The organism is Methylobacterium sp. 285MFTsu5.1, assembly GCF_000383455.1.
Taxonomy (GTDB): domain Bacteria; phylum Pseudomonadota; class Alphaproteobacteria; order Rhizobiales; family Beijerinckiaceae; genus Methylobacterium.
In genome coordinates this window covers 279,087-335,952 of record NZ_KB911272.1, presented here as the reverse complement: position 1 = coordinate 335,952, position 56,866 = coordinate 279,087, and the positions used below count along the sequence as shown (strand labels likewise).

The 56,866-nt window shown below is 71.0% G+C and carries 49 protein-coding genes, 1 tRNA gene and 1 pseudogene (2 of these 51 only partly in view); 24 read left to right on the top strand and 27 right to left on the bottom strand.

Features of this window, described 5'->3' with window-relative positions:
- A protein-coding gene (locus H288_RS0108420) for a response regulator (RefSeq protein WP_020092151.1) crosses the window boundary here: on the bottom strand, positions 1-735 show its 5' portion. It extends 21 nt beyond the left edge of the window; the window shows 735 of its 756 coding nt (coding positions 1-735); its start codon is at positions 733-735; its stop codon lies off the left edge, out of view.
- Positions 736-859: 124 nt separating this feature from the next.
- Here H288_RS0108420 and H288_RS0108415 point away from each other — a divergent pair, with 124 nt between their 5' ends.
- The 5 genes from H288_RS0108415 to H288_RS0108395 all read left to right on the top strand — a co-directional run bounded on the left by H288_RS0108415 (position 860) and on the right by H288_RS0108395 (position 6,543).
- Positions 860-2,104: an acyl-CoA dehydrogenase family protein gene (locus H288_RS0108415; RefSeq protein WP_020092150.1), complete on the top strand. Its 1,245-nt coding sequence runs from the start codon at positions 860-862 to the stop codon at positions 2,102-2,104.
- 126 nt (positions 2,105-2,230) lie between these two features.
- Positions 2,231-4,096, top strand: a complete 1,866-nt coding sequence (locus H288_RS0108410) for a glycoside hydrolase family 15 protein (RefSeq protein ID WP_020092149.1) — start codon at positions 2,231-2,233, stop codon at positions 4,094-4,096.
- A gap of 130 nt (positions 4,097-4,226) precedes the next feature.
- Positions 4,227-5,243 carry an FAD-binding protein gene (locus H288_RS32210; protein ID WP_081636455.1) on the top strand — a complete coding sequence of 339 codons (1,017 nt, stop codon included), beginning with the start codon at positions 4,227-4,229 and terminating at the stop codon, positions 5,241-5,243.
- The gene (locus tag H288_RS0108400; protein ID WP_042671677.1) at positions 5,240-6,022 is read left to right on the top strand and encodes an electron transfer flavoprotein subunit beta; all 783 of its coding nucleotides are present in this window, start codon (positions 5,240-5,242) and stop codon (positions 6,020-6,022) included. Before H288_RS32210 ends, H288_RS0108400 begins: the two co-directional genes overlap by 4 nt.
- Positions 6,023-6,030: 8 nt before the next feature.
- Positions 6,031-6,543 carry a prolyl-tRNA synthetase associated domain-containing protein gene (locus H288_RS0108395; RefSeq protein ID WP_026604774.1) on the top strand — a complete coding sequence of 171 codons (513 nt, stop codon included), beginning with the start codon at positions 6,031-6,033 and terminating at the stop codon, positions 6,541-6,543.
- A 35-nt stretch (positions 6,544-6,578) separates the two neighbouring features.
- Here the strand turns inward: H288_RS0108395 and H288_RS0108390 are convergent, their stop codons facing one another.
- From H288_RS0108390 to H288_RS32200, 3 genes and pseudogenes are all read right to left on the bottom strand, one after another.
- A complete protein-coding gene (locus H288_RS0108390; RefSeq protein WP_020092146.1) occupies positions 6,579-7,931 on the bottom strand; it encodes an L-serine ammonia-lyase in 1,353 nt (450 codons plus the stop codon).
- Positions 7,928-8,413, bottom strand: a complete 486-nt coding sequence (locus tag H288_RS33870) for a sarcosine oxidase subunit gamma family protein (RefSeq protein ID WP_245274481.1) — start codon at positions 8,411-8,413, stop codon at positions 7,928-7,930. The genes H288_RS0108390 and H288_RS33870 overlap by 4 nt, the downstream gene beginning before the upstream one ends.
- Positions 8,392-9,228, bottom strand: a pseudogene (locus H288_RS32200) (FAD-dependent oxidoreductase); the annotation flags it as partial. The pseudogene H288_RS32200 and the gene H288_RS33870, both read right to left, overlap by 22 nt.
- A 563-nt stretch (positions 9,229-9,791) precedes the next feature.
- On the opposite strand from H288_RS32200, the gene H288_RS0108380 reads away from it, so the two are divergent.
- Positions 9,792-10,304, top strand: coding sequence for a CYTH domain-containing protein (locus H288_RS0108380; protein ID WP_026604773.1), 513 nt, complete (start codon positions 9,792-9,794; stop codon positions 10,302-10,304).
- A 14-nt stretch (positions 10,305-10,318) separates the two neighbouring features.
- Here the strand turns inward: H288_RS0108380 and H288_RS0108375 are convergent, their stop codons facing one another.
- Positions 10,319-11,062 (bottom strand): dienelactone hydrolase family protein, encoded by a 744-nt coding sequence (locus H288_RS0108375; RefSeq protein ID WP_020092142.1) that lies wholly within the window; start codon positions 11,060-11,062, stop codon positions 10,319-10,321.
- A gap of 364 nt (positions 11,063-11,426) precedes the next feature.
- Between H288_RS0108375 and H288_RS0108370 the strand changes: the two genes are divergently transcribed.
- Both H288_RS0108370 and H288_RS0108365 read left to right on the top strand, forming a co-directional pair.
- Positions 11,427-14,102 (top strand): excinuclease ABC subunit UvrA, encoded by a 2,676-nt coding sequence (locus tag H288_RS0108370; protein ID WP_020092141.1) that lies wholly within the window; start codon positions 11,427-11,429, stop codon positions 14,100-14,102.
- 231 nt (positions 14,103-14,333) lie between these two features.
- Complete coding sequence (locus H288_RS0108365; RefSeq protein WP_020092140.1) at positions 14,334-14,627, top strand: hypothetical protein; 294 nt, start codon at positions 14,334-14,336, stop codon at positions 14,625-14,627.
- A gap of 173 nt (positions 14,628-14,800) precedes the next feature.
- On the opposite strand, the gene H288_RS0108360 is transcribed toward H288_RS0108365, so the two are convergent.
- Both H288_RS0108360 and H288_RS35040 read right to left on the bottom strand, forming a co-directional pair.
- Positions 14,801-15,073 (bottom strand): hypothetical protein, encoded by a 273-nt coding sequence (locus tag H288_RS0108360; protein ID WP_020092139.1) that lies wholly within the window; start codon positions 15,071-15,073, stop codon positions 14,801-14,803.
- Between the two features lie 463 nt (positions 15,074-15,536).
- On the bottom strand, positions 15,537-15,860 hold the full coding sequence (locus H288_RS35040; RefSeq protein ID WP_128083306.1) for a hypothetical protein: 324 nt from the start codon (positions 15,858-15,860) through the stop codon (positions 15,537-15,539).
- A gap of 531 nt (positions 15,861-16,391) precedes the next feature.
- On the opposite strand from H288_RS35040, the gene H288_RS35035 reads away from it, so the two are divergent.
- From H288_RS35035 to H288_RS35895, 3 genes are all read left to right on the top strand, one after another.
- The gene (locus H288_RS35035; RefSeq protein ID WP_128083307.1) at positions 16,392-16,628 is read left to right on the top strand and encodes a hypothetical protein; all 237 of its coding nucleotides are present in this window, start codon (positions 16,392-16,394) and stop codon (positions 16,626-16,628) included.
- Positions 16,629-16,945: 317 nt separating this feature from the next.
- A complete protein-coding gene (locus tag H288_RS33865; protein WP_081636454.1) occupies positions 16,946-17,992 on the top strand; it encodes a glycosyltransferase family 2 protein in 1,047 nt (348 codons plus the stop codon).
- Between the two features lie 700 nt (positions 17,993-18,692).
- Entirely contained in the window at positions 18,693-21,176 is a 2,484-nt protein-coding gene (locus H288_RS35895; protein ID WP_280806642.1) for a Hint domain-containing protein, read from the top strand.
- Between the two features lie 378 nt (positions 21,177-21,554).
- On the opposite strand, the gene H288_RS0108340 is transcribed toward H288_RS35895, so the two are convergent.
- The 3 genes from H288_RS0108340 to H288_RS32185 form a co-directional block, all read right to left on the bottom strand.
- Positions 21,555-21,630 (bottom strand) — tRNA-Lys (locus tag H288_RS0108340).
- Positions 21,631-21,730: 100 nt separating this feature from the next.
- Positions 21,731-23,296 (bottom strand): 2-isopropylmalate synthase, encoded by a 1,566-nt coding sequence (locus tag H288_RS0108335; protein WP_020092136.1) that lies wholly within the window; start codon positions 23,294-23,296, stop codon positions 21,731-21,733.
- A 269-nt stretch (positions 23,297-23,565) separates the two neighbouring features.
- A complete protein-coding gene (locus H288_RS32185) occupies positions 23,566-24,507 on the bottom strand; it encodes a hypothetical protein (RefSeq protein ID WP_020092135.1) in 942 nt (313 codons plus the stop codon).
- A 194-nt stretch (positions 24,508-24,701) separates the two neighbouring features.
- On the opposite strand from H288_RS32185, the gene H288_RS0108325 reads away from it, so the two are divergent.
- The 4 genes from H288_RS0108325 to ubiB all read left to right on the top strand — a co-directional run bounded on the left by H288_RS0108325 (position 24,702) and on the right by ubiB (position 29,136).
- On the top strand, positions 24,702-25,418 hold the full coding sequence (locus tag H288_RS0108325) for a carbonic anhydrase (RefSeq protein WP_020092134.1): 717 nt from the start codon (positions 24,702-24,704) through the stop codon (positions 25,416-25,418).
- A 115-nt stretch (positions 25,419-25,533) separates the two neighbouring features.
- Positions 25,534-26,643, top strand: a complete 1,110-nt coding sequence (gene leuB / locus H288_RS0108320) for a 3-isopropylmalate dehydrogenase (protein ID WP_020092133.1) — start codon at positions 25,534-25,536, stop codon at positions 26,641-26,643.
- A 113-nt stretch (positions 26,644-26,756) separates the two neighbouring features.
- Positions 26,757-27,542 carry a bifunctional demethylmenaquinone methyltransferase/2-methoxy-6-polyprenyl-1,4-benzoquinol methylase UbiE gene (gene ubiE / locus H288_RS0108315; RefSeq protein WP_020092132.1) on the top strand — a complete coding sequence of 262 codons (786 nt, stop codon included), beginning with the start codon at positions 26,757-26,759 and terminating at the stop codon, positions 27,540-27,542.
- 31 nt (positions 27,543-27,573) lie between these two features.
- A complete protein-coding gene (ubiB, locus tag H288_RS0108310; protein WP_020092131.1) occupies positions 27,574-29,136 on the top strand; it encodes a 2-polyprenylphenol 6-hydroxylase in 1,563 nt (520 codons plus the stop codon).
- 50 nt (positions 29,137-29,186) lie between these two features.
- Here the strand turns inward: ubiB and H288_RS0108305 are convergent, their stop codons facing one another.
- Both H288_RS0108305 and zapE read right to left on the bottom strand, forming a co-directional pair.
- On the bottom strand, positions 29,187-32,162 hold the full coding sequence (locus tag H288_RS0108305) for a response regulator (protein WP_020092130.1): 2,976 nt from the start codon (positions 32,160-32,162) through the stop codon (positions 29,187-29,189).
- Positions 32,159-33,391, bottom strand: a complete 1,233-nt coding sequence (zapE, locus tag H288_RS0108300) for a cell division protein ZapE (protein ID WP_020092129.1) — start codon at positions 33,389-33,391, stop codon at positions 32,159-32,161. The genes H288_RS0108305 and zapE overlap by 4 nt, the downstream gene beginning before the upstream one ends.
- 322 nt (positions 33,392-33,713) lie before the next feature.
- Here zapE and H288_RS0108295 point away from each other — a divergent pair, with 322 nt between their 5' ends.
- Entirely contained in the window at positions 33,714-34,307 is a 594-nt protein-coding gene (locus tag H288_RS0108295; RefSeq protein WP_020092128.1) for a GNAT family N-acetyltransferase, read from the top strand.
- Between the two features lie 9 nt (positions 34,308-34,316).
- Here H288_RS0108295 and H288_RS0108290 read toward each other — a convergent pair whose 3' ends face one another.
- Both H288_RS0108290 and H288_RS0108285 read right to left on the bottom strand, forming a co-directional pair.
- Complete coding sequence (locus H288_RS0108290) at positions 34,317-35,078, bottom strand: ComF family protein (RefSeq protein WP_020092127.1); 762 nt, start codon at positions 35,076-35,078, stop codon at positions 34,317-34,319.
- A 28-nt stretch (positions 35,079-35,106) separates the two neighbouring features.
- A complete protein-coding gene (locus H288_RS0108285) occupies positions 35,107-35,352 on the bottom strand; it encodes a hypothetical protein (protein ID WP_020092126.1) in 246 nt (81 codons plus the stop codon).
- 149 nt (positions 35,353-35,501) lie between these two features.
- Here H288_RS0108285 and H288_RS0108280 point away from each other — a divergent pair, with 149 nt between their 5' ends.
- Both H288_RS0108280 and H288_RS0108275 read left to right on the top strand, forming a co-directional pair.
- Entirely contained in the window at positions 35,502-36,392 is an 891-nt protein-coding gene (locus H288_RS0108280) for a methyltransferase domain-containing protein (RefSeq protein WP_020092125.1), read from the top strand.
- On the top strand, positions 36,389-36,751 hold the full coding sequence (locus tag H288_RS0108275) for a DUF427 domain-containing protein (protein WP_020092124.1): 363 nt from the start codon (positions 36,389-36,391) through the stop codon (positions 36,749-36,751). Before H288_RS0108280 ends, H288_RS0108275 begins: the two co-directional genes overlap by 4 nt.
- 18 nt (positions 36,752-36,769) lie before the next feature.
- Here H288_RS0108275 and H288_RS0108270 read toward each other — a convergent pair whose 3' ends face one another.
- Both H288_RS0108270 and H288_RS0108265 read right to left on the bottom strand, forming a co-directional pair.
- A complete protein-coding gene (locus tag H288_RS0108270) occupies positions 36,770-38,281 on the bottom strand; it encodes a DUF6880 family protein (protein WP_020092123.1) in 1,512 nt (503 codons plus the stop codon).
- Positions 38,282-38,333: 52 nt separating this feature from the next.
- A complete protein-coding gene (locus H288_RS0108265) occupies positions 38,334-38,573 on the bottom strand; it encodes a hypothetical protein (RefSeq protein ID WP_020092122.1) in 240 nt (79 codons plus the stop codon).
- Positions 38,574-38,710: 137 nt separating this feature from the next.
- Between H288_RS0108265 and H288_RS0108260 the strand changes: the two genes are divergently transcribed.
- On the top strand, positions 38,711-38,962 hold the full coding sequence (locus tag H288_RS0108260) for a hypothetical protein (protein WP_042672450.1): 252 nt from the start codon (positions 38,711-38,713) through the stop codon (positions 38,960-38,962).
- Positions 38,963-38,968: 6 nt separating this feature from the next.
- Here H288_RS0108260 and fabI read toward each other — a convergent pair whose 3' ends face one another.
- From fabI to fabA, 4 genes are all read right to left on the bottom strand, one after another.
- Complete coding sequence (fabI, locus tag H288_RS0108255) at positions 38,969-39,799, bottom strand: enoyl-ACP reductase FabI (RefSeq protein ID WP_026604772.1); 831 nt, start codon at positions 39,797-39,799, stop codon at positions 38,969-38,971.
- 185 nt (positions 39,800-39,984) lie between these two features.
- Complete coding sequence (locus H288_RS36245; RefSeq protein WP_267965799.1) at positions 39,985-40,107, bottom strand: hypothetical protein; 123 nt, start codon at positions 40,105-40,107, stop codon at positions 39,985-39,987.
- A gap of 59 nt (positions 40,108-40,166) precedes the next feature.
- Entirely contained in the window at positions 40,167-41,393 is a 1,227-nt protein-coding gene (gene fabB, locus H288_RS0108245; protein WP_020092119.1) for a beta-ketoacyl-ACP synthase I, read from the bottom strand.
- Positions 41,394-41,533: 140 nt separating this feature from the next.
- Positions 41,534-42,070, bottom strand: coding sequence for a 3-hydroxyacyl-[acyl-carrier-protein] dehydratase FabA (gene fabA, locus H288_RS0108240; RefSeq protein WP_020092118.1), 537 nt, complete (start codon positions 42,068-42,070; stop codon positions 41,534-41,536).
- A 215-nt stretch (positions 42,071-42,285) separates the two neighbouring features.
- Between fabA and irr the strand changes: the two genes are divergently transcribed.
- On the top strand, positions 42,286-42,801 hold the full coding sequence (irr, locus tag H288_RS0108235) for a Fur family transcriptional regulator Irr (RefSeq protein ID WP_012319639.1): 516 nt from the start codon (positions 42,286-42,288) through the stop codon (positions 42,799-42,801).
- A 143-nt stretch (positions 42,802-42,944) separates the two neighbouring features.
- On the opposite strand, the gene H288_RS0108230 is transcribed toward irr, so the two are convergent.
- Positions 42,945-43,508, bottom strand: coding sequence for an SH3 domain-containing protein (locus tag H288_RS0108230; RefSeq protein ID WP_020092117.1), 564 nt, complete (start codon positions 43,506-43,508; stop codon positions 42,945-42,947).
- A 270-nt stretch (positions 43,509-43,778) separates the two neighbouring features.
- Between H288_RS0108230 and H288_RS0108225 the strand changes: the two genes are divergently transcribed.
- Positions 43,779-44,777, top strand: coding sequence for a D-glycerate dehydrogenase (locus H288_RS0108225; RefSeq protein ID WP_020092116.1), 999 nt, complete (start codon positions 43,779-43,781; stop codon positions 44,775-44,777).
- 32 nt (positions 44,778-44,809) lie between these two features.
- On the opposite strand, the gene H288_RS0108220 is transcribed toward H288_RS0108225, so the two are convergent.
- The gene (locus H288_RS0108220; RefSeq protein WP_020092115.1) at positions 44,810-45,436 is read right to left on the bottom strand and encodes a cyclic nucleotide-binding domain-containing protein; all 627 of its coding nucleotides are present in this window, start codon (positions 45,434-45,436) and stop codon (positions 44,810-44,812) included.
- An 87-nt stretch (positions 45,437-45,523) separates the two neighbouring features.
- On the bottom strand, positions 45,524-46,900 hold the full coding sequence (locus H288_RS0108215; RefSeq protein WP_026604771.1) for an NAD(P)/FAD-dependent oxidoreductase: 1,377 nt from the start codon (positions 46,898-46,900) through the stop codon (positions 45,524-45,526).
- 113 nt (positions 46,901-47,013) lie between these two features.
- On the opposite strand from H288_RS0108215, the gene H288_RS0108210 reads away from it, so the two are divergent.
- From H288_RS0108210 to H288_RS0108200, 3 genes are all read left to right on the top strand, one after another.
- A complete protein-coding gene (locus tag H288_RS0108210; protein ID WP_020092113.1) occupies positions 47,014-47,715 on the top strand; it encodes a sulfate transporter family protein in 702 nt (233 codons plus the stop codon).
- Positions 47,716-47,816: 101 nt separating this feature from the next.
- Positions 47,817-49,091, top strand: a complete 1,275-nt coding sequence (locus H288_RS0108205; protein ID WP_020092112.1) for an efflux RND transporter periplasmic adaptor subunit — start codon at positions 47,817-47,819, stop codon at positions 49,089-49,091.
- A 394-nt stretch (positions 49,092-49,485) separates the two neighbouring features.
- On the top strand, positions 49,486-52,368 hold the full coding sequence (locus tag H288_RS0108200; RefSeq protein WP_020092111.1) for an EAL domain-containing protein: 2,883 nt from the start codon (positions 49,486-49,488) through the stop codon (positions 52,366-52,368).
- Between the two features lie 87 nt (positions 52,369-52,455).
- Here the strand turns inward: H288_RS0108200 and H288_RS0108195 are convergent, their stop codons facing one another.
- The 4 genes from H288_RS0108195 to H288_RS0108180 form a co-directional block, all read right to left on the bottom strand.
- Positions 52,456-53,838, bottom strand: coding sequence for a 3-deoxy-7-phosphoheptulonate synthase class II (locus tag H288_RS0108195; protein ID WP_020092110.1), 1,383 nt, complete (start codon positions 53,836-53,838; stop codon positions 52,456-52,458).
- Between the two features lie 127 nt (positions 53,839-53,965).
- The gene (locus tag H288_RS0108190) at positions 53,966-54,283 is read right to left on the bottom strand and encodes an RNA polymerase sigma factor region1.1 domain-containing protein (protein ID WP_020092109.1); all 318 of its coding nucleotides are present in this window, start codon (positions 54,281-54,283) and stop codon (positions 53,966-53,968) included.
- A 55-nt stretch (positions 54,284-54,338) separates the two neighbouring features.
- Positions 54,339-55,721: a glutathione-disulfide reductase gene (gene gor / locus H288_RS0108185; protein WP_020092108.1), complete on the bottom strand. Its 1,383-nt coding sequence runs from the start codon at positions 55,719-55,721 to the stop codon at positions 54,339-54,341.
- Positions 55,718-56,866 carry the 3' portion of an O-antigen ligase family protein gene (locus tag H288_RS0108180; protein ID WP_026604770.1) on the bottom strand. 72 nt of this gene lie beyond the right edge of the window, so only the last 1,149 of its 1,221 coding nucleotides appear in the window; its start codon lies beyond the right edge, outside the window; its stop codon occupies positions 55,718-55,720. The genes gor and H288_RS0108180 overlap by 4 nt, the downstream gene beginning before the upstream one ends.

Sequence of the window (56,866 nt, the reverse complement as noted above, 5' to 3'; positions counted from 1 at the left end):
CGTGAACAGGTAGCCCCCGGAGCGGATCGTGCGGATGAATTCCGGGTTGCGGGTGTCGCGCTCGATCTTCTGGCGGATCCGGGAGATCAGCACGTCGATGCTCCGCTCGAACGGGCCCGCGGCCCGGCCCTGGGTGAGGTCGAGGAGCTGGTCCCGCGACAGCACCCGCCCCGGCCGGAGGCACAGGGCGTGGAGGAGGTCGAACTCCGCGCCGGTGATCGAGATCCGCGCACCCTCTGGCGACAGGACCTGCCGCAGGGAGACGTCGAGGGTCCAGCCTGAGAAGTGCAGCCGCCGCCGCTCGTCGGCGTCCGGCGCCTCGGCGGCGACCCGGCGCAGGATGGCGCGGATGCGGGCGAGCAGCTCCCGCGGGTTGAACGGCTTGGCGAGGTAGTCGTCGGCGCCGAGTTCGAGGCCGAGGATCCGGTCCACGTCCTCGGATTTCGCGGTCAGGATCAGGATCGGGATCTGCGAGGTGCCGCGCAGGCGCCTGCACAGGCTCAACCCGTCCTCGCCGGGAAGCATCAGGTCGAGCACGATGAGGTCGATCCGCGCTTCCGCCAGGACCCGGTCCATGTCGGCGCCGTCGCCAGCCAGCGTGACGCGGCAATCGTTGCCGCGCAGGTAGCGCGCGATCAGCGCCGAGATCTCCCGATCGTCCTCGACGACGAGGATGTGGGGTGTTGCGGGTGCGCTCATCGCGAAGGAGTCGGTCTGCGGTTCGGCCTGCATCATCAAGCTATTATGACCCCGTCCGCCGATTAATCGAAGATGGGGCACGGAACCATTTTGTAAGCGCGTGTTTCCCGCACGGACCTGAACTGAGTTGCCACACGGCGTCACATCACAGGGGGGAACGATGACCGGAACCGAGGATCGGAAGGACCTGATCGCGCCGAAGCCGCCGGAACTCGCCTCGCCCTGGCGCACCGAGGCGCGGGCGGCGCTGCAGGACGAGGCCCGGGCCTTCGCCCGCGACACCGTCCTGCCGCTCGCCGACGAGCTCGACCGTCACAAGGCCGAGATGCCGCGGTCGCTCATCGACGCCATGGCCGAGAAGGGCTGGTTCGGGATCACGATCCCGGCGGAGCACGGCGGCCTCGGGCTCGGCGTGTTCGAGTACTGCCTCGTCTCGGAGGAGTTGGCCCGGGCCTGGCTCTCGGTGGGCAGCATCCTGGCCCGCGGTCAGGGCCTCGGCACCCAGACCCTCGACCCGGAGCGCCGGGCGGAGCTGATCCGGCGCTCGGCCCGGGGGCAGTGGATCGGCTCGATCTCGCTGTCGGAACCCGATGCCGGGTCCGACCTCGCCGGCGTGCAGACCCGCGCGGTGCGCGACGGCGACCGGTGGCGGATCACCGGGACCAAGCGCTGGGCGGGATTCGCCAAGGGCGCCGACTTCATCGAGGTTCTGGCCCGGACCCGCGACCCGGAGCCGGGCGAGTCGCGCTCGGCCGGCCTCGAGCCGTTCCTCGTGCTCAAGGAGCGCGACAGCTTCCCGCCCGGCGTGACCGGCCGGGTGATCGACAAGATCGGCTATCACGGCTTCCAGACCTTCGAGCTGAGCCTGGAGGACGTGTGCGTGCCCGAGAGCGACCGGCTCACCGGGCTCTACGGCGACCAGGGGGCGGACGCGGATTCCGGAGGGTTCGCCGCCGTCCAGCGCGGCCTCAACATCGCCCGGGTGCACACGGCGGCCCGGGCCGTCGGCGTCGCACGCGCGGCGGTCGAGGATTGCCAGAGCTACCTGCAGGAGCGCGTCCAGTTCGGACACCCGATCGGCGACTTCCAGGCGCTGCGCTTCGCGCTGGCCGACATGGCCGCCGAGGTCGCGCAGGCGCGGGCCTTCTGGCATCAGGTCGCCCACCTCCTCGACCAGGGCGAGGCCGCCGAGAGCGAGTCGGCGATGGTGAAGCTCTTGGCCACCGAGATGGCGGTTCGGGTCACCAACCAAGCGATGCAGCTCCACGGCGGCAACGGCTACACCACCGAGCGCCGGGTCGAGCGCTACTGGCGCGACGCGCGGCTGACGACGATCTTCGAGGGCACGAGCGAGATCCAGCGGCGGATCATCAGCGACCGCATGCTGCCGCGGCCCGGGGCCTGACCGACCGGGAGCGATCGCGCGCGGCCGTGCGGCGAATCGTCGATCGGGACTCCCCGCCCGGCGCCGCCCGGCTACCTCAGGACTCTGTCCTGCCCGGCGGACCGGGTGCCGCCATCCGGAAGCCCCGTGTCGAAGCCCATCAGCGATTACGCCCTCATCGGTGACACCCATTCCTGCGCGCTGATCGCCCGGGACGGCTCCATCGACTGGCTGTGCTGGCCGCGCCACGATTCGCCGGCGCTGTTCGTGAAGCTCCTCGACGACGAGAAGGGCGGATCGTGCAGCCTCGCCCTCGACGGCCCGACCGGGAGCGCGCGCCGCTACCTGCCCGACACCAACATCCTGGAGACGACCTTCACCACGGAGACCGGCCGGGCGCGCCTCGTCGACCTGATGCCCGTCAACCCGCCGAGCCCGGAGCCCGACGAGGGGCCGGACGGCGAGAGCGAGAGCCGCCTGATCCGGCTGCTGACCTGCGAGCAGGGCCGGGTCTCGGGCGTGTTCCGGATCCGCCCGACCTTCGACTACGCCCGCCGCCCCTGCACCCCGCTGGTCGAGGGCGGGTCGGTCCTGTTCGAGGCCGGTGACTGGCGCGTGCGGGTCAACGCGCACGCGTGCCCGACCCTCGCGGGCGACGCGGCCGAGGTCCGCTTCGACCTCGCGGAGGGCGAGACCGCCTACCTCGTCCTGACCCACGGCGAGGATCAGGACGAGGCCTGCATCGAGGATTTCGCCGGCGCCCAAAGGCGGCTGGAGTCGACCGCCGATTACTGGCGCCGCTGGTGCGCCCGGAGCACCTATCGCGGCGCCTACCGGGACGCGGTGATGCGGTCCGCCCTGTGCCTGAAGCTGCTGACCTACTCACCCTCGGGCGGGATCGTCGCGGCGGCCACGGCCGGCCTGCCCGAGGCGGTCCCGGGCAACCGCAACTACGATTACCGCTTCACCTGGATGCGGGACGCCGCCTTCACGGTCACCGCCTTCGTGATGCTGGGCTACGTCCGCGAGGCGTCCGAGTTCCTGCGCTTCCTGCGCGAGCGCGACGGCACCTTCGGGCGGGAGACGCGGCTCATGTACGGCATCGCCGGCGACATGCCGCCGGAGGAGGCCTTGAGCCACCTCGCCGGCTGGAACGGCGTGGGGCCGGTGATGATCGGCAACATCGCCGAGTGCCAGGACCAGCACGACATCTACGGCGAGCTGATCCGGGCGCTGTGCGTCTTCCTCGAGGCGGTCGATTACGACCCGCCCGAGAAGGTCAACGATCGGCTGCCGGAGGTGCTGGACAACCTCACCGCCCGGGCCATCCGCCACCGCCACGACGCGGATAACGGCATCTGGGAGCTGCGCACCGGGCCGCGCCAGCAGGTCCACACCAAGGCGATGATCTGGGTCGCGCTGCGGGACGCGGCCCGGATCGCCCGCAACATCGCGGGCGTGCCCGAGGCGAGGATCGCCGAGTGGGAGCGGATCGCCGCCGAGATCCGGTCGGAATACCTGGAGAAGGGCTGGAACGCCGAGAAGCGGGCCTATGTCGGCGCCTACGATTCGCACCACCTCGACGCCGCGGTCCTGCGCGTCGCCCTGTTCGGGGCTCTCGACCCTCGGGAGCCGCGCATGCGCGAGACCCTGGCGGCGGTCGAGCGCGAACTGAGCGTCGGCGACCTGATCTACCGCTACCGCATGGAGGACGGGCTGGAGGGCGACGAGGGCACGTTCACGGCTTGCGCGTTCTGGCGGGTCGGCTGCCTCGCCCTCGACGGGCGGACCAGCGAGGCCAGGGCCGCATTCGAGCGCCTGATCGCCCGGTGCAACGATGTCGGGCTGCTCGCCGAGGAGATCGACCCGGCCACCGGGGCACAGCGCGGGAACACGCCGCAGGGCTTCTCCCACATGGCCCTGATCAACGCCGCGCTGCGGCTGGAGGACAGCATCGCGCGCTTCGGCGTGGACGACGGGGCGGAGACCGTCACGCGGTCGGCCGCCGAGTAGCGGCGCCCCGGCCCCCGGCGCGGGCCGGTCCACGCCACGTCGCCGTTGACCAAGCGAGTGTCGCTGGCGTGGCAGCGGGCGGCCGGTCCGGCGACGATAGTTTCGGGGCCTGAATGGCTCCGGAGGTCCCATGCTCGACGTGACGCCGACCCCTCTGCAGCGTCTCTGGTGCGAGCGCCGTCGCGGCTACAGCCTGCCGGCCGAGTTCTACCTGAGCCCCGAAGTCTTCAAGGCCGACATGGCGGTCATCTTCGGCCGCCACTGGATCTACGTCGGCGTCGAGCCCGACGTGCCGGAGGCCGGCGACGTCATGGTCGTCGACATCGGCAAGACCTCGGTGGCGATCGTCCGGGACGACGACGGCGCCGTGCGGGCCTTCCACGATAGCGCCTACGATCCCGCCGGCCGGGCCGCCCAGATCGCCGCGGCCCTGACGGCGCTCGATCCGCGGCACGTCCTGTTCCCAGAATCCATCGACGGCGGCGACCTGGCCCGAAGGGTCGCGGTCCGGCTCGGCGCGCCGCTGTTCACCCAGGCCGAGGTTGTCTCCGCCTCCGGGCTGATCCGCCCGGCGCGCGGCCGCAGCGTTGAGCAGAGGGCCGCGCCGGGTCTCCTCGCCACCGTCGCCTCCGACGCGGTGGCCGAGTATGCCGGCCCGCCCCGGGAAGCGCGGCCGCTGGCGGTCGCGATGGCGGGGCTCGCGCCCGCCCGGACGGCGGTCCTCTCGGTGCGGCACGTCCCGGCCGATCCGGCCACGGTGCCGCTCGCGCTCGCCGCGTTCGTCACCGCCGCGGGGAACGGGGTGACCGACCTCGACGCGTTCCGGCAGCTCGTCGCGGCGCTCCGCGCAACCCCGGGCGCGAGCCGGGTCCTGTGCGATTTCGGGCAGATGCCGCGCCGAACCCAGGTCGGCGCCTCCAGCACCATCCTGGCGGCGACCTGCTACCTCGCCCTCGGTATCTCGGGCGCGCCGCAGCACCTGCAGGGTGTCGCGGGCTGCGAGCACGTCGTGGCAGTCAACACCGACCTGCACGCGGCGATGATCGAGCGGGCGGGCCTCGCCATCGTGCAGGACGCGCAGCCGGTCATGCCCGCCCTGCTGCGGCTCCTGGCCGAGGAAGCCGCGTGCCCGGTGGGCAGCCCCTGACCAGCGTCGTGCTCCTCTCCGCGGGACGGCATCCGGTCTCGGGCGCGACGGCCCTGCCGCGGCTGGAGGCCCAGGCGATCCGTCTCGCGACGGGCCTCGGCGAGGCCGTGGGCCTCCATGCCGGGCCGGCCGCGGCCGCCGTCGCGGACGCGCTGGGCCACGGCCTGTCCCGGATCGTCCACGTCCGCGTGCCGGCGGGGGCAGATCCGGTGCCGGCCCTCTCCGCCCGCCTCGCGGGGATGGCGCCCGGCCTGATCCTCGCGGGCCGGCGCGGCCAGGGGGGCGACGAGACCGGGATGGTTCCCTACGCGGTCGCGGAGGCCCTCGACGGCCTCCTGATCCCCGACGTCGTCGCCCTCGCGGCCGGCGACGCGGGCGCATTGTCCCTCGACCAGACCCTCGGCCGCGGCGCGCGCCGCCGCGTGACCCTGCGCGGCCCGGTCCTGGCCACGATCCATCCCGACGCGCCCGCGCCGCTCCCCTTCGCCTACGGGCAGGCGCGGCGCGGCGTGATCGAGACCGTCGCGGGCGACCCGGCCGCGGCCGCCGCCCCCGTCCCGGTCTTCGAGGAACGCCCCTATCGCCGCCGGCCGAAACTCGTGAAAGGTGCGCCGTCCGGCGGCTCGGCGGCGGAGCGGCTGAGGGCTGCGACCGGCGAGGCGGCGTCCGTCGGCGGGCGCCTGCTCGTGCGGCCCGAGCCCGACGCGGCCGCGCGCGAGATCCTGGCTCACCTGCGCCGGATCGGCGTCCTCGCGCCGCCGGCCTCCGAACCGCGATGAGGAACCCGATGCCTTTGAACTCCGACGATCTCCTGGCCCGGCTGCGCGCGCTCGGGGTCGCCTACAAGCTCTACGAGCACGCGCCGGTCCTGACCGTCGAGGCGATGATGGCGGCCTGCGGCGACATCGTCGGCGCGCACACCAAGAACCTGTTCCTGCGCGACGGCAAGAAGACGCACTTCCTCGTCACGCTCCGTCACGACGCCCAGGTGGACCTGAAGGCGTTCCGGGCCGTCCTCGGCGCGCGGGGCGGCCTGTCCTTCGCCAGTGCCGAGGCGCTCGGCGCGCAGCTCGGCGTCGCGAGCGGCGCGGTGTCGCCGCTCGCCGCCCTCAACGCCGCGCCGGGCAGCGTGCGGATCTTCGTCCAGGACAGCCTGCTCGCGGAGGCGCGGATCAACGTCCATCCCCTGGTGAGCACGCGCACCCTCAACCTCGCGCCCGACGACCTGCTGGCCGCGCTCCGCGCGGAGGGTCACGCGCCGGAGCCGTTCGCGCTGCCGGGGGCGTCGCAGGCGGCCTGACACGGTCCCCTGCGAGGCCGCGCGGGACGTCGCGCTCAGCAGGCGGCCACGTTGACCGCGAGGCCGCCGAGGGAGGTTTCCTTGTACTTGGCCTGCATATCGTGGCCGGTCTGGCGCATCGTCTCGATGACCTGATCGAGGCTGACGAAATGCACCCCGTCGCCGTGGAGGGCGAGGGATGCGGCCGCCACCGCCTTGTTGGCACCGAAGGCGTTGCGCTCGATGCAGGGGATCTGGACGAGCCCCCCGATCGGGTCGCAGGTCATGCCCAGATGGTGCTCCATGGCGATCTCGGCGGCGTTGGCGACCTGCCGCGCGTCGCCCCCGAGGACGGACGCGAGCCCGGCCGCCGCCATGGCGGCCGCGGAGCCGACCTCGCCCTGGCAGCCGACCTCGGCGCCCGAGATCGAGGCCCGGCGCTTGATCAGGCCGCCGATCGCCGCGGCGGCGAGGAGGTAGTCGCGGCCGCGCGCCTCACTCCAGCCGGGATAGAAGTCGACGATGTAGCGCAGCACCGCCGGCACGATCCCGGCCGCGCCGTTGGTCGGCGCCGTGACGATCCGGCCGCCGGACGCGTTCTCCTCGTTCACCGCCAGGGCGAACAGGCTGATCCAGTCCATGATCTCGTGGGCCGGCCGGCTGTTCGTGAGGCGGTTCGCCTCGAGGGTCTCGTGCAGGCGCTTCGCGCGCCGCCGGACCCTGAGGCCGCCGGGCAGCTCGCCGTCCATGCGCAGGCCACGACTGATGCAGGCCAGCATGGCGTCGCGGACGGCGTCGAGCCCGGCCTCGATCTCCGCCTCGGTGCGCAGGGCGCGCTCGTTGGCCATCTGGACCTGCGGGATGGTGAGGCCGGTCTCGGCGCAGATCCGCAGCAGGTCGGCACCGCTCTCGAACGGGTGGGGCACCGCGACGGCGCCGAGGCCGCCGGTCTCCCCCGCCCCCTCCTCCTCGACGAAGCCGCCGCCGACCGAGTAGCAGACCACCTCGTCCAGCACGGCGCCGTCGGCGTTCAGGGCGCGGAAGCGCATGCCGTTGGTGTGGCGGGGCAGGACCTCGGCGAAGTTGAAGACAAGGTCCTTCGTCGTGTCGAAGGCGACGCCCGGCAGGCCGATGGCGCCGGTCTCGGCCAGGGTTCGCGTGTAGCCCGTCACGGCGTCCGGATCGACGGTCGCGGGCTCGTGGCCGAGCAGGCCGAGGAAGATCGCCAGGTCGGTGCCGTGGCCGCGCCCGGTCCAGGCGAGGGAGCCGAAGATCTCCGCGGACACCCGCGCGACGCCGGCCCGGCCGGAGACGCGGTCGCGGAAGCGGCGCGCGGCCACCATGGGCCCGATCGTGTGGGAACTCGACGGGCCGATCCCGATCTTGAACAGATCGAAGGCGCTGATCATCGCGCGGCGGCTCTCTCCAGCGGGCCGGCCCCGAAGGCGGCTTCCTGCAGCAAGCCATACACGCAGGTCGCGAAGGACCGCCAGCACTCAACCCGGTATGTCGGGACCGGGCCGGGGCGACGGATCAGCACGATCTCGGCCTTGCCGAGGAGCGTGCGGGTGGCGCTGCCCTCCGGGAAGGCGGCGTCGCCGAGGTCGAGGGGGCAGCCGGCGTTGAGGGCGATCGCGGCCGCGTCCCCGCGGACGTCGATCCCGACATTGCGGTGCGACACGTCCACGAGGGCGTGCGTCCGGCCGGCGAGGTCGGTGCTCACGGCGGCGGCCAGGATGTCGGCATCGGTCTCGGGCGCGTCGATCAGCCACTCGTCGGGACCGAGGCGGGCGATCCACCGAGTCTCGTCGCCCGACAGGGTGTTGATCGGGCGGTCGAGGGGGAAAACTGGCCGCCGACGAGCGGGGACCGCGCCGGCTCGGTCCCGCAATCGGCCTCGAGACGCAGGTCGACCACGGTCACGTCGGCCCCGGCCCGCTTGGCGTCGAGGGCCGCCACGTAGGCCGAGGCGCCGGCGGTCGCGAACACGACGCGCCGTCCCGGCAGGACGCCGTAGCGGTTGATGAAGACCCGCACGCTCTCGGCGAGCAGGATGCCCGGACGGTCGTTGTCGGCGAAGACCAGCGGCCGCTCGTGCGAGCCGCCGGCGAGCGCGACCTCGCCGGAGTGCACCTGCCAGAGCCGCTCGCGCGGCGTCTGCGCGGACCCGGCGGGCAGGTGGTCGGTGATCCGCTCGGCCAGCGCGAGGTGGTTGTGGTTGCAGTAGCCGAAGTTCGTCGTGCGCGGCAGCAGGATGACGTTCTCCCGCCCGTCGAGGTCGGCGAGGGCGGTCTTCAGCCACTCCGCGGCCGGGCGGCCGTCGATCTCGGAGGTCACGTCGTGCAGAAGGCTGCCGCCGGGCTCCGCGCCCTCATCGGCGAGGATGACCCGCTTGCCGGTCCTCGCCGCCGCCAGCGCGGCCGCGAGGCCGGCCGGCCCGGCGCCGACGATCAGGACGTCGCAGTGGGAGTGGCGGTTGGCGTAGCGCTCCGGATCGGCCTCGGTCGGCGCCTTGCCGAGACCGGCCGCGCCGCGGATGAACGGCTCGTAGACCTCGTCCCAGAATTTCCGGGGCCACATGAAGGTCTTGTAGTATAACCCCGCGACGAAGACTGGCAAGAGCAGGTCGTTCACCGCGCCGACATCGTAGCGCTGGAACGGCCAGTGGTTCTGACACTGGGTCCTGAGGCTCTCGCGCAGCTCCAGCCGAAGATCTAGCTCGCGCCCGCTAAGGTAATACGACCCATGTGGTTACGAACTCTGCGATCTATTGCACTTTCCATTCGTCATTTGTTGCCCTGAGCCGAGAGAGCCTTTTATCAATGACAATGAAAAGCTACCGGCGGGCCCCTCACGGGCTTGCCTTCCTGCGACGCTTTCCGGCGGGAAGACGACGCGTCCGGAATTTTACCGTCATGAATTCACAATGCACTGCAGCATTGGTACCGATTTAGACAGCGATGAGAACATATTGTGCAGGAACGCTCGCGTTCCTTTGCAGGCGCATCGTTCGCGGCGCCGCCGCTTGTTCTTCACGCTCCCACGATCATCGACTCGGTCACGCCGACGGCACGGTTCGCGCCCGGGCACGACGTCGCCGGATCGACGGCGATCCGAGAGGCTGACGATCGTTCTGCCGCAACGGTGAGCGGCACATCTGCGTCGAGGCCGAGTCCCGTTCCCGTGCGTCCGCACCGGATGATCCAGTACGCCTGACTCGGCGGCCCCGATGGGCTACGAGGCGTCCGGCCGAAGCAATGGACGCGTGGATGCGGTTAGAGATCGAGCGGAAGTTTCTCGTGGCAGGCGCGGGCTGGCGCGACGCGGCCACATCCATTCGGCACCTGAAGGACGGCTTGGTCGGTCATTTCGCGCGCGGGAAGGTCCGGGTGCGGCTCGACGGCGAGCGTGCCTGGCTAACGGTCAAGGGCGCCCGCGAAGGCATCGCCCGCGCGGAGTTCGAGTACGAGATCCCGCATGCCGACGGCGCCGCCATGGTCGATCAGGTGTGCACCGGCAACGTGATCGAAAAGATCCGCTACTGCGTGCCGCACGACGGGCTGACCTGGGAGGTCGACGTCTTCCAGGGTTCGCTGGCCGGGATGGTCCTGGCCGAGGTCGAGCTCGCGCGGGCCGATCAGTCCTTCAGCAAGCCCGCTTGGCTCGGCGAGGAGGTGACCGGCGACCTGCGGTTCCGCCAGTCCACCCTGCTCCACCTCTGCCGCGAGGCCGGCCGGCCGATCACGATGGACGACGTGCTGCGGCTGCCGGTGGCCGCTTAGCGACGCAGCCGCGCTCAGCCCGTGCTGCGCAGGGTGCGGTCGAACAGGGCGCTCATCGCCGCCCAGCCGCGCTCCGCGCCTACGCGATCGTGGACGGGGAAATCCGGCATCATCCAGCCGTGCGCGGCGGGATAGGTCTCCGCTGCATACCGGACACCGGCTCGCGACAGCGCCGTCTCCAGCCGCTCGGCCATCGCGGACGGGTAGCTTCCGTCGTTCTCGGCTGCCGCGATATACACCTCGGCCCTCAGCGCGGGTGCCAGACGATGCGGGCTCGCGGGTTCCTCGGTCGCGAGATTGCCGCCGTGGAAGCTGGCGACGGCGGCGAACCGGTCCGGATACGTGCCGGCCGCCGTGATGGCCATGCGGCCGCCCATGCAGAAGCCCACCGCCCCGACCGCGCGCCCCGCGACGTCGTCGCGCGTGTCGAGATAGGCGAGGAGCGCCGCTGTATCGGTCGCGGCCTTGAGATTGTCCGTCGTCGCCATCAGCGGGCCGAGGATCGCTCGGAAATCGCCTTTGAACACGTCCGCGGGGACGAAGGGGCCATAGGGCCCGTAGCGGTAGAAGAGGTCCGGTAACAGAACGAGATAGCCGCCGGTCGCGAGCCGCCGCGCCATGTCGACGAGGGCCGGTCGGATACCGCCGGCATCCATGTACAGGATCACGGCCGGCCAGGGCCCCGCGCCGTCCGGCGCGACGACGTGCGTCCCGCATACGCCGTCCTCGGTCCGGATCGCGACGTGCTCGTTGACCATGCTCGGTTCCTCGACGGGGCGCCCACACGTTCTGCGCCCGCCTTCGGAAAATCGCCAGGCCGTCGACCGCACCCCACGTCTCGGGCCGCCGGTCGCCATGAGCGAGGAGAAGGCCCGTGACCTGATCCGGTCCGGTGGTGCTGCGGCGACGGTCCTCGCCTGCGACCGAGCTATCCCGGTCGCTCCGCCGCGAAGCCAGCGGTCTGACGCGTTCCCGGCGCGGTCCGGTTTCGGTTTGTGGGCCGGACGGTATACGGGTCGCCACGGCGGCCCGCGCGGTGACGGCCCCGTCGCCCGCGCCGGTCTCCGGTCTCCCGATTTCACGATCCGCCGGGGGCGCCGGCCTCCTCCGAGAAGGCTGCTCATGGACCAAGCGAAACCCCGGCGCGACACGACGATCGCGCGGGCGGGTGCGGGGCGGACGGGCTACGTCACGGTCCGGGGCGCGCGGGAGCACAACCTGCGCGACATCGACGTGGAGATGCCGCGCGACGCGCTCGTTGTGTTCACGGGCGTCTCCGGATCCGGCAAGTCCTCGCTGGCCTTCGGCACCCTCTACGCGGAGGCGCAGCGCCGCTACTTCGAATCGGTCGCGCCCTACGCGCGGCGGATGATCGACCAGGTCGGCGTCCCCGACGTCGACGCGATCGAGGGCCTCCCGCCCGCTGTCGCGCTCCAGCAGCAGCGCGGCACGCCGAGCGCGCGCTCGTCGGTCGGCAGCGTCACGACCCTGTCGAGCCTCGTGCGCCTGATGTACTCGCGCGCCGGCACCTACCCGCCCGGCCAGCCGATGCTCTACGCCGAGGATTTCTCGCCCAACACGCCGCAGGGCGCCTGCCCGTCCTGCGGCGGCCTCGGGCGGGTCTACCAGGCGACGGAAGCCTCGATGGTGCCGGACCCGTCCCTTACGATCCGCGAGCGGGCCGTCGCGGCCTGGCCGCAGGCCTGGGGCGGCCAGAACCTGCGGGACATCCTTGTCAGCCGGGGCGTCGACGTCGACACGCCCTGGAAAGCGCTGCCCCGGAGGCTCCGGGACTGGATCCTTTTCACGGACGAGCAGCCGCAGGAGCCGGTCTATGCCGGCCTCACCCCGGAGCAGACGCAGCTCGCCCGCCGCCGCGGCCTGGAGCCGAGTTACATGGGCACCTTCACCAGCGTCCGCCGCCACGTGCTCGGCACCTTCACCAACTCGCAGAGCGCGCTGATGCGCCGCCGCGCCGCGCGCTACCTCGTGAGCGAGGATTGCCCGGCCTGCCACGGCAAGCGGCTGAAGCCCGAGGCGCTTTCGGTCACGTTCGCCGGGCTGGATATCGGCGCGCTCTCGCGCATGCCGCTCTCGGCGCTCGCCGAGGCCCTGAGGCCGGCGGCCGAGGACCGGCAGCCCGAGGCCGACGCCGCACCCGCCACCCTCGACCGCGCGGTGGGCCGGAAGGACCGCGCCGAGCGTGCCGCGTCCGGTGGCTCGGCCCATGCGGGCGCGCCGGACGTGCGCGTCACGCCGAACCTGTCGATCGAGAAGCGCCTCGCCGCCCAGCGCCTGGCCTCGGACCTCATCGCGCGCATCGGGACGCTCGCGGATCTGGGCCTGGGCTACCTCTCGCTGGACCGTGTCACCACGACCCTGTCGTCGGGTGAGCTGCAGCGCCTCCGCATCGCGACCCAGCTGCGCTCGCAGCTGTTCGGCGTCGTCTACGTGCTCGACGAGCCCACGGCCGGTCTGCACGCCGCCGACGGGGATGCCATGCACGACGCGCTGGCCGGGCTGCTCGCCGCGGGCAATTCGCTCTTCGTCGTCGAGCACGACATCGGCACCATGCGCCGCGCCGACTGGCTGGTCGACGTCGGGCCGGAAGCGGGCGAGAACGGCGGCACGATCCTCTATAGCGGGCCGCCGGAGGGCCTGCGTGACGTCGCGGCGTCCCGGACGCGGCTCTACCTGTTCGGGCTGGTGGAGGCGCCCCCGCGGCCGTCGCGGGAGCCCGCGGGGTGGCTGCGCCTCGAAGGCATCGTTCGCAACAACCTGAAGGGCGTCTCGGTCCCCTTCCCGATCGGGTGTCTCACCACCGTGACCGGCGTCTCGGGCTCCGGGAAGTCGAGCTTGGTCAGTCAGGCCCTGCTCGAGCTGGTCGGCGAGCGTCTCGGCCGGCCGGTGAAGACCGAGGACGAGCCGGACGATCCCCTGGACGAGGTGCCGGGCCCGTCGGAGGGCCGCATCGCCGGCGGCATGGACGGGATCGGGCGCCTGGTGCAGGTCGACCAGAAGCCCATCGGGCGCACGCCGCGCTCGAACCTCGCCACCTACACGGGCCTGTTCGACGCCGTCCGCAAGCTGTTCGCCGCGACCCCGGAGGCTCGGCGGCGCAGCTACGATGCGGGCCGCTTCTCCTTCAATGTGGCCAAGGGGCGCTGCCCGGCCTGCGAGGGCGAGGGCTTCGTCAGCGTCGAGTTGCTCTTCATGCCGAGCGTCTACGCCCCCTGCCCGACCTGCCACGGCACGCGCTACGCGCCGGAGACGCTGGCGGTGACGTGGAACGGGCTGAGCATCGCGGACGTGCTCGCGCTGACCGTCGACCGGGCCTGCGCGGCCTTCGCGGACGAGCCGTCCGTGCTGCGGCCGCTCACCGTGCTGCGCGATCTCGGCCTCGGCTACCTGCGGCTCGGCCAGCCGGCGACCGAACTCTCCGGTGGAGAGGCCCAGCGCATCAAGCTCGCCACCGAGCTGCAGCGCGGGCAGCGCGGCGGCACGCTCTACGTCCTCGACGAGCCGACGACCGGCCTGCACCCGACCGACGTCGACCGCCTCATGGTCCAGCTCAACGGTCTGGTCGACGCGGGCAACACCGTCGTCATGGTCGAGCACGACATGCGCGTCGTCGCCCGGGCCGACCACGTGATCGACATGGGCCCCGGCGGCGGCGACCAGGGCGGCACCGTCGTGGCCGCCGGCCGGCCCGAGATCGTCGCCGCGGCCGCGGCCGGCCGCACGGCGCCCTATCTGCGCGAGGAATTCGCGACGGTCCGCACGCGGCCGCCGGGCTGAGGTCACCCACCGCGGCCGGCACAGGGCTGGGAGGACGAAGGCGTGCCGCGCGCACGCGTCACGCGCCGGGTTGCCGGCAGTGGTCCGACGGTCTGGCCGGTCGATCGTGTTCCGCGTCTTGCGCGCCGGAGAACGCGCTGCGGTGCAGTATCGATTAAAGTGAGGTTTGCGGGATCAGTACTGAGTCGCCGGAGTTTCCACCGTTACTGCTGAATTCTCCGGAGGATCGCCATGGGCCTCACCGCGTTCGCCGTGTTCGTCATTCCGTGGGTCCTGCTCGCGGTGTTCCTCACGCGGTCCCCTTCAACGCTTCGCCTGGGGACCGCTTCCGCGCCGTGGCGGTCCATCCCGACCCACAAGGAGATGGCCCGCGCCAACCGTCACGCGCTGCACCCGCATGGGCAGCGGGCGGGCGAGACGGACGGAGTCTCGGGCCGGGACCAGCGCGGTCGGACCGATCCGCCCGCGGGCGGTGCGCTGGGCACGAGCGTGGAGCCCACGGAGCCCGACGACAAGCTCAGCTAACAGATCCGCGCCGGGCATTCCGGCCGGACGTCACCGGCCGATCCAGCACCGTCGGCATGCCGCGCGGCGAGTGGATGATCATGCCCCGACCCGTACCGCGCTGCCGCGGACCCGACTTTCAGCGTGGCCCCCGTGCGGGCCACGGCACCCCGCCGAGCCCGGAGAAGCGCCGGTCACGCGCCCACGGTCGCGTGCGGCCTGCAGTAGCTGTCGCGCACCGCGGGAATGTCGTCGTAGCCGTCGACGGTGCAGAAATACGTGCACACCAACCAAGCGGCCAGGGCGAGGCAGAGAACGCCGTTGTAGACCCACAGGCCGATCACCCGCCGGCTCGGCAGGTTCGGCAATCCAACGACGGAGCCCGGTACCCAGTCGACCGCGAACACGATCGTGCAGAAGGCCCCCAGCACGCCGGCCATCATCACGGCGAGAGCGGTGGACGTCATGTCCCCTCCCGATCCCGCTCTCCGCCGGACATGCAGGGCGTTACGCCGACGCGACCGGCGCGGGCACGACACCTTGGGGCGGACACGCGCAGCCGAACTCCTGTCACAGCTCCCTCCTGACCCTCCGATCCGTGTCACACCAGCTAACCGGGACGGCGCCCCCACGTCGAGATCGGAAAACGCGCCGCACCTTCGTAGGACGCGCCGAAGGCAAGAAAGGTTGGCGGAGTACGCTGCCGAGCGGTTCGGCCATGGTCCTCGAAGGCTCGGTGGGCGCGCTGGGGTTCGAACTTCGGACCCGCTGCGTAAGAGGACGACGCTCCGGGCGCCGAGACACGCATGTTCTGCTTGCCGGCGTCGCCGACAGCTCGAGCGCGCTCTCGAAATCAATGGACCCGCCGATTGTCCAACGCTGGGCACTGTTGAAATCGCTCCGCCTGTGTGCCGGAATGCGCCTCGCCGATCAGACCGCTGCCGCCGCGAACTCTCGGTCGGAATAGAACGCTTGATCGTGTTCGATTTCCCTGGCTTCGGCCTGCGCGTCGGCGCGGGCGGCTCGCGGCAGCGGATCGTCCAATACCGCAACGCGATCGGTCAGACCAAGCGGGACACCCTCGGCCGGGTCGTGCTGCTCGACCGATGCCTGGCGAGCGGCGAGCGAGCGGCCGGCGCTGGCCAAGCTCGGGTCGGATTCGCCTGACGAGGAGCATTTCGCCGAGGCGCGGGCCACCGTGACGTTCGGATCGAAGACCGAGCAGCCACCGGGAAGCTGCGCGAGTCGCTTCACGCTGTGAGCCGGGCGACAGTCGCCGAGCGCCTCGGGGTGATCTTGAAGGAGAACGAGCCGGACGCGGCGAAAAGGGCGCGGGCCACGCTCTCAGCCATCTTTGGGTGGCTGATCGGGAACGGCAGGGCCGAGCCCAACCCAGTAGTCGGCACGATCGAGACGGCCCAGGAGGAGAAGCGCTGCCGGGTTGCTCGCGCCCGACGAGATCAAGGTTGCGTTGAAGGCTTGTCGGGATGACGACTTCGGCCGCATCGTCCGCTCGCGAACGCGGACCGGTCAGCGCCGCGAGGAGGTGGCGGGCATGACGCGGGCCGAGCTTGATTTGGCGAGCGGCATCTGGCGACTACCGGGCCAGCGGACCAAGAATAGTCTGCTGCTCGACGTGCCACTGTCCCGCGCCTCGACCTGCTCGCAAAGGTCCAGCCCAGTGCTGGCTGGCCGCTCCTGTTCGGTGGGGGCGCCGCCAGGTTCTCGGGATTCTTGAACGCGAAGGCCGCGACAAACAAGCGGTCTGGCGTCACGGAGTGGCGGTTGAACGATCTGCGGCGGACGGTGTCCACCGGCATGAACGAGCGGGGCGTGCTGCCTCACGGTGTCGATGCTTTGCTCGACCACATCTCGGGATCCCGAGATGTGGTCGATGTCTACAACCACACCCTCTATAATGTTGAAAGGAGGGTGGCGCTCGATCAGGAGTCGAATTTCTCTCGGCCACACAATCGTTGCGGACCGCTCAGTCGGTTATTTCGAAGCTCCATTGGCAAATGAGCACAGCACTGTTTCCGAAACTGGGGGCTATTACGGCTAGATTTAGAATCTTTGTCACGTAGGGCCGAACATTCGATGGCAATTGAAAAATAATGAAATAATTTTCCTACGCGATGATGTGGGATTGAGCCGAAAATGGATAGCTGAGACCAAAAATTACTTTTCTTGATCTGAATTGGCCGCCAGCAAATCTTCAGTGAAATTCCCCGTATCCGTATGGGTGATATTTGCCGTATTTGCAGTCGAAGATAGATTCAGATGCGGATGATTCGCGGCTGGGCCCCCGGGGTTTCAGTGGCTGAACTGGGAGCCGACAGATGGGTGGCAAGAAGCTCGCGATCATTGTCAACTGTTATAATTACGAGAAATATATAGTCGAAGCGATCGAAAGTGTGAGTTTACAGCTCCTTGATGGCTGTGAACTGGTGGTCGTGGACGATGGATCGACAGATAATTCGTGGACTTTGATTCAGGGCACTGGGGTAAAATGTCTACGTAAGGAAAACGGTGGTCCTGTAAGCGCCTGCGTACTCGGCTTAGATAATACGACAGCGAGGCACGTTCTGTTCTTGGATGCTGACGATAAGCTTTCTTCAGGGTCTTTACGGAAAATTGTCGGTGCATTAGATGAAAAATACTCTAAGTTTCAGTTTCCCTTGTCAATAATCGATGAAAAAGGGGACGAACAAGGTAGAATTTTCCCTGATCTGAGCGCTCAAAAAACCAAAAATTCCTACATTCAGGACATATCTGAAACAGGAGCATATGTTTCGCCTCCGACCTCGGGGAATATTTTTCGAAGAGATGTGTGCGATCTTCTTCGGGAGGCATCCTATGATACGGTGGACGGTGTAATCCTTATCGCGGCTCCGTTCATGGGCGAAATCTACACGTTCAATGAGGCGCTGGGCTACTATAGGGTTCACGATAAAAATATGTCCTCGACCGGGCGCTTGCCTTCAGTCGAGCGGCTTCAATACAGTCAAGAACGATTTTCCAATCGTTTGGAACATTTGAAGCACATACTTTCCGCCAGAAAAATTGACCATGACATTATTGGGAGTCGCAGAAATTATATATACTTGAGAGACCAGATATACATCAATATTGTCTCTGGGGAAAAGCTCACGTTGAAACAGGTAGTCGAGCTGGCGGAATATTTTCCGAAATGGTACGGTTCGGCGAGGAGATTGATGACCTTGAGCGCGGCGATCTCCATGATCTTCTTACCTAATCGTGTATCAAAACTGATACTTCGTGTCAGGTTGAATGGTAGAACACTGCTCGCCAGAACCGCAAAATCTATCCTCAGTTACGCCCGTGGCGCCATCATCAGGCCGGGGCGCAAGGCTCTCCATGAGTGAAACTGAGCTAAGGTTTCGGCCTTCGAGCGTCCTGTCGATATCGGCTGTGCATGGGTCTTCGACGTCGCAATCCAGGCGTCAAGGTTGCCGCGGCGGATGCCGGACCAGCGCACACTGAGCTGTCGCGGCGGTGGCGCATTGCCTGCCCGGCCGATCCGGCCGCGCTCAAGCCTGACTCCCGGCACAGGCGCTCTTGACGCCGATGGTCAGGATTATCATCGGCAATCGCACCGCGCCGAAGGATCCGCCCGCCCCCCCCGGCTGACAGGAGCCGCGCCGCCCGCGCGCAGACTATGCTCTCATCCCTGAGCCGACCTCAGCCCCGCCGGCATTCGTCGCGCGGGACTTCGCCGAATCCGTTCTGAGATATGTCACACTGCGGACGGACCACATCCGGATCGACCCCTGCGCTGGGGCGCATGAGTGGCGTGCGAACCAACCCGTCGACTTGTTGATAACTATTCTTCCCAGCAGAGGAGCATGAAAGGCCATCAAATCAGTTTCCGTGCCAGATCAGTCTGACCTCCTGTCGCGGAGAGAGCACAACGGATCAAAAAGCGCTGTCTCGAGCCCGGCGATCACCGATTAGGCGACGCTGCATCCTCGACTCCGAGGGCCTACAGGCGCCACGCTGACGGCAAGCACCCGCCCGCGCAAGATTGCGGATGACGGGTAGATGCGGATGGTTGGGAACGCGGCGATGTCGGGCGGTCAGGGCGGGAGCGGCGCAGATCCGGTCAACGGCGCCGGCGGTCAGCCCGGGGCGGACGAGGTGGCGAACGGCACCGGCGCGGCCGGTGGAAACGGCGGCGCTTCTGCCCAGGGGAGCGGCGGAGGTGCGGGCGGTTCCGCAGGCTCGGTCGGAGGCGCCGGCGGCAACGGGGGCGCGGCGGCTGGTGGAACTGTCACCAACACGTCGGGAACGGGTGGCGCCTACTCGACCAACACGGGCTCCAGCTTTTTCGGGGGGGCTGGCGGGGCTGGCCTTGCCGGTCCGAATCCCGGCGACGGCGGCGGCGGCGGCGGCGGCGGCAGCCACGGCCAGTACCTCTCCAACACGGGGAATGGCGTAGGCTTCACCTTTTCCCGGACCGGCGGCACCGGTGGAACGGGCGGTGCCGGCAACGGGACGGGCGGAGGTGGCGGCGGCGGCAGCGGTGGTTACGGCTTCGTTGAGCCCGGCCCCGGATCCTTCATCGCCAGCGCTCAGATCACCGGCGGGAACGGCGGTGCCGGCGGTGCCGCCGGCGGTCCCGGCGCTTTCGGCGGTTCCGGCGGTGAGGGCGGCATCGGACTTTTCCTCTACGGGAGCACGGGCACCAACACCGGCCAGATCACGGGCGGAAACGGTGGTCTGGGCGGGGCCGCGAATGGTGGCACGGCGGGCATCGCGGGCCAGGGGGGAGCCGGTCTGTCCGGCGCGAACATCGCCATCACCAACACCGGCACGATCTCGGGCGGCTTCACCGGCGGCAGCACAACCGTCCGGGCCGTCGCTATCAACGTCACGGGCGGCACCAACAGCCTGACCCCCAGCACGGGAACGCTGAACGGCGGCCTCGGGATCGCCGGCGGCGCCACGACATTGCGCGTCCTCGGCAACGCTCCCAACAATCTCGGACCCGTAGCCAACGCCGGCACGTTCGACATCTCGGGGACGACGGCCGGTGCCTCGATCACCACGCTCTCGGGCACCGGCGGGACGACGCTCGGTGCGCAGGCCCTGACCATCACCAACGGTTCGACCAGCTACAGCGGCGCGATCTCCGGTACTGGCGGCGTGGCGGTCACCGGTGGCACGCAGACGCTGACAGGGGTCAGCACCTACTCCGGCGGCACCGCGATCGGTTCGAACGGCGGCGCTGTGTCGAGCACCCTTCAGCTCGGCGGTCCGACCTCGGCCGGCACGGGGACGATCACCTTCGGCACGATGTCGGGGACGGCGACAGCGCGCCTCGGGCTCAACGTGGCCGCTCAGCCGACCAATGGTGGCACCTTCGCCAACACCATCTCCAATTTCGGTTCGGGCAACGAGATCGCGCTCGCCGGGCTGACCAACTCCAGCGTCAGCTACAACAGTGCGAACAGCTCGATCACCATCACCGGCACCCGCTCCGGTGGCGGCCAGGTGAGCGAGAACTTCGTGCTGTCGGCCCCCCGCACGACCAGCTTCGCGGCGGTGTCGGACGGCCAGGGCGGCACGATCGTGCGCGCCGCTACGGCCCCGAACCCCACGAATCCCACGAACCCATCTCAGCCGGCCAACCCTGCACCCTGCTACGTGACCGGGACGCGGATCCGTGTCCTGCGCGATCGGGTCATCTCGGACGTGCCGGTGGAGCAGCTCGCGGTGGGCGATCTCGCCATCACGGTTGCCGGTACGCCGCGCCCGATCCGTTGGATCGGCACCCGCGCGTACCGGGGATCGATGGTTCCCCCGGCCGAGCGCCCCGTCCGCATCCGGGCCGACGCACTGAGCGAGGGCGTGCCCGCCCGCGACCTGCTTGTCTCTCCAGATCACTGCCTGTGGCTGGACGGGCTGCTCGCGGCCGCGGGACATCTGGTCAACGGCTCGAGCATCACGCGTGGCGAGGCGGTGGCGGATCTCACATACTGGCACGTCGAGTTGGACACCCACGACCTGCTGCTCGCGGAGAATGCTCCGGCGGAGAGCTTCCTGGCGGCGCCCGGCGTGCGCGGCGGCTTCGATGGCGTGCAGGCCCTCGACGTCGGCACCGGGCGCATGCCCTACGCTCCGCGCGCCGAACTCGGCCCCGACTTGGCCGCGCTGCGCGGGCGCTTAGCCCTCCGCGCTGTCTCGTTGGACGGTGCGGCAGAGCCGGGCTCGGTGCGAGCGTGGCTGGACCGATGCGTCGTGACGGGCGATGGCCTGCTGCACGTCGGGGGCTGGGCGCGCGACGAGGCGCATCCCGACACCCCGCTGTGCCTGGACGTGTTGGTAGACGGTGCCGTCGTCGCGTTCGCGGTGGCGGCCGAGTTCCGGTCGGACCTTGCTGCGGCCGGCTTCGGCGACGGGCGATGCGGCTTCGACCTCGGTGTGCATGTACGCCTCGCTCCACACGTGCATCATCGTGTCGAAGTGCGTCGGTCGGCCGATGGCCTCCTGATGTGCGCCAAGCGGATGGATGCGGCAGGGTCTTGGATCGCGCTGTTGGCAGCGTAGCGTCGATCGGGGCATCCGGCGCCGACCCTCAGCCCCGCCGGCACCGCCGCGTGGGGCTTTTTCGGCGGCTTGCGCGGACAGAGGGGAATGCGGGCGAGGCGCAATCGTGCGACGGTAACAATCGTGAGCCAGTCCCCTCCATCGACGCGTATTTTCGAAGCCGACCGTCAGAACTCAATCTCGAAGCGCTGCGATGGCTTGGCGAACCGAATCGTAGCCCTCGGCCATGAAGCGAGGCTTCCGCGGACTTGGCTCGCCCGTCGCAGTTCGGCGAACGGAGAGCGGCTCATCGCTGCAATGAAGATTGTTGATCGCTTCGCCTTCTTACCCTTCGCTCACCGGGATTGAGGTCCGGCTCGCAGGAAGTAGGCTAAGTCTTGGTGGGCGCACTAGGGTTCGAACCTAGGACCCGCTGATTAAGAGTCAGCTGCTCTACCAACTGAGCTATGCGCCCGATCGCTTCTGCGACCGCCCGGTGGCCACCAAGTCCGTCCGGGGTGGCGGGCTGATACCAACGCGGCCGGGGCCTGTCCACCCCCGGCCGCCGCTTTTTCTCATTCCGCCGCCGCATGCTGTGCATGCACGCGCACGGAATGGGCCGACAGCTTGTTCAGCGCCGAGAGATACGCCTTCGCGGACGCCACCAGCGTGTCCGGATCGGCGCCGCGCGCGGTGACGCTGCGCTCGCCGTCCCGCAGCCGCACCGAGACCTCCGCCTGCGCGTCCGTGCCGCCGGTCACGGCATGGACCTGATAGAGCTCCAGCTGCGCCTGATGCGGGACCAGCGCCGAGATCGCGTTGAACACCGCGTCGACCGGCCCGTTGCCGTCCGCCTCCTCGATCCGCGTGCCGGCCTCGTCGGCGATCCGCAGCGTCGCGCGCTGCGGTCCGCGGGTTCCGGCGATCACCGACAGGGAGACCAGCCGGATCCGGTCGTGGGCCGTGGCGAGGTTCTCGTCGACCAGCGCCTCGATGTCCTCGTCGTAGACGTGCTTTTTCCGGTCGGCCAAGGCCTTGAACCGGTCGAAGGCGTCCTGGAACTGGTTGTCGGACAGGTGCAGGCCGAGATCCTCCAGCTTGGAGCGGAACGCCGCCCGGCCGGAATGCTTGCCCATCACCAGGGAGGTCTTGGTCAGCCCGACCGAGGCCGGCGTCATGATCTCGTAGGTCTCGGCATTCTTGAGCATGCCGTCCTGGTGGATGCCGCTCTCGTGCGCGAAGGCGTTGCGGCCGACGATCGCCTTGTTGAACTGCACCGGGAAGTTCGTGGCGTGGCTCACGAGCTTCGAGGCGCGGGTCAGCATGGTCGATTCGACGCCGGTCTCGTAGGGCAGCACGTCGGCGCGCGTGCGCAGCGCCATCACGATCTCCTCGAGCGCGGCGTTGCCGGCCCGCTCGCCGATGCCGTTGATCGTGCACTCGACCTGCCGGGCGCCGCCCTCGATGCCAGCCAGGGAATTGGCGATCGCGAGGCCCAGGTCGTTGTGGCAATGGACCGAGAACACGGCCCTGTCGGCGTTCGGCACGCGCGCGCGGACGTTCGCGAACATGTCGCGGTACTCGGTCGGCGTGGCGTAGCCGACCGTATCGGGGAGGTTGATCGTCGTGGCGCCGGCCTTGATCGCCGCCTCGACGCAGCGGCACAGGTAGTCGAGCGGCGTGCGGGTCGCGTCCATGGCCGACCACTCCACGTCCTCGACGAGGTCGCGGGCCTGGGCCACGGTCTTCAGGATGATCTCGACGACCTCGTCCTGGCTCTTGCGCATCTGGTGCGCGAGATGGATCGGCGAGGTCGACACGAAGGTGTGGATCCGCGCGCGCTTGGCGTGGCGCACGGCCTCGCCGGCCCGGGCGATGTCGGCGGGGATCGCGCGGGCGAGTCCGGCGATGGTCGCGCGCTTGGTCCTCCGGGCGATCTCCGAGACCGCCTCGAAATCGCCGTTCGACGCGATGGGGAACCCGGCCTCAATGATGTCGACGCCCATCGTGTCGAGTAACTCGGCGACCGCGAGCTTCTCGTCGAAGGTCATGGTGGCGCCGGGGCACTGCTCGCCGTCGCGGAGCGTCGTGTCGAAGATCAGGATCCGGTCGCGGGCGGAAGCGGTGCTGGTCGTAGTCATGGCATTACCCTGTCGCGGGCCGCCCGGCACGTGATGGCGCGGCGCGGCGTGGTGCCCTCGCGGGCGGATTCGCGAATGAAAGAACTCCCCTGAAGGCCCAGGCGCGCGCCCGGACGGCCCTCAGGGGCGGGTAAGCAGAAGCGGAAGAAGGAGCCCGGAGCGGCGCGCACGGGACCGAAGCGCCGTAGAGGCGGCGCGGGCGGTCTCGATCGCTGAGCCGGCTCTGGCCAAGGCTCGTCTCTCCTGTCGGCGACCCGCGCGGGACGTTCTCACGGCGCGGTGCGGCCCGTAGGTATCCCCGGATCGACCGGAACACAAGCGAGACCGGCGCGTCCGGAGGCGCGGACCGGGGCTGTCGCGGCCGGCAGGTCCGCGAGGATCGCCGCCGCGAGATCGTCGTAGAACAGCATCTGCCCCGCGGCCCAGACCTCGAACTCCGCCAGCAGCGTCGGGTCGAAGGCGGTCAGGTGGCCGCCGGCGATCCGGATCCATCCCGCGGCCTCGGCCTCGCCGAGCAGGTTGCCGACATGGGCCCGCGACACGTCCAGCCGCTCGGCGAGGCTGCGCAGGCTGAGCGACACCGCCGCCGGCGCGCCGGGCACCGTGGCGGCATAGTGGGCCCCGACCAGGGCCGTGAGCAGCGGATAGCCGCAGTCCCGTCCTGCGAAATGGAGCACCCGCGGGAACGGCGCGATGAGCGTGCCGTGCCGCAGCACGTGGGCGGCCGAAAGGCGCACCAACTCCCCGAGCCGGTCGGGGCCGTCGAGCATCCCGGCGTGGCCCGGGTCGCGACGGGTCACCGCGTCCATGGCGGCGACGAACAGGCGCCCGCTCCGCGCGATCTCGGTCACCAGGGCCGGCGCCGCCTGCAGGCATTTCACGCGCCCGTCGCCCCGATCCGCCACCGCGGTGACGAAGCGCCCGGCCTTCAGGGCCGACACGAAGCCGGCCGTCTGCCTCGGGCTCGATCCCACCATCGCCTGGAGGACCGTCAGGGTGGGACGCGGGCCCCCGTGATGGCGCCACGCGTAGTCGTTGTGGATCAGCATGAACGAGACCACGTAGCGCCCGATCTGATTGAGCAGCTTGTGGCTCGGCCAAACAATCTGCGCCGGTTCGATCATGCCCTGGCAGTAACCGGCGACCGCCGGGCGGAAATCGCGCTCGGATCGAAGCAGAGTGATCCGCGCCCGGAAATGATCGTCCAACATCCGCGCCCCGACTCAGCCGGATCCCGACCGAAGGGATGCCGCGCGCCCGGCCTTCGGTCCAGGATTTCCTGCAAAGTTTGGACTCGGTGGTGAAGAACGCGCCGGGATACGACTCGCAGTGCTTGTCTCAGCGCTGCCGGAGCGAGCGGTCCGCCGGGCCTGGCCGGCGTCAGATCCGAAGGGGACCGTCCACCGTGTGCGATCTGCATCGACCCTCTCTCTCCCGGCGCGGCCTGCTGGCCGCGGCCGCGGCCGGTACCGTGATGGGGGCTTCCGCCGGGATCCGGCGGGCCGAGGCGGCCCCCGACGGCGCGCGATCGAACGCCATCACGCCCGAGGCGGCCCTCACGCGGCTGCGCGACGGCAACGGCCGCTACGTCGCCAACACGTCGACGAACCGAGACTTCTCGGCCGGTCGCGCCGCGCGGGCCGCGGCGCAGTATCCGATCGCCTGTATCGTCGGCTGCGCCGATGCCCGGGTCGCCCCGGATTTCATCTTCGACCAGGGACCGGGCGATCTGTTCGTCGTCCGCGTCGCCGGCAACTTCGTCACCACCGACGGTCTCGCCAGCCTCGAATACGGCGTGTCGGTCCTGGGCGCGCCGCTGATCCTCGTCCTCGGCCATTCCGATTGCGGGGCCGTGAAGGCGACGATCGACGTCATGAAGACCAACGCGTCGCTCCCCGGTCATCTCCCCGTGCTGATCGAGGCGATTCGCCCGGCGGTGGATCTGGCCGAAAAGGCGCGTGCGCAGGATCCCCTGGCCGAGGCCGTCGCCCAGAATGTCCGGCACAGCGTCCGGCGCCTCGAGCAGGCCGGCCCCATCATCGCGGAGGCCGTCGCCGCCGAGCGGGTGAAGGTCGTGGGCGGCTTCTACGACATCGGCACCGGCCGGGTCGTGATCCTCTGACCGCGGTGCCCGATCCGTCCCGGCCTGCGGGCCGGCGCTTTGCCGAAGCTTGCCAATGACGGTGCAGCCTCGATAAAGCCCGCCGGCACGTCGAGACCGAACCCGCGAGACCGTCATGGCCAGCTACAAGCTCCTGCTCCTCCCCGGCGACGGGATCGGCCCGGAGGTCGCCGGCGGCATGCAGGTGGTGCTCGACACCCTCAAGGAGACCGGTCTCGCGACCTTCGAGACCGAGACCGACCTCGTCGGCGGCAGCGCCCTCGACGCGCACGGCGTCCCGCTCGCGGACGCGACCCTGCAGCGCGCGAGTGACGCGGACGCCATCCTGCTCGGCGCGGTCGGCGGACCGAAATGGGCCGGTGTCGCCTACGAGAACCGCCCCGAAGCCGGCCTGCTGCGCCTGCGCAAGGAGCTGGACCTCTTCGCCAACCTGCGGCCCGCGATCTGCTACCCGGCGCTGGCCGAGGCCTCGGCGCTGAAGCGCGAACTCGTCGAGGGGCTCGACATCATGATCGTCCGGGAGCTCACCGGCGGCGTCTATTTCGGCGAGCCGAAGGAGATCACCACGCTGGAGGACGGCTCCAAGCGGGCGGTCGACACCCAGGTCTACACGACGGCTGAGATCGAGCGGATCGCCCACGTGGCCTTCGACCTCGCGGGCAAGCGCTCGGGCCGGGTCGCCTCGGCCGAGAAGCACAACGTGATGAAGTCGGGCGTTCTCTGGAAGGAGGTCGTCACCAAGGTGCACGCCGCGCACTACGCCGACCTGCAGCTCGAGCACATCCTCGCCGACAACTGCGCCATGCAGCTGGTGCGCCGGCCCAAGCAGTTCGACGTGCTGGTGACCGACAACCTGTTCGGCGACGTGCTCTCCGACATCGCCGCCATGCTCACCGGCTCGCTGGGCATGCTGCCGTCGGCCTCCCTCGGCGCGGTCGACGCGAGCGGCCTGCGCCGCGCGCTCTACGAGCCGGTCCACGGCTCGGCGCCCGACATCGCCGGCCAGGACAAGGCCAACCCGATCGCCATGATCGGCTCGCTCGCCATGTGCCTGCGCTACTCCTTCGGCCTCGGCGACGCGGCCGACGCCCTCGACGGCGCCATCACCGACGCCCTCGCGGGCGGCGCGCGCACCGCCGACATCGCCGGCGAGGGCACGAACCCGATGGGCACGCGCGCCATGGCCAGCGCGGTGGCGGACGCGCTCCGCACCCGGGTCGGCTGAGACACGTCTTCGGCGCGTCGCAGCACCGGGGTCGGTCCCCAGCCGCGTGTTTCGACGCATGGCGGTCGGGCGCGACCTTCGCTATGACGCGCCCATCGAGGATTGGGAGCGTCATGAAGGCCGGAGACGGGGCGTCTGAGCGCGCGAGCGCGGATTTCGGCTTCGAGCGCGTGGCGCTCGACGAGAAGCAGGGGCGCGTCGACAGCGTCTTCCACTCGGTCGCCCGCCGCTACGACATCATGAACGACCTGATGTCGGCGGGCCTGCACCGGGCCTGGAAGGCGCAGCTCGTCTCGATGCTGCGGCCGCCGCAGAACCGCGCCTTCGCGCATCTCGACGTCGCCGGCGGCACCGGCGACGTGGCCTTCCGGGTGCTGGCCGCGGGCGGTCCGCGCACCCGCGTCACCGTACTCGACATCAACGAGTCGATGCTGCGGGTCGGCGCCGAGCGGGCACGGGAGCGCAAGGTCGACGAGGCCGGCGACCGGATCGCCTTCGTGACCGGCAACGCCGAGGCGCTGCCGCTGCCGGACGCGTCCTTCGACGCCTACACGATCGCCTTCGGCATCCGGAACGTGCCGCGGATCGAGACGGCGCTGGCCGAGGCGCGGCGGGTGCTGAAGCCCGGTGGGCGCTTCCTCTGCCTGGAATTCTCGGCCGTCGACATCCCGCTGCTCGACCGCATCTACGACGCCTACTCGTTCAACGTGATCCCGCGCATCGGCGCCCGGGTAGCCGGGGACGCCGAGTCCTACCGCTACCTCGTGGAGTCGATCCGGAAGTTCCCGACCCGCGGCGCCTTCGCGGGCATGATCGAGCGCGCGGGTTTCCGGCACGTCACCGACCGGGCGCTGACGGGCGGGATCGTGGCGATCCATTCGGGCTGGAAGGTCTCTTGACCGCCGCCGCGCGCGACGGGAGCCAGCACCGGTGATCAGCGCCGCCGTCAACTTGTTTCGCGGCGCGCGGGTCGGCTTCGTGCTGGCCCGCGAGGGCGCCCTCGCCCTCGTCGACCCCTCTGAGCTGCCCCCGCACCTGCGCCTCGCCCTGCGGATCGGCCGCTCCCTCGAGCGGCCCGGCCTCGACGACGGGGCGGCCCGGCTCTCTGCGGCGATGACGCGCCTCGGCCCGTCCTACGTGAAATTCGGCCAGTTCCTGGCGACGCGGCCCGACATCGTCGGCATGCGCGCGGCCTTCGACTTGGAGAAACTGCAGGACCGGGTGCCGCCCTTCCCGCAGGCGGTCGCGCTTCGCACCGTCGAGGCCGCCCTCGGCAAGCCCGTGAGCGCCCTGTTCGTGTCGTTCAGCGAGCCGATCGCCGCCGCCTCGATCGCGCAGGTCCACAAGGCGATCGTGCAGGATCCCGACGGCACGCAGCGCGCCCTCGCCGTGAAGGTGATGCGGCCTGGCGTCCGCGAGCGCTTCATGCGCGACCTCGAGGTCATGCGCTTCATGGCGCGGGTGGTGAACGCCCTGTCGCCGCAGGCGGAGCGGCTGCGCCCGCGCGAGGTGGTGGAGATCCTCGCGCGCTCGGTGCTGATGGAGATGGATTTCCGCCTTGAGGCGGCGGCCGCCTCCGAGCTCGCCGAGAACACCAAGGACGATCCGGACTTCCGTGTGCCGAGGCCGGAATGGGAGCTGACCGCCCGTGAGGTGTTGTCGGCCGAGTGGATCGAGGGGACCCGCCTGCACAGCGCCGCGGAGCTCGCCGCCCGGGGGCATGATCCGCAGATAATCGGCCGGACCGTCATCCAGAGCTTCCTGCGGCACGCGATCCGCGACGGCTTCTTCCACGCGGACATGCACCAGGGGAACCTGCTGGTCGATGCCGAGGGCCGGCTAGTCGCGGTCGATTTCGGCATCATGGGCCGCCTCGGCCCGAACGAGCGCCGGTTTCTCGCCGAGATCCTGCTGGGCTTCATCCTGCGGGATTACCGCCGGGTGGCGAAGGTCCATTTCGAGGCGGGCTACGTGCCGGCCCATCACTCCGTGGAGGATTTCGCGCAGGCGATCCGCGCCATCGGCGAGCCGATCCACCAGCGCCGGGCCGACGAGATCTCGATGGCCAAGGTCCTGACCCTGCTGTTCGACGTCACGGCCCTGTTCGACATGAGCACCCGCACCGAGCTGGTGATGCTCCAGAAGACCATGGTGGTGGTGGAGGGCGTCGCCCGCTCCCTCGACCCGCGCCTCGATATGTGGACCACGGCCGAGCCGGTCGTGCGCGCCTGGATCGCCCGCAACATGGGGCCGGTCGGCCGGGCGCAGAGCGGCCTGGACGCCCTCAAGGTCGTCTCCGACGTCGTCGGCGACATCCCGGACCTTGCCATACGGTTGAAGCGCGTGCTGGTCCGCCTCGACGAGGCCGGCACCGGCGATGCCCGCCGGCTGGAGCGCTTCGCCCGCAACGAACGCTACCGCGCGATCTGGTCGACGCTGGCCTTGTGGGGCATCGCCGTCGGCGCGCTGATACTGGCGTTCCGGGGTCTCTGACGCGGCACCATCCCCGATCCGGGACCGGGACCGCCGTGGTCCGCGGGCGCTCAGCCGGGCCCGGGTCCCTGGGCGGGCGCGTCCTCCGTCGCGGGGACCAGGGCACGCAGCTCGCGGGCCAGCTCCTTGAGCCCGGTCGAGCCCTTGGCGAGCACCCTGTCGGCCTGACCGGCCAGACGGCGCCGGTCCTCGGCCGTGATGTCCTTGGCGGTGAGCACTACCACCGGCACGTCGCGGCTGTCAGGCCGGGCCCGCAGCGCCCGCAGGAACGCGAATCCGTCCATCTCGGGCATCATCAGGTCGAGCAGGATGAGGGATGGGCGCTCCGTCTCCAGGGCTGCCAGAGCGCGCAGGCCGTTCTCGGCCTCGCGGACCGGGAAGCCCTCGCGCGCGAGATAGGCGCAGACGTGCTCGCGGACGTCGGCCTCGTCCTCGACGACGAGGATCGCGCCGTCACCCGAGGCGAGGCGGAAGCGGTCGACGATCTGGCGCAGGCTTCCCCAGTCGATCGGCTTCTGCAGGTAGTCGGTGGCGCCGAGGGAGAAGGCGAGGTTCTGCTCGTCCAGGACCGTCACCATCACGATCGGCGTCGCGCCGATCTCGGGATCGGCCCGGATGGCCCGCAGCACCGCCCATCCGTCCATCTGCGGCATGGTGACGTCGAGGAGAACGGCCCGCGGATGCAGGCTGCGAGCGAGATCGAGCCCGCGCCGCCCGTCCTCGGCGACCGTCACCGAGAAGCCCTCGCGCTCCAGGAAGCGCGCCAGCAGATCGCGGGTCGCGGCGTCGTCGTCGACCACCAGGATCGTCCCGCGGTCGCCGTCTCCCGATGCGGCCGGGTCCGCGTCCTCGGCCGCGGCGGCCTCGAAACGGTCCGGCAACGTCAGCGTGAAGGTGGTGCCCTGCCCCTCGCGGCTGTCCACGGTGATCGAGCCGCCCAGCATCTCGGCGAAGGCCCGGGTGATCGCGAGGCCGAGCCCGGTGCCGCCGAACCGGCGCGTCGTGGAGGCGTCGGCCTGGGTGAACCGCTCGAACAGCTTGCCGACCTGCTCCCGCGTCATGCCGATGCCGGTGTCGGTCACGCAGAAGCGCAGCGCACCGTCCGCCCGGGCGACCGCCAGGGTGATCCGGCCATCCTCGGTGAACTTCGCGGCATTGCTCAGGAGATTGATCAGGCACTGCCGCAGCTTGGTCACGTCGGTATGCGCGCTGCCCAGGCCTGGCTCCAGCTCCAGCGCCAGGGTGTTGCCCTTCTTGGCGACGAGACCCTCGACCGTGACCGCGACCTCCTGCACCACGGCGGCGACCTCGAAATCCTCCGCGTAGATCTCGACCCGGTCGGCCTCGATCTTCGAGATGTCGAGCACGTCGTTAATCAGGCCGAGGAGGTGGCGGGCGTTGGTCTCGATCTTCTTCATGTCGGTGACGAGATCGGCCTCGCCGATATCCTCCAACTCCTCCTGCACCATCTCGGAATAGCCGATCACCGCCGAGAGCGGGGTGCGCAGCTCGTGGCTCATATTGGCCAGGAACTGGCTCTTGGCCGCGTTGGCGGCCTCGGCCGCCGCGCGCGCCGCCTCGATCGCGGCCTCGGCCTCCTTGCGCTCGGTGATGTCCGTGTGGGTCCCGACCCACTCCCGCAGGGTGCCGTCGGGTTCGAGGATCGGGACGGCGCGCACGCTCATGTGCCGGTAGGTCCCGGAGGCGGCTCGGATCCGGTGCTCGGTGGCGTAGGGTTCCAGGCTGGTGACAGCGCGGGTCCACGCGGCGCGGGTATGCGCACGGTCCTCCGGGTGGACCGCGTCGAGGAAGCCGAGCCCCGCGTAGGCGGCCTCGTCCTGGCCGGTGAAGCGGGTCCAGGCCGTCTGGCGGCGATGGAGGCTCCCTTCCGGGTTGGCGGTCCAGACGATGGCGGCGCTCGCCTCGATCAGCGAGCGGAAGCGCTCCTCGCTCCGGCGCAGCCGGGCCTCCGCGAGGTGGCGGATGGTCTCGTCGACCACCACAAGGCCGACGCCCTCGACGCTCTGGTCGGCCGCCGCGCTCTCCTCGCCCCGGAGCGGATAGAAGCTCATCGAGAAATGCCGCACGCCGCCCGGCGCCGAGGGGGTCGGCACCGCCACCGGCACGTTCGGCGAGACCAGGCCTTCCGTCAGGGCCGCGGCCAGCTTCGGGGCCAGCTCCTCCCGCAGCGTCGGGAGCATGGCCCAGATCGGCGCGCCGAGATCGGCCCCGAAGCCGCGCTCGCTCATGGTGGCGAGCGCCCGGTTCATGTGCCTGATTTTCAGGTCACGGTCGAGGAAGCCGAGCCCCACCGGCGCGTTGGCCAGCACCCCGTCGAGGAGACGGGACATCCGCAGGGATTCCTGCCGTCGCACCAGGGCGAGGCGCGCCAGCAGCACGATCGCTCCGAGGGCCGCCGCCGCGGAGAGGAGGAACAGCAGGAGTTCGCGCCACGCTTCGTGCGCCTGGATGGTCGCGAGCTGCTCCAGGGTCGCGGCCTGCCGGGCCGCCGATTCGGCGCGGATCGCGTCCATCAGCTGCTTGCCCTCGCCGGTGCGGACGAGGTCGATGGCGGCGTCGAAGCCCCGGTTCCGCCGCGCCTCCACCACCCGGGCGGCGAAGTCGCGCTTCTGCGCGATCAGCCCGGCGAGCGACGGGCCGCCGGCTCGGACCGACTCCTGCGCGGCGGCGCCGAGGCCGGTCAGCTCCGTGTCGATCTTGGTGAGGGCGGTCGTGTAGGGACGGAGGTAATCCTCGCTGCCGACCAGCACGAAGCCGCGCTCCCCGGTCTCCAGGTCCTTGACCTCGGAGATCAGGCGCTCGATCCCGGCGATCGTCGCGTTCGCCCGGGCGGTCGCGGCCCGGTCGGTCTCGCCGGTCACGTAATTGGCCGTGCCGCTGCCCAGGGCGACGATCAGCAGGATGAAGGCGACGGGCGAGCCGAGGAGCCAGCCCAGCGGGCCGGCGCCGCGCCAATTGCGCCGGCGCAGGCCGAAGATCGATCCGGCACGCGACGGGGCGCTCACGTCTCCACCAGCCCGGTGGTGGCGCCCGACGCCTCGGAATCCGGCCGGCCGTGCGGCTGGCCGAGATATTCCCGCGACCGCATCTCGATGAGGCGCGAGACGGTCCGGTCGAACTCGAAGGCCTCGCGGCCGGTCCGGGCGGTGTAGAGGTCCTGCGCTTCGGCGGCCGCGGAGGCCACGAGCTTCACATGCCGGTCGTAGAGCGTGTCGACCAGCGTGATGAAGCGCTTGGCCTCGTTCCGCTCCGCCTCGCCCATCACCGGGATCCCGTCGAGGATCACCGTGTGGTAGGCGCGGGCGAGTGCCATGTAGTCGGAGGCGCCGAGGGGCTGGCGACAGAGATCGTCGAAGCCGAACCGGGCCACGCCGGTCGCCTGCTCGGGAACCGCCACGGCCCGGCCGTGGACCGTGACCGTCGCTGGGAGGCCGCGAGCCTTGCCGGTCAGGGCCTTGAAGGCGGCGTCGAGGGCCGCGCGCGCCGCCGCGTCGGCGGGGACATGGTAGACCGCCGCGCCGCCGAGCTTCTCCAGCCGGAAATCCGTCCGGGAGTCGAGGCGGACGACGGTCACGCGTTCCTGGAGGTTCGCCACGAAGGGCAGGAACAGCGCCCGGTTGAGGCCGCCCTCGTAGAGTCGGTCGGGCTCGACGTTCGAGGTCGCGACGACGGTGACGCCGCGCCGGAACAGGTGGTTGAACAGGCGACCCAGGATCATCGCGTCGGCGATGTCGGTGACAGTGAACTCGTCGAAGCACAGCAGGGTCGCCTCGTCGGCCAGCTGGTCGGCCACCGGTCCGATCGGGTCGTCGCCCTTGACGGTGCCGGCCTTCAGCGCCTGACGGTAGGCGTGGATCCGCTCGTGCGCGTCGGCCAGGAAACCGTGGAAATGGACGCGCCGCTTCGGCTCCGGCGCCGCCTCGTGGAAGAGGTCCATCAGCATGGTCTTCCCGCGCCCGACCGAGCCCCAGATGTACAGGCCCTTGATCGCCTCGGCCTCGTCCTTGCGACGGAACAGCCACCCCAGGGCGCTCGTCTTGCTGGCCCGCTTGCGGCGCTGGAGGTCGACGACCAGCCGGTCGAGGGCGCGCACGAGGTGCGCCTGGGCGGGATCGCGCTCGATGGCGCCGGTGGCGACCAGCGCCTCGTAGCGCTCGTGGACCGGGCCTGGCGAGACCGCACCGGCGAGCGCCGCCGGCGACGAAGCTATGGGCTTGCCGGATCTGTCGTTCACGCCGCCGGTTCCTCGCTGCTGATCGCGGTACCGGTTCGGCACCCCCTGCACCCGCGTCGGCGGTCAACGACCTGGGGCCTGTTCCAGTGCCGCGCAAGCTCGGCCTGAATCAAGCCCGCGGCCGAACAGCCGCGGGCAAGCGTCCCATTGAGGCGTCCCATCGAAGCCTCGCATCGGTCCCACGCATGGCAGGCCCGCGGCCGGCCGGCCCCGCACTCTGCTGCATTGCACAATGAATACGGGGATGCGACATCCCGGCGGTCTCTTGGGAGGAGCGTCCGGATCACTCCGCGCGGCAGCGCGCACGAACCGGAGCTTCATCATGGCGGTACAAGCCCTCGATGGGCCGACCCACACCATCCGGCGTCTCTGGCCGGCGGACCGCGCTGCGGTCCTCGACTATTTCCTGCGGCTGGATCCGGAGACCCGGGCGAGCCGCTTCATGGGCAATGTCAGCGAGGCCGGAGTCCGGGCCTACGCCGCGCAGGCGCTGACCGCGGAGGGCGTGATGTACGGCGCCTTCGTGGGCGGCGTGTTGCGCGGTCTCGCCGAGTTGCGGCCGATGGGGCCGGGCGCGTCCCGCTACGCCCTGGGGCCGCACGCTGAGGCGGCCTTCGCGGTCGAGCAGACCTTCCGCCGGAAGGGGATCGGGGCCGCCCTGTTCGCCCGGATCGCCCGCGCGGCGCGGCATCGCGGCGTCAAGGATCTCCACGTCCGCTGCCTGTCGGGAAACGGGCCCATGCTGCGGCTCGCGGCCAAGCACGGGGCGGCCCTCCAGCACGAGGGGCGCGAGACCGAGGGCGCCCTGCACCTCGCGCGTCCGACGCCGTTCTCGCTCTGGTACGAGGGGATCGCGGAGGCGTTCGACTTCACCCTGGCGGCGGGCTTCCCGGAGCGGGTGCAGGCCGGGCGCTGAAGGCAGGCTTCAGCCGGCGATGTCGCCGACGAGGGCGAAGGTCAGGAGATCCACGGACGTCGCCCCGCCGCGCAGGAGCGCGCGGGCGGCGGCGTTGCCGGTGGCGCCGGTGGTCATGACGTCGTCCACGAGAAGGACCCGGCGCCCGCGGACGCGGTGCTGCTCGGCGGAAGCGACCCGGAAGGCGCCGCTCAGGTTCTCGGCCCGCGCCGCGCGGCTCAGGCCGACCTGGGATCGCGTGGCGCGCACGCGCACCAGGGCCGTGGCGACGCACGGCCGCCCTGCCGCATCCGCGATCGCCCGCGCCAGCAGGGCGGACTGGTTGAAGCGCCGCCGCCACAGGCGTCCGCGATGGAGCGGTACCGGCACGAGGCACTCGGCCTCGGCGATCAGAGTCCGGCCGCTCGCGGCCATCATCCGGGCCATCACGCCGGCGAGATCGAGCCGGTCCTCGTATTTCAGGCGATGGACGAGCCGCCGCGCCACGGAATCGTAGAGGGCGACCGCCCGGGCGCGGCCGAAGACCGGCGGTTCCGCGATGGCCCGGGGCGACACCAGCGGGCCGACCCCGAGGTCGACCGCGAAGGGTGTACCGTAGCGCTGGCACACCGGTTCCTCGATCAGGCGCAGGCTCGACCAGCAGGACGGACAGAGGGCGCCCGGGTCGGCGGTGGCGCCGCCGCAGCCCGCGCAGGTGGGCGGGTAGATCAGGGAGACGACCCCGCGCGGCAGACCGCGCAGGGCCGTGGCGACGGCCTGGAAGGCCGTCATGCGCGCGACGCGCTCCCGCAGAGCTGGCTTACTGGGCCGAGACGGGGCGCGCCTGCGGCGCCATCTGCTGCCGCTCGACCTGACGGTCGCGCGCGTTGGCGCGGTGGCGGCCGATGGCGCAGCCGGCCGCGGCACCGACGAGGCCGTGATGGCCGGCGTAGTGACCCGCGATGCCGCCGACGATGGCGCCCTTGATGCAGCCCTTCGCCTCGGCGCCGCCCGCGGCGGCCAGGGTGGTGAGGGCCACGGCGGCCCCGACGAGCATGCGCTTCATGATGTGTGCTCCCTGAGGAATCTCGGCCGTTGGGCCGGTTGCAGCAGGAACAGCGACGCTCCCGAGTCGTTCCAGCATCCTAGCGCAGCTCACGAGACCGTGCGCGGCGACGGTGGCGCGACGCGACCGCAGATGCCATCTGCCCCCCGATGGATGCTCCCGCCGCCCTGTTCGACACGCGCCTCGCCCGCCGCCGCCTCGCCCGTGCCGGGCGCCTCGGCTACCCGGGCTTCCTCCTCGACCGCCTCGCCGAGGATCTCGACGACCGGCTCGGCGCCGTCCTGCGCAGCTTCGTCTCTGTTCTCGACCTCGCCACGCCGCGTCCCGTGGCGACCCGGCTGCTCGCCGCCCGCTATCCGGCGGCGCGGCATGTCCGCCTCGCGGCCCTGCCAGAGCCGGGCGGCGACCTGATCGTCGGAGATCCCGAAGCGCTGCCGCTGGCGACCGGGAGCCTGGACCTCGCCGTGTCGCTGCTGGCCCTCCACGCCGTGAACGACCTCCCCGGCACGCTGATCCAGCTGCGCCGCGCCCTCCGTCCGGATGGGCTGTTCGTCGGCTGCCTGCTCGGCGGCGCGACGCTGACGGAGCTGCGCCAGAGCTTCGCCCAGGCCGAGAGCGAGGTCGAGGGTGGGGTCAGCCCCCGCGTGGCGCCCTTCGCGGCGGTGCGCGAGGCCGGCGGCCTGCTGCAGCGGGCGGGCTTCGCGCTGCCGGTGGCCGATACCGACACGCTGACGGTCCGCTACGCCGACCCGTTCGGCCTGATGCGCGACCTGCGGGCCATGGGCATGACCAACGTGCTCACCGAGCGGCGGCGGACTCCGCTGCGGCGGGCGACGTTGCTGCGCATGGCCGAGATCTACGCCGAGCGGTTCTCGGACCCGGACGGTCGCGTGCGGGCGACCTTCGAGGTGCTGTGGCTCTCGGGCTGGGTGCCGCACGAGACCCAGCAGAAGCCCCTGCGGCCCGGGACCGCGAAGACGCGCCTCGCCGACGCGCTCGGGACCGTCGAGTTGAAGCCCGAGGGAGGGAACACGCCATGAAGCTGCCCGGACCGGACCACCCGATCACCGTCGAGCCCGAGTCCCGCCGCGTCCGCGTCGTCGTGGCGGGCGCCGCGGTCGCCGAGACCCGGAACGCCCTGCGGCTGCAGGAGGCTCGGTACCCACCGGTCTTCTACGTGCCGCGAAGCGACATCCGCGCCGATTGTTTCGTCGCCTCGGCGCGGACGAGCCACTGCCCGTACAAGGGCGACGCCCACTATTTCGACCTCGTCGTCGACGGCGATCGGCGCCCCGACGCGGTCTGGAGCTACGGCGACCCGTACCCGGCCGTCGCGGCAATCCGCGACCACGTGGCTTTCTACCCGGACCGGGTCGACGCCATCGTGCTGGAGGACTGAGCCGGCCGCGCATCCGGTTCAGTCGCGCACGAGGCTCCAGAACCCGTGCTTGCGGCCGTGCGCCCGCCGCAGAGCAGCGCGGTAGGCCTGCGGATCCGGATCGACGTCGCCGGTCGCGAGGCGCCCCGCCAGGGCGTCGAGCTCCGCGAGGTAGCGCGCGCCGTGCGGGTAGGCGGCGCTGCGGCCGGTCTCGAGGATCGAGTTGAGGAGCCGGCGATACAGGATCGTCGCGGCCCGGGGGTGATCCTGCGCCAGCGCCTCGGCGACCGGCGCCAGCACCGCGTACTGGTCGCCCTGCCAGGTCTCAGGCCGCGCGACGACCAGCGCGGCCGCACGGCGCAGATCCGGCCAGGCCGCCAGGAAGGCGAGCGCCCGGTGCGGCTGCGGGAAGGCCTCGGCGTGGTCGAGGGCGCGCCGTAGCGCCTCCTCGTCCTCGAAATCCGGAAGCTTGGCGAGGAAGGTGCGCAGCATCGCCGCGTCGAGTTCGCGCTCGAACCGCCCCCAGCGCAGGGCCTGCGCCTCATCGCCCCGGCCGAGCGCGTCGAGGATCTCGATCTCCAGCGCCTGCCGTTCCCGCTCGGGTCCGCGCAGGTCGAAGCCGGCGATCAGGTCGGCCCGGGTGGCGATGCGCAGACCCGGATCCTGCATGCGTCGGATCCAGTCCAGCGCCTCGGCGGCGCGCCCCGCGCCGAGGAGCCGCCGGGCAATCGCGACGCGGTTCTCCCGCCCCGGCAAGGTCGCCCGCTCCAGGGCGATGAAGGTGTCGGTGTCGCCGCGCCGGTCGGCGACGGCCTGGCGCAGGCGCAGGATCTGGATCCGGGCCGCCTGCCGGTGGTGGGTCGCGTCGCGGCGGGGATCCCCGCCCTGCGGCAGGGCCGCCTCGGCGGCGGCGAGCCGGTCGTCGATCTCCGCGAGGGATGGCTCGGGCAGCGCCGGGATCATCTCGCCGAGGACGGTTCCGAGTGGGCCGAACGGATCCGCCGCGAACGGCTCGACGAGGCGCGCCGCTACCCGGGCAGCGTCCTCCGGCGGCAGGGCGCCGGCGATCTCCACGAACGCCGCGGCGGCGCGGTCGAACACGCCCTGCACGGCGCCGGTGCTGTCGTCGACGCGGTTCAGGACCGCGTCGGCGCCGTCGAGGAAGCGGCGGAGCCGGTCGAGCGCGGCCCCCGGATCGAGGGGCCGCAGCTCGTTGAGGATCACCGTCACGGTGGTGTTGAGGTCGGCCGCGAAGGTCCGGCGCTTCTGCCAGTCGATGTAGCCCTGGGCGCCCTCGAGGGCCGTCAGCCGCCGGTCGACGATCGCCGCGACGGCCTCGGGGCCCTGGAGCGAGGCGAGCGCGGCGCTCACCAGCTTCTTGAAGGCCGGGTTGCGCCCGGTCTCGCCGAGGATCAGCGCGATCAGCCGGTCCGGGCCGAGCGACGCCAGCGTCTCCGGCGACGGGGTCGTGCGGCGTGCGCCCTTCGGCAGGGCGGGCGCCCTGCGACCGGTCGGCGCCGCGGCCGGGGTTACGCGCCGCGCACGCGCCACGAGATTTCCCGCCGTTGCGGACGATCGCGCATGTCCGTCCCGTCCGCCGCGGCTACTCCACGACCCGGGCGCGGGGCCGGTCGCTGCCCTGCGCCGTCTCGTCGTGCCAGCCGCCGGCCTGATCCTGGTAGCGGATCCCCTCGGTCGACCCGGGGACCTGCTGCTCCGCCGCCGCGGCCTGCGCCGCCTGCAGCGCCTCCTCGCGGCTCGGGAACGTCTCGGAGAACACGTCGCCGACCTTATAGGCGAATCCGCCGTCGTGCTCGACGATGCGATAGGTAACCTCGGACATCACGCCTCCTGTACGCGCCCTCATCGTTGACCGCGAACCCGCCGGACGCGCCGGGGTTCCAGGCGACGGGGACTCGGCCTCCGATCCGCCGGAAAGTGGCCCTAACCCGGCACGGTCCCGGCACGCAGACGACGACGATGCAGCTTCGCCCGATCCTCGCCCTCGCCCTTCTCCTGGTCGCCCGACCCGCGAGCGCCGAGGAGGGCTTCCTCGACAAGCTGTTCGGCGGCTCCGGGCGCGGGGCGCCGCCCAACCCCTTCGCGTCGAACTATCCCTCGGCGCCGCCGACCGCGGAGGAGGCGCGCGCCGCCCGGGAGCGGCGCTCGGTCCGCGGCGAGCGCGGTTCGCCGGCCGGTCCCCTGCCCCCGGGGCGCATCCCGGAGGAGTGAGGCGCCTCAGGCGTCCCCGACGACGCCGGCCTCGTCCTGCGCCTGCAGCACGTCCGGGCGCGGCATCGAGATGATGTTGTAGCCGGCATCGACGAAGTGGACCTCGCCGGTGACGCCGCCCGAGAGCGGCGACAGCAGGTAGAGGGCCGAACCGCCGACATCCTCCAGGCTGACCGTGCGGCGCAGCGGTGCGTGTGCCCGCTGGTGGTTGAACATCAGCCGCGCGTCGGCGATCCCGGCGCCCGCCAGCGTCCGCATCGGGCCGGCGGAGAGCGCGTTCACCCGGATCCCGTCCGGGCCCAGGTCGCTCGCCAGGTAGCGCACCGAGGCCTCGAGCGCCGCCTTGGCGACGCCCATGACGTTGTAGTTCGGCATGACCCGGGTCGCGCCGCCGTAGGTCAGGGTCAGCAGCGAGCCGCCCTGGTGCATCCGCTTGGCCGCGCGCTGCGCGATCTCGGTGAACGAGAAGCACGAGATCGTCATCGTGCGCACGAAATTCTCGCGCGTCGTCACGTCGACGTAGCGGCCCTTGAGCTGCGCCTTGTCGGAGAAGCCGATGGCGTGGACCACGAAGTCGAGGCCGCCATCGAATCGGGCGTCCAGGGCCTCGAAGGTCGCGTCGACCGAGGCCAGATCCTCGACGTCGCAGGGCAGGACGATGTCCGAATCGAGCTTGGCGGCGAGGGGCGCCACCCGGCGGCCCAGGGCCTCGCCCTGGTACGTGAAGGCCAGTCGCGCGCCCTGGGCGTGCAGCGCCTTGGCGATCCCCCAGGCGATCGAGTGATCGTTCGCGACGCCCATGATCAGGCCGCGCTTGCCCGCCATCAAACCCGTCATGCCGACTCACATCCTGACCGAGCACGCCGGACCCGCGAAGCGGGCCCGGACCGGGGTCGCGACGAGCGAACCGCGGCAGGCTGCCTTAACGCGGCTCGCGCCGCGTTCCAAACGCAGCGGTGTCCTGCAACGGGCAAAAAAAAGCCCCGCCGGCGGGCGGGGCGATGGTGGCGCGGCGGCCGGGCTCAGAAATGCCCGTCCGTGTGGGAATCCGCTTCTTCCAGCGCGGCCTGCTTCGCGTAGATCGCCGCGACACCGGCGATCATGAGGCCGCCCAATGTTCCGAAGATGAAAGTCCCCATCGCCACCACCAGATCTCAACAGCGGGTAAACGCCGGCCTGTGGCCGGCGGTTCCGCGCCGGGCGATCAGGCGTCGACGTGCTTCAGGACCAGGGTGGCGTTGGTGCCGCCGAAGCCGAAGGAATTGGTCAGCACGTGGCCGAGCTGCGCGTCGTCCCGGCGCTGTTGCAGGATCGGCATGTCGGCGAAGGCCGGGTCGAGCGTGTCGATGTGCGCGCTCTCGCAGATGAAGCCGTTGTTCATCATCAGCAGGCTGTAGATCGCCTCCTGCACGCCGGTGGCGCCCAGGGAATGGCCGGTCAGCGACTTGGTGGCCGAGATCGGCGGGCAATCCTCGCCGCGGCCGAACACCTCGCGGATCGCCTCGATCTCCTTGTCGTCGCCGACCGGCGTCGAGGTGGCGTGCGGGTTGATGTAGTCGATCCGCGCGCCCTTCAGCCCGTCCAGCGCCTGGCGCATGCAGCGCACGGCGCCCTCGCCCGACGGCGCGACCATGTCGTGGCCGTCCGAGGTGGCGCCGTAGCCCGCAACCTCGCCGTAGATCCGGGCGCCGCGCGCCTTGGCGTGCTCCAGCTCCTCGAGGACCAGCACGCCGGCGCCGCCCGCGATGACGAAACCGTCGCGGTTGGCGTCGTAGGCGCGGGAGGCACGGGACGGCGTGTCGTTGTACTTCGACGACATGGCGCCCATGGCGTCGAACAGCACCGAGAGCGTCCAGTCGAGATCCTCGCAGCCGCCCGCGAAGATGATGTCCTGCCGGCCGCCCTGGATGATCTCGGCGGCGTTGCCGATGCAGTGATTCGAGGTCGCGCAGGCGGAGGAAATCGAGTAGTTCACGCCGCGGATCTTGAACCACGTCGCGAGCGTTGCCGAGGCGGTCGACGACATCGCCTTCGGCACGGCGAACGGGCCGATGCGCTTGGGACCCTTGTCCCGCGCGATGCCGGCGGCCTCCACGATCACGCGGGTCGAGGGACCGCCCGAGCCCATGATGATGCCGGTGCGCTCGTTCGAGATGTCGCCCTGATCCAGGCCGGCATCCTGGATCGCCTGATCCATGGCGACGTGGTTCCAGGCGGTCCCGCCGCCGTGGAAGCGCATCGCGCGCCGGTCCACCACGCCCTCGGGATCGAGGGTGGGCGCGCCGGAGACCTGGCTGCGGAAGCCGTGCTCGGCGTAGCTGGCGTCGCGCGCGATGCCCGAGCGGGCCTCGCGCAGGGAGGCGAGCACCTCCTGCGTGTTGTTGCCGATGGACGAGACGATGCCCATCCCGGTGATGACGACACGGCGCATGATGGTGACACTACCTCCGTCGCGGTCCCGGTCGCCCGGGCCGCGTCACGGTCAGCTAAGGTGACGCGGACACAATCACAACCGCCGAGACCGTCCGGCGTTGCGGCCAAGCCGCGAACTGGACGCGCGGCGGCTGCGGCTCAGCTCTGGAACAGGCCGACCCGCATGTCCTGGACCTGATAGACGCGCTCGCCGTCGGCCTCGAGCCAGCCGTCGCCGATGCCGAGCACGAGCTTGCCCTGACGGACCCGCTTCACGTCGACATTGTAGACGACCTTCTTGATCGTCGGCAGCACCTGGCCCGCGAGCTTCACCTCGCCCACGCCCAGGGCGCGGCCGCGACCCGGCGAGCCGAGCCAGCCGAGATGGAAGCCCAGCATCTGCCACAGGGCGTCGAGGCCGAGGCAGCCCGGCATCACCGGGTCGCCCTGGAAATGGCAGGGGAAGAACCAGAGGTCCGGCCGGATATCGAGCTCGGCCGTCACGTGCCCCTTGCCGTGGGCGCCGCCCTCGGTCCCGATGGACGTGATCCGGTCGAACATCAGCATCGGCGGCAGCGGCAACTGCGCGTTGCCGGATCCGAAGAGTTCGCCGCGCCCGCAGGCCAGAAGATCCTCGTAGGAATAGTGCGACCGGCGGTTCGCACCCTGCGCTTGTGTCTCGGCGTCTGGCGGCATTGCGTTGGCTGTTTCCTCGGATGTGCGCGATCTTCGCGTCGCGGGCGACTATACTCGGCCCATCGGCTGGCGCGCGGGTTAGCACGGGGCGCCGCGCCTTCAAAGCCTGCAGCCGCGGGTATGCGGCAACGCTCGGGTTGCGACTGTCCGACCACTTCAATATACTGAGGAGACATCCGTTCCTTCAGGCCCCTCGTCGAGCGTTCAGTCCAGCGATGTCCGAACCGGTGCCATTCCAGGCCGTCTTCAACGGCCGGGTCCCCGCCCCCCAGTTGGAGGCCAACGGGACTCCGCGCCGCGGCTGTCCGCTGTCCGACCTGCGCGACCGTCTGCGTCGGGCCGGCCTGCGCCCGACGCGGCAGCGCCTGTCCCTGGGCTGGCTGCTCTTCGGCCGCGGCGACCGCCACCTGACGGCGGAGATGCTGTACGACGAGGCGATGCGCGCCAAGGTGCCGGTCTCGCTGGCGACCGTCTACAACACGCTGCACCAGTTCACCGAGGCCGGGCTCCTGCGCCAGCTCGCGCTCGACGGGTCGAAGGCCTATTTCGACACGAACCCGACCGAGCACCACCATTTCTACCTGGAGGACGAGAGCCAGGTGATCGACATGCCGGATTGCGGCATCACGGTCGATTCGCTGCCGGAGGCGCCCGAGGGCATGGAGATCGCCGGGGTCGAGGTGATCGTGCGCCTGCGCCGCAGCCGTCCGGCGGGCCGCCGTCAGGGCTGAGGCCCGCGTCCAACGCAGTACGCGAGCGACGCGAGGCCCGGCATCGTCCGGGCCTTCGCTTTTTCGGGCTGCCGGCGTGCCGGGAGCTGGCGCGCCGCCGCCGCCCGGAATGACGGACGGGCGCCGTCGGGGCGCCCGGACCGCTATTCCACGACCTCGTTCGGGTAGACGCCCCACAGGCGATTCTGGCGAATGTAGCCGTCGACGTCCCGCTTGTTGGGAAGCGCGACGATCATGCGGCACCACGTGCCGGTGCAGCTCTTGACGCTGCCGATCACGCCGGTCTGGAGCTTGGCCTCGTCGTCGGCGCCGTCGTCGGCCTTGGCCCGCAGCGACACGGCCGCCTTCTCGACACCCTTGTCGGGGCCGGCATTCACGATGGCGGTGCGGCGCCCGGACAGCAGCGAGTGCAGCACCCAGCCCTCGGTGCCCTCCGAATCGCGGATCCTGCGCCAGGTTTCGAACTCGCCCACGATCTCGACCGGCAGGCCGGCCCGCTGGAACACCCAGAGCGTCCTGTGATCCTTCGAGGGGCCTTCGCGGAGGTTGACGCGATCGGTCTTCAGGCTCGCGTAGCGCGGCAGCGGCAGCTTGGTCACCGGCCCGACCCCGGCCTCGGGGCCGGTCGGCGGCGCCGCGCGGGCACCGGTCGCGAGGCCGCCGGCCAGCACCGCCGCGACGGCGAGGCTGAGGCATGACACGCGCATGGTCGTCTCCCTATCCAGACGTGGCGTTGCTGGGCGCCGGACATGTCGAAAGCGGGGCCGGTTCGACACGCGGACCAGCCCGCATCCGATTGTGTTCCGGCCCACCTCTGGTAGAGAGGCCGATGGGTCGGAACGGGCTCCGGAACCGGCGCCCCGTGACCGATCCTGTCTGGCCGAGTTCGGTTAACGGACGCTTGCGGGACGCGGTCCGGGCGGGAGCCACCGGGCGCGAGCCGCTATCAAGGCCGCTGGGCTGACGGGGAGAGAGACGTGTCGAAGCGCAAGCCGCTGGTGGTCGTGACGCGGCGCCTGCCGGATGCCGTCGAGACGCGGATGCGCGAGCTGTTCGACGTCCGGCTCAATTCCGAGGACGCGCCGATGGCGCCGGACGCCATGGCGTCGGCCCTGCGCGAGGCCGACGTGCTCGTCCCCACCGTGACCGACGAGATCGATGCCGGGCTGATCGCCCAGGCCGGCCCGAACCTCCGCCTGATCGCCAATTTCGGCAACGGCGTCGACCATATCGACGTGGCGGCGGCGCTGGAGCGCGGCATCACGGTCACCAACACGCCCGGCGTGCTGACCGAGGACACCGCCGACATGACCATGGCGTTGATCCTCGCGGTGGCCCGCCGGGTCACCGAGGGCGCGCGGATCATCCCGGACGACGAGTGGACCACCGGCTGGTCGCCGACCTGGATGCTCGGCCGGCGCATCACCGGCAAGCGCCTCGGCATCGTCGGCATGGGCCGGATCGGCCAGGCGCTGGCCAAGCGCGCCCGCGCCTTCGGACTGCAGGTGCACTACCACAACCGCCGCCGGGTGCCGGCCGCCATCGAGAGCGCGCTGGACGCGACCTACTGGGAATCCCTCGACCAGATGCTGGCGCGCGTCGACATCGTGTCGGTGAACTGCCCGCACACGCCCGCCACGTATCATCTGCTCTCGGCCCGACGCCTCAAGCTGCTCAAGCCCGAGGCGATCGTGGTCAACACGGCCCGCGGCGAGGTGATCGACGAGAACGCCCTGGCGCGCCTGATCGAGGGCGGGGAGGTCTCGGCGGCCGGCCTCGACGTGTTCGAGCAGGAGCCCGCCGTCAGCCCGCGCCTCGTCAAGCTCGCCCGCCAGGGCAAGGTCGTCCTCCTGCCCCACATGGGCTCGGCGACCTACGAGAGCCGCACCGACATGGGCGAGAAGGTCATCATCAACATCAAGACCTTCATGGACGGACACCGGCCGCCGGACCGCATCCTGCCGAGCATGCTCTGAGCGGCAGACACTGAGCAGCGGACGGCGGCGCCTCACAGGGCGTCGCCGGCCACCGCCTGGGGCTTGGACATGCCCTGCACACCCTGGAAGAGCCGCTCACTGGTCAGCTTGAGGAAGTAGAACCCGAATTCGGGGTTCTGGTAGTAGAGCTGCTTCACGTCCGAGTAGGACACGCACAGCGCGTGTCCCGCCTCGACGCAGACCAGCGAGGCGGTGCGGGCGTTGCCGGGCGACAGCAGCCCGAGCTCGCCGACGATCCCGCCCTGGCGCACCTCGAGGTCGACCTCCGGGATCCGGAACACGCCGCTCTCGATGTAGTACATCTCGGCGGCGAGATCCCCCTTGCGGAACACCACCTCGCCGATGCCGAACGGGCGTCGGGAGCCGAAGGGTCGGAGCCATTCCAGGGACAGGTCGTTCTCGGCGGCCGTCTCCACGTCTCGAACGAGGCGCAGCATCTGCCAGAGCCGGTAGGCATTGAACGGCATCTGGATCAATTCGGTCAGCACCACCGGCATGCTGCCGATCATGATGCCGTAGGTGATCACGGCGCAGCTCGCGCAGAGCGAGATGATCCGCAGCGGGATCATCGTGCTCATGGCCGTCGCCGTGATGGTCAGCGCCGTCCCGAGATAGCCGATGCCCTCGACCCAATCCATCGCCGCCCCCTGTCGCGTTTCGGCCGGGGGATGCCTGTCTTGTCCGGCTGCGGCAAGCGTTCCGGCAGGTTCCGCGCCGCGCGCGCTTCAGCCTGTGCCCGCCCGGATACGCTCGCCGGCGCCCGTCTGTACGACGGCGGACACGGCCTCGGCGGCCCGGACGCCCTCCGCGTAGGCGCCCCCGACCGTGCCCCACTGCTCCCGGGACAGCGCCTCGCCGGCGAACCAGACGGTGTCGGCGACGGCGGCGCGGAGGGCCTGTCGCGCCGGCGCGTGGCCCGGCGGGACCACGGCCCACGAGCCGCGCGACCACCGGTCGTGGCGCCACGCGCTCACCGCGGGGATCGTCAGGTCGCGCAGCCGCGCCCGGCCGAAATGCTCGCCCAGGACCGCGCGGACATGGCGGCGCACGCCGTCCGCGCCGGATCCCGCGGCGTCGATCGCCGCCGCCTCGTGCAGGTCGAGCTCGTAGTAGTGGAAGGGCGTGTCGTCGATGCGGGTGAGGAGGCCCGGCGGGGCGCGCCGCCCGCCGTGGATCGCCGCCAGCCGGTCGCGGCCGCGGAACGGGCTCGATGGCCAGTGCAGCACCGCGTGCTCGTAGATGCCGGTGGTGAAGCCGTCGATGGCGGCGCGCACCGCGTTCGGCAGCGGCGGCGTGAAGGCCGGCCCGTCCCGGAGCACCATCATCGGAACCGTCACGATCACCGCGCGGGCGGCGTAGACCGTCCCGTCCGCGCCTGTCGCGCGGACGCGGCCATCCGACCAGTCGATCCGGGTCACCGGCGACGCGAGCGCCACCGGCAGGCCGTCCGCCAGTCGGGCGACGTAGCTGCCGTAGCCGTCGGCCAGGAAGTAGTTGTCGCCGTACTCCATGCTGGGGAAGTCGTGGAGCGAGACCGCCTCCAGCGGTCGGCCCGAGACGAGGCCGTGGACCTGCGCGACCCGGTCGCCCCAGGCACCGAGCCCGGGCGGCAGCGCGCTGGCGGCCGGCCGGTCGGGGCCGGGCTGCGCGGCGCCACGGGTCATGGCGCGGTCCGCGCGGTCGAAGGCGCGCGCGTTGGCCCGGACGTCGTCGGCGCGGCCCGGCCGGCCCCCGACCCAGACATGGCTCTCCTGCGCGGCCCGGCGGAGCCGCTCGCCGCGCGCCCGGCCGAGCGCCACCAGGGGGTTGATCGGCCCGGCATGGAGCCAGTGAGCCCCGAGATCGAGGGCGTGGCCGCGCAGGGTCACCGTCAGGGCGCGGCCGCCGACGCGCTCCCGCGCCTCCAGCACCGCGACGGACACGCCCCGGGCCGCGAGGTTGCGGGCCGCGCCGATGCCGGCGGCGCCCGCGCCGATCACCAGCACCTCGGGCTTCTCGGGTAGAGGCGCGAGGCGCGGCCTGTAGGTGGGCCGGACGACCGGGTCGCTCCACCGGTGATCGGGCGCCCGCGGCGCCGAGACCTGTCCTGTCGTGTCCTGCACGCGTGCTCCCCGCACCCTGCCGCCCCTGCGACGGAGCCCGATCTTGCACCGGTCGCCGCACCGCTCCACAACGCGCCAGCGCCGCTTCCGGCGCAGGCCGGAATTCTCGCCCGATGCTCGTCGAGTCCGCCGCGGCGGCTTTGCGCCAGACCTTCTCGCCGCCGCTGCGCGCGATCCTGTGGAAGTCCCTCGGCCTGACGGTCGGGCTCCTGCTCCTGATCTGGCTCGGCCTGACCCGGCTGATCCAGGCCTTCCAGGCGAGCCACCACATTTCCGCCCAGTACCCGATCCTCGACAGCCTCGCCTACTACCTCGCGGGTTTCGGTCTGGTCGTGGCCCTCGCCTACCTGATGCCGGCGGTCTCGATCCTGGTGGCGGGCTTCTTCCTCGACGACGCGGCCGAGATCGTCGAGCGTACCGATTTCCCGAACGAGCCGCCCGGACGCGCCATGCCGTTCGGGACCGCCATGCTCTACGCCCTGCGCTTCGCCGGTGTGACGCTGCTGGTGAACCTCGCGGCCCTAGTGATCTTCTTCGTTCCCGTCATCGGGATCGCGGCTTTCTTCGCCGCCAACGCCTACCTGCTGTCCCGCGAGTACTTCGAGATGGCGGCGGCCCGGTTCCGCCCCCTTCCCGAGGCCGCCGAGATGCGCCGCGCCTTCTCGGTCCGGACGCTCGGCGCCGGGTGCCTCCTGGCCGGCCTGATGATCGTCCCGGTCCTCAACCTGCTGACGCCCCTCTTCGGTATCGCCCTGATGGTCCACCTGCACAAGCGCCTCAGCCGGCGCCCGCTGGTGGCCGGGCCAGCGCGTTAGGCCGACGCGCCGATGCGGCCAATGCACACGCTGGCCGGCCGGCCCGCCGGGCGCTACCCTCACCGTGACTTGGCCGGATGTCCGGGGCGGAGAGCCGATCGATGAAGGCGCACGACGCGGGCTCGGACGTCCCTCCGCCGCCCGGCAAGGCCCCGTTCCTGCTGGTCGGCCTCGCCGGACTCGGCCTGCTCGCCTGGGGTGCCTACGGTCACTGGCAGCGCGACGTGGAGGCGACCGCGACGCTGGAGCGGATCAAGACCCTCGTGCCGCAGGTGCGCACCGTGGCCGCCGAGCGGGCCGAGGGCCCCCTCGATCTCGTGCTTCCCGGCGAGATCCAGGCCTTCACCACGGCGGCGATCGCCGCGCGCGCCACTGGCTACATCGCGGAGCGCCGGGTTGATATCGGATCCCGGGTCAAGGCGGGCGGCCTCCTTCTGCGCATCGCCGCACCGGATCTCGACCAGCAGCTCTCGCAGGCCGAGGCGCAGGTCGGCCAGCTGAAGGCGCAGCTGCTCCAGGCGCAGGCGCAGGTCGAGCAGGCCCGCGCGAATGTGAACCTCGCCAACCTCACCAACAACCGCACCAGCACCCTGGCCGTGCAGGGCTGGGCCTCGCGGCAGAACGCCGACAACACCAAGGCGGGCGTGCTGAGCCAAGCTGCCGCGCTCGCCGCCGCCGAGGCCGGCGTGAAGGTCGCCACCGCCAACATCAAGGCGCAGGAGGCCGTGGTCGACCGCCTGAAGGCGCTCACCGCCTTCGAGCGTGTCGTGGCGCCGTTCGACGGGGTCGTGACCGTGCGCAACGTCGATGTCGGCGACCTCGTCCGCGCCGACAACGGGGGCACGCCGCTGCTGACCATGGATCAGGACAGCCTGCTGCGCATCACCGTCAACGTGCCGCAGAAGGATGCCGTCGGCGTCAAACCCGGGGTGCGGGCCGAGATCACTGTGCCGCAGATGCCGGGGCGGCGCTTCGAAGGCTACGTGGAGCGCAGCTCCGTCGCGCTGAACGCGGCGTCGCGCACGCTGACCACCCAGGTGGACGTCCCCAACGCCGACCGGGCGCTGCGGGCCGGGCTGTACGCCTACGTCACCCTCAAGATCCCCCGGGCCGAGCCCGGCGTGTCGATCCCCGCCGAGGCGACGGTGTTCGACGGCAACGACCTCAGGGTCGCCACCCTCAGCGACGACGACCGGGTGACGTGGCGGACGATCCGCGTCCGGCGCGATCTCGGGCGCACGCTGGAGCTCGACTCGGGGCTGCCCGCCGACAGCCGGATCATCTACAGCCCCGCCCCGGATCTGCGGGACGGCCAGTCGGTCGAGCCCCTGAAGTCACCGCCTCCGCCCGGGCCGCTCCGCTCGGCGCAGCGGTGAACGCGGGAAACACTCGACCGCGGGAATCATTCGGGCGCGCCGGCCGCGGACCGCGTCGCGACGGCGGGCCGGCGCGCGGATACGGCCTCTGAGCTGTCGGAAACCGGTCGGTATATCGGTGCCGAGCTGGCGACATGAGCATCGCGCCGGTCGGCTCCGTTGCTCAAATGCGCGCCACTCGTAATGAAAGGTTGCGTTCAATCGACGGGATCCGCTCGCCGGCACAAGCGCGGTGCCGAAGATTTCACCGATCGTGCGGTCGACTGTGCACGATCCGCCGATTGCTCCGTGACGGTCGCGCACAGCTGATCCGTGATCTGAGACAAGCCAGCTAATTGCCTCTTAACAAGTGACATTTATCGCTGGCCGGACGTGTGACCCAGCGACCTGTGCGATGCGAGATCCCGAGACACCGACGGCGTGCGCGGACCGAGCCGGGCACACCCGCGCGGCCGCCACGCGGACGGGCCGTATCACATCGATCCGCGCCGCGGTCAGCGTCGCCTTCCTCTGTGTCGGTCTTCTCCTCGGCGCGCTCGCGCTCTCGGCTGGTGTGGCGATCACGCAGGTCGGCACGCTCGTCACACGGACCTACGACGAATCCCTGACCTCGATCAGCTTCGCCCGCGCGGTGGCGGCCGACTTCGCGAAGATGCGCGCTGCCCTCGTCCGGCGGATGCAGACCGGCGACGCTGCCGAGGTGGCGAAGCGGGATGCGGACATCACCGACCTCTCGGCGATCCTGGCCGAGGATCTCACCATCGCGGCCGAGCGGGCCCAGTCCGAGCGGGCGGCGCGGACGGCCGAGGCCGTCCAGACCAGCGTGGCGTCCTGGGAGAGCCTGCGCCGCGCTTTCGATCCCGTGACGGTGCGGCCGGATCAGAAGGCGTCTCTCGAACGGCAGGCCGACGCAATCGAAGGCCAGATCGATCTCCTGATCAACGTCATGGCCGGCGACGGCTTCACCTTCCGACAGGCTGCGCGGCAGCGCGTGCGGGGCGTCGTCCGGTGGCACGCCATCGCGGCGGCCCTCGTGATCATCGCCTGCGGGCTGATCGCCTGGCTGCTCACCCGCCACATCGGCGGATCGGTCGGCGCGGCGGCCGAGGCGGCCGAACGGATCGCGGGCGGCCAGCGCGACGATCGGATCCCCACCGGCGGCCGCGACCGGTTGAGCCGGCTGCTGAACGCCGTCGCGGCGATGCGGTCGACCATCCGGGCTCTCACGCTCCGCGAGGGCAGCCAGCGCCGGGGCACCGAGACGCAGGTGACGGACGCGCTGCAGACAGCACGGGAAGGCGTCGTCGTGGTCGATGCCGACGGCCGGATCACCCTGGCCAACGCGCAGGCCCTGCGCTTCTTCGACGGGCTCGACGCTGCCATCGAGGCCGGTCTGTCGCTGACGAAGGTTGCGCACGAGCCGCAGGACTACCGCTCGGATGTCCCGGAGGATCGCTTCGGAGCCCTGGCCCGGGACGGCGACGTCCGGTTGGCCGACGGCCGCTGGCTGCGGGTGAGCCGCACCGCGACCCGGCAGGGCGGCTTCATCGCGGTGTGCAGCGATATCAGCCTGCTCAAGGAGCAGGCGCATTTCCTGACCCGGACCAACCTGCGCCTCGATGCGGCCCTCGACACCATGTCCCAGGGGCTCTGCCTGTACGACGCGCAGCATCGGTTGATGGTGGTCAACCGGCGCTACGGCGAGATCTACGGCCTGCCGCCCGGCACGGTCGTACCCGGCATGACGGCCCTCGAGGTCCTGAGCGCCAGTCTCGCGGCCGGCAACCATCCCGGCTGCGATCTCGAAGCGCTGCTGCGCCAGCAGCGGGACGCCTTCAGCAACGGCGTTTGGCAGACGCATTTCCAGGAGCTGAGCAACGGCCGCATCGTCGCCATCGACCGGCGCGAGGCCGCCGATGGCGGCTTCGTGGCCACCTACGAGGACGTCACGGAGCGCCGCCGGGCCGAGGCTCGCATCGCCTTCCTGGCGCATCACGACCTGCTGACCGGCCTGCCCAACCGGGTGGCTGTGGGGCAGCAGATCGACGTGGCCGTGGCGCAGGCCGGGCGCGACCAGGGCTTCGCGGTCTTCGCCATCGACCTCGACGACTTCCGGCCGGTCAACGAGACCCTGGGCCACGGGATCGGCGACGAGCTGCTCGTCGCGGTCGCGAATCGGCTCACCGCCTGCGTGCGCGAGATCGACTGCGTCGCGCGCCTAGGAGCCGACGAGTTCATCGTGGTCCAGCGCGGCGTCGACCGGCCCGAGGACGCCGCCATCCTCGCCCGCCGCATCATCGAGGTGGTCAGCGCGCCCTACAGCCTCGCCCACCACACGATCAGCGTCGGGCTCACCATCGGCATCACCCTCGCCCCGAGCGACGGGTCGAACGCCGACAAGCTCCTGAAGAACGCCGAGGTCGCCCTCGACCGGGGCAAGGCCGAGGCGCGCGGCGCGTTCCGCTTCTTCGAGCCGGCCATGGATGCCCGCCTCAGGGCCCGGCGGATCATGGAGCGCGACCTGCGCGACGCGCTCGCCCGCGAGGCGTTCGAGGTCTACTACCAGCCGATCTACAGTCTCGAGACGGACCGGATCTGCGGCTTCGAGGCGCTGCTGCGCTGGAACCACCCGGTCCGCGGCTTCGTCTCGCCGGCCGAGTTCATCCCGGTCGCCGAGGAGCTCGGGCTGATCGTGCCGCTCGGCGAGTGGGTGCTGCGTCGCGCCTGCGAGGAGGCCGCCCGCTGGCCGGACGAGCTCAAGGTCGCCGTCAACGTCTCGGCCGTGCAGTTCACCTCGGCGAGCCTCGTGACCGCCGTGCGCGAGGCGCTGCGGCGCAGCGGGTTGCCGGGCCGGCGCCTGGAGCTGGAGATCACCGAGACGGTCCTGGTGGCCAATCCCGGTGCGACGACGGCGATCCTGCATAGCCTGCGCGCGCTGGGCGTGCGCGTGGCGATGGACGATTTCGGCACCGGCTACTCGTCGCTCAGCTACCTGCGCTCCTTCCCGTTCGACAAGATCAAGATCGACCAGTCCTTCGTGCGCGACCTGTGCGTGAAGGACGGGACCGATTTCATCGTTCGGGCGGTGATCGGCCTCGGTGCCAGCCTCGGCATGACGACGACCGCCGAGGGCGTCGAGACGGAGGCGCAACTCGCGCAACTGCGCGCCGAGGGCTGCGACGAGGTCCAGGGCTACCTGTTCAGCCGCGCCGTCCCCGTCTCGGAGGTCGCCTCGGTCATCCGCCGCTGGAACGGCACGCTCCGGGCGATCGCCTGACCATCGTGGCGTCCGGCGGTGCGCGCCGCCCCCGCGAGGGGACAGCGCGCGTCGTGGGCTGATCGGATGACCGGTCGGAGATCCGCCCTACTCGGCCGCGTCGAGGCGCGGGCGCTCGATGTGGCTGCGCTCGGCCTTGACCAGCTCGGCCGTGCGGAACGCCACCTCCAGCGCCTGCTCCGCGTTGAGACGCGGGTCGCAGTAGGTGTGGTAGCGGTCCTGCAGGTCGTCTGCCGTCAGGGCCCGGGCGCCGCCCGTGCACTCGGTCACGTCCTTGCCGGTCATCTCCAGGTGGATGCCGCCCGCGAAGGTGCCCTCGGCGCGGTGGACGCCGAAGAAGCCCTCGATCTCCTGCATCACCCGCTCGAACGGCCGGGTCTTGTAGCGGCCGGCCGGGATCGTGTTGCCGTGCATCGGATCGCAGATCCACACGACCGAGCGCCCTTCCCGCTCGACCGCCCGGATCAGCGCCGGCAGGTGGTCGCCGACCTTGTCGGCGCCGAAGCGGCAGATCAGGCTGAGGCGCCCCGGCTCGTTCTCCGGGTTAAGAAGGTCGATGAGCCGGATCAGGCCCTCCGCCTTCATGGACGGGCCGCACTTGAGGCCGATCGGGTTCTTGATGCCGCGGGCGTACTCGACGTGGGCGTGGTCCGGCTGCCGGGTCCGGTCGCCGATCCACAGCATGTGGCCGGAGGTCGCGTACCAGTCGCCGGTCGTCGAATCGACGCGGGTCAGCGCCTCCTCGTAGCCGAGCAGCAGGGCCTCGTGACTGGTGTAGAAGTCGGTGGTCCGCACCTCCGGATGGGTCTCCGGATTGATGCCGATCGCCCGCATGAAGTCGAGCGCGTCGGTCATGCGGCCGGCGACGTCCTGGTAACGCGAGGATTGCGGCGAATCCTTCACGAAGCCCAGCATCCAGCGATGCGCATTCTCGAGGTTCGCGTAACCGCCGGTTGCGAAGGCGCGCAGCAGATTCAGCGTCGCGGCCGATTGCCGGTACGCCTCGAGCTGGCGGCGCGGATCCGGCACCCGCGACTCCTCGGTGAAGCCGATGCCGTTGATGATGTCGCCCCGGTAGCTCGGCAGGCTCACGCCCTCGAGGGTCTCGGTCGGCGACGAGCGCGGCTTGGCGAACTGCCCGGCGATGCGCCCGACCTTCACCACGGGCGAACCGCCCGCGAAGGTCAGCACCATCGCCATCTGCAGGAACACCCGGAAGAAGTCGCGGATGTTGTCGGCAGAGTGCTCGTCGAAGCTCTCGGCGCAGTCGCCGCCCTGGAGCAGGAAGGCCTGGCCCGCGGCGACGCGCCCGAGCGCGGCCTTCAGCTTGCGGGCCTCACCGGCAAAGACCAGCGGCGGAAAGCTCGCGATCTGCGACTCGACGGCACCGAGGCTGGCGGCGTCCGGATAGGTGGGGACCTGCTCGATCGGCAGATGTCTCCAGCTCTTCGGTGTCCAACGCTCGCCCATGGTCTCTCTCCGCGCACCTCTTCGTGCGATCGCGCCTACGCGCGAAGCGCGGCTTATAGAGAGGTTCCTCTACACTGGCGAGTGCCGTGAACCGGGGGGCAGGCGCGTCCCGGATTCAGGTCTCGGGTCAGGCCTCGCCGTCCTCGACCTCGATCCCGTGCTCGGCCAGAATCCAGAAGATCGCCTCCAGATCCTCGGCCGAGACGTCCCGGGGCGGCAGCGCCTCCTCCAGGTCGTCGTAGGTCAGGTTGCGGCTGCGCTGCGCCTCAGCTTTGGCGAGGAGGCGGTCGATCGCATGCCGGATGTCCGGGGAAAGGGCCTCGTGGCTCGGCGGCCGGTGGAAGGCCGGCCGCAGGGCGTCCTCCAGCAGGCCGTCGATGATCGCCTGCCGCCGCGCGTGCGCGTCGTCCTCGCGTCGTCCCTTGCCGGTGCCCTGCTTGCCCATGACCCTGATATGGCTCGGTCGCGCACCGCGTCGAGCCCCGGCCGCGGCGCAGGTCTCAGCCGACGCCGACCGGGTGCTTGGTGACCTCCGGGACCCGCATGGTCACCAGCTCCTCGGCGGCTGTCGGGTGGACCGCGATGGTCCGGTCGAAATCGGCCTTCGTGGCGCCCATGGTCACGGCGATGCCCACCGCCTGGATCACCTCCCCGGCATCGTGGCCGAAGATGTGGACGCCGACCACGCGGTCGCTGGCGCAGTCGACCAGCACCTTGATGAAGATCCGCTCCTCGCGGCCGGACAGGGTCGCCTTCATCGGGCGGAAGCGCGCCTTGTAGACGTCGATCTTGCCGTAGATCGCCCGGGCGGCCGCCTCGTTGTGGCCGACGACGCCGATCTCGGGGGTCGAGAACACCGCGGTCGGGATCAGGCGATGGTCGACGCAGGCCGGCTTGCCGCCGTAGACCGTGTCGGCGAAGGCGTGACCCTCGCGGATCGCCACCGGCGTCAGGTTGGCGCGGTTGGTCACGTCGCCCACCGCGTAGATCGACGGCACCTTGGTCTGCGAGTAGGCGTCGACCGGGATCGCGCCGGCGGCGTCGGTCTCTATGCCGACCCGGTCGAGGCCGAGGCCCTCGACGTTCGGCCGCCGCCCCGTGGCGACGAGCACCTCGTCCACCAGGATCTCGTCGCCGTCGTCGAGCTGCGCGCAGAGGTCGCCGTCCCGGCGCTCGATGCGCCGCAGCGTGCGCCCGAGCCGCAGGTCCATGCGCTGGGCGTAGGCTTCGGCCAGAGCGTCGCGGATCTCGTCGTCGAACCCGCGCAGCAACCTGTCGCCCCGGTGCAGCAGCGTCGTGCGGCTGCCGAGCGCCGCGAAGACGCCGGCGAACTCCACCGCGATGTAGCCGCCGCCGATCACCAGGATCCGGTCCGGCAGGCGCTCCAGCTCGAACACCTCGTTGGAGGTGATCGCTAAGTCGATGCCCGGCACCGCCGGCTCCTTCACGGGGTGCGCGCCGACCGCCACCAGGATCCGCTCGGCCCGGATGGTGCGGCCGGACGCGACGAGGCGGATCGTGTGGGGATCCTCGATCACCGCCCGCTCGGGTACGATCTCGACGCCGGCGCGGATCAGGTTGGTGTCGTAGATGCCTTCGAGCCGGGTCACCTCCGCGTCGCGCCGCGTCTTGAGCGTGCCCCAGTCGAAGCGGGGCTTATCCACCGTCCACCCGAAGCCCGCGGCGTCCTCGAACTCGTCGGCGAAGCGGCCGGCATAGACCATCAGCTTCTTCGGGACGCAGCCGCGGATCACGCAGGTTCCGCCGACCCGGTACTCCTCGGCCAGCATCACCCGCGCGCCGTACCCGGCCGCGATCCGCGCCGCGCGGACACCACCGGACCCGCCGCCGATGACGAAGAGGTCGACGTCGAACGCGCTCATGCCGGACCGTCCCGCTCGGATCTCACGATCGCGCCGCCCCGAGGGGCCGCGCGCATCCAGGTGATGGCAGCGCCGAGCCCCGCCGTCCACCACGCGGCCCAGCCGTTGTGCTCGACGAAGGCGATCGAAGCCGCGCAGGCCACGAGGCCGAGCGCCGCCGCGCGGTCCGGCCGCGGCAGCCGCGCGATCCGGGCGAGCATCAGCATCGCGGTCAGCGCAGCGAGGATCGCGCCGGGCAGGCCGAGTTCGGCCCAGACCTGCAGGAAGCTGTTGTGCGGGTGCCCGACCCCGAGGAGAACGCGCATCTCCGGCGGCACCGTCTGCGCGACGGCTGTCTCGGCGAAGCGCGCGCTGGTGCCGACGCCCGCGCCGCGCCAGGGATCGGCCGCCACCGCGGCCCCGAAGCTGCGCGCGATCGCGACTCGGGCCCGGGACGAGGACTGGACGAGGCGCTCGTGGGCGGCCTCCGGCATGGCGCGGGCGAGGAGGTCACCCTCGACCGGGGCGAGGACCAGCGCGAGGCCGAGACCGAGTCCGGCGAGGCCTATGCCGACCCGCCTGGGCAGCGAAAGCGCGAGGGTCGCCATCGCGGCGCCCGCCAGGAGACCGAGCTGGGCGGCGCCGCTGATCGAGCGGACCACGCCGAGGCTCGCGAAGGCGAGCGTCGCGGCGGCGAGGCCGCGGGCGCGGTCCTTCCAGAGGACGAGGGCCAGCGGGCCGGCCACGAGGTCGAGGGTCAGGGCCGGCCGGTTGTGCACGAAGGCCGCGACCCGGCGCCCGAGGGCTCGCTCCAGGGCCAGATCCGAGGCGAGATCCACCGCGATCAGGAGTCCCGCCAGCGCGATCGCGATCGCGCCGAGCCGCGGCGCGAAGGCCGGGATCCGGCCGGGCGCGAGGCAGGCCAGCAGGTAGGCGGCAAGCAGCGTCGGGATGAATTCGCCCAGCACCCGCAGGGAGGCCGCCTCGAACGGGCTCCAGGCCAGCGAGACCAGCGCCCAGGCCAGGAAGGCGAGCGCCGCCCCGGCGAGCGGCGTCCGCAGCGGGGACAGCAGCGCGCGGCGCAGGGCGGACGCGTCCTCCGCCCATCGTCCGGCCAGGAAGGCGAGCGCCGCCAGCCCGACGACCAGCGGGCTCGACCGGTTGGC

What these genes read in the sequence shown, in the direction of transcription:
- H288_RS0108415 (WP_020092150.1), top strand. Translation starts at nt 860, where the DNA reads ATGACCGGAACCGAGGATCGGAAGGACCTGATCGCGCCGAAGCCGCCG.
- H288_RS32210 (WP_081636455.1), top strand. Translation starts at nt 4,227, where the DNA reads ATGCTCGACGTGACGCCGACCCCTCTGCAGCGTCTCTGGTGCGAGCGC.
- H288_RS0108395 (WP_026604774.1), top strand. Translation starts at nt 6,031, where the DNA reads ATGCCTTTGAACTCCGACGATCTCCTGGCCCGGCTGCGCGCGCTCGGG.
- H288_RS0108390 (WP_020092146.1), bottom strand. Translation starts at nt 7,931, where the DNA reads ATGATCAGCGCCTTCGATCTGTTCAAGATCGGGATCGGCCCGTCGAGT.
- H288_RS0108380 (WP_026604773.1), top strand. Translation starts at nt 9,792, where the DNA reads ATGCGGTTAGAGATCGAGCGGAAGTTTCTCGTGGCAGGCGCGGGCTGG.
- H288_RS0108375 (WP_020092142.1), bottom strand. Translation starts at nt 11,062, where the DNA reads ATGGTCAACGAGCACGTCGCGATCCGGACCGAGGACGGCGTATGCGGG.
- H288_RS0108370 (WP_020092141.1), top strand. Translation starts at nt 11,427, where the DNA reads ATGGACCAAGCGAAACCCCGGCGCGACACGACGATCGCGCGGGCGGGT.
- H288_RS0108365 (WP_020092140.1), top strand. Translation starts at nt 14,334, where the DNA reads ATGGGCCTCACCGCGTTCGCCGTGTTCGTCATTCCGTGGGTCCTGCTC.
- H288_RS0108360 (WP_020092139.1), bottom strand. Translation starts at nt 15,073, where the DNA reads ATGACGTCCACCGCTCTCGCCGTGATGATGGCCGGCGTGCTGGGGGCC.
- H288_RS33865 (WP_081636454.1), top strand. Translation starts at nt 16,946, where the DNA reads ATGGGTGGCAAGAAGCTCGCGATCATTGTCAACTGTTATAATTACGAG.
- H288_RS35895 (WP_280806642.1), top strand. Translation starts at nt 18,693, where the DNA reads ATGTCGGGCGGTCAGGGCGGGAGCGGCGCAGATCCGGTCAACGGCGCC.
- H288_RS0108335 (WP_020092136.1), bottom strand. Translation starts at nt 23,296, where the DNA reads ATGACTACGACCAGCACCGCTTCCGCCCGCGACCGGATCCTGATCTTC.
- H288_RS32185 (WP_020092135.1), bottom strand. Translation starts at nt 24,507, where the DNA reads ATGTTGGACGATCATTTCCGGGCGCGGATCACTCTGCTTCGATCCGAG.
- leuB (WP_020092133.1), top strand. Translation starts at nt 25,534, where the DNA reads ATGGCCAGCTACAAGCTCCTGCTCCTCCCCGGCGACGGGATCGGCCCG.
- ubiE (WP_020092132.1), top strand. Translation starts at nt 26,757, where the DNA reads ATGAAGGCCGGAGACGGGGCGTCTGAGCGCGCGAGCGCGGATTTCGGC.
- H288_RS0108295 (WP_020092128.1), top strand. Translation starts at nt 33,714, where the DNA reads ATGGCGGTACAAGCCCTCGATGGGCCGACCCACACCATCCGGCGTCTC.
- H288_RS0108290 (WP_020092127.1), bottom strand. Translation starts at nt 35,078, where the DNA reads ATGACGGCCTTCCAGGCCGTCGCCACGGCCCTGCGCGGTCTGCCGCGC.
- H288_RS0108285 (WP_020092126.1), bottom strand. Translation starts at nt 35,352, where the DNA reads ATGAAGCGCATGCTCGTCGGGGCCGCCGTGGCCCTCACCACCCTGGCC.
- H288_RS0108280 (WP_020092125.1), top strand. Translation starts at nt 35,502, where the DNA reads ATGGATGCTCCCGCCGCCCTGTTCGACACGCGCCTCGCCCGCCGCCGC.
- H288_RS0108275 (WP_020092124.1), top strand. Translation starts at nt 36,389, where the DNA reads ATGAAGCTGCCCGGACCGGACCACCCGATCACCGTCGAGCCCGAGTCC.
- H288_RS0108265 (WP_020092122.1), bottom strand. Translation starts at nt 38,573, where the DNA reads ATGTCCGAGGTTACCTATCGCATCGTCGAGCACGACGGCGGATTCGCC.
- H288_RS0108260 (WP_042672450.1), top strand. Translation starts at nt 38,711, where the DNA reads ATGCAGCTTCGCCCGATCCTCGCCCTCGCCCTTCTCCTGGTCGCCCGA.
- fabI (WP_026604772.1), bottom strand. Translation starts at nt 39,799, where the DNA reads ATGACGGGTTTGATGGCGGGCAAGCGCGGCCTGATCATGGGCGTCGCG.
- fabB (WP_020092119.1), bottom strand. Translation starts at nt 41,393, where the DNA reads ATGCGCCGTGTCGTCATCACCGGGATGGGCATCGTCTCGTCCATCGGC.
- fabA (WP_020092118.1), bottom strand. Translation starts at nt 42,070, where the DNA reads ATGCCGCCAGACGCCGAGACACAAGCGCAGGGTGCGAACCGCCGGTCG.
- irr (WP_012319639.1), top strand. Translation starts at nt 42,286, where the DNA reads ATGTCCGAACCGGTGCCATTCCAGGCCGTCTTCAACGGCCGGGTCCCC.
- H288_RS0108230 (WP_020092117.1), bottom strand. Translation starts at nt 43,508, where the DNA reads ATGCGCGTGTCATGCCTCAGCCTCGCCGTCGCGGCGGTGCTGGCCGGC.
- H288_RS0108220 (WP_020092115.1), bottom strand. Translation starts at nt 45,436, where the DNA reads ATGGATTGGGTCGAGGGCATCGGCTATCTCGGGACGGCGCTGACCATC.
- H288_RS0108210 (WP_020092113.1), top strand. Translation starts at nt 47,014, where the DNA reads ATGCTCGTCGAGTCCGCCGCGGCGGCTTTGCGCCAGACCTTCTCGCCG.
- H288_RS0108205 (WP_020092112.1), top strand. Translation starts at nt 47,817, where the DNA reads ATGAAGGCGCACGACGCGGGCTCGGACGTCCCTCCGCCGCCCGGCAAG.
- H288_RS0108200 (WP_020092111.1), top strand. Translation starts at nt 49,486, where the DNA reads ATGCGAGATCCCGAGACACCGACGGCGTGCGCGGACCGAGCCGGGCAC.
- H288_RS0108195 (WP_020092110.1), bottom strand. Translation starts at nt 53,838, where the DNA reads ATGGGCGAGCGTTGGACACCGAAGAGCTGGAGACATCTGCCGATCGAG.
- H288_RS0108190 (WP_020092109.1), bottom strand. Translation starts at nt 54,283, where the DNA reads ATGGGCAAGCAGGGCACCGGCAAGGGACGACGCGAGGACGACGCGCAC.
- gor (WP_020092108.1), bottom strand. Translation starts at nt 55,721, where the DNA reads ATGAGCGCGTTCGACGTCGACCTCTTCGTCATCGGCGGCGGGTCCGGT.